The following is a 57,540-nucleotide window of genomic DNA, read 5'->3' as shown; positions in this document are numbered from 1 at the left end:
GCGGGTACTGCTCTGGGGTCATGTGCACCAGGCCTTCGACCAGTCGCGTGACGGTTTGCGCCTGCTGGCGTCACCCTCCACCGGCGTGCAGTTCACCCCGCACAGTGCGGACTTCCAGGTTTCGCCGCAGGCGCCGGGTTATCGCTGGCTGCGCCTGCATGGTGATGGCCGGGTGGAAACCGGCGTTTCCCGCATCGCGCAAGGGACGTTCCCGGTGGACTTGCAGGGCGGGGATTATTGAGCGGGTGGCGACTTCACGTCAGGGCTTGGCCTGAAGCGTTTGGTGGTCAAGCGTTGTTGCAGCTTGCCGCTGGCCCAAGTAGCCTCCCGTTCCATGAAAACATCCGGCATTGTCTACATTCACGGTTTCAACAGTGCACCGCAATCGGGCAAGGCGACCCAGTTGATCGCGTTCTGCGAGCGGCTGGGGCTGGCTGATCGATTGCGCGTACCGGCACTGCACCATCACCCGCGCCAGGCCATCGCCCAGTTGCAGGAGGCCATCGCCGACCTGGGCGGGCGGCCCGTGCTGGTCGGCAGTTCGCTGGGCGGCTACTATGCCACCCACCTTGCCGAGCGCCATGGCCTCAAGGCCCTGCTGGTCAATCCGGCAGTCAATCCGCACCGTCTGTTGTTCGACGGTTACCTGGGGCCGCAGACCAACCTCTACACCGGCGAACGCTGGGAACTGACCGAAGACCATGTGCAGGCCCTGGCCGAGCTGGAAGTGGCTCCGCCCCAGGATGCCGAGCGCTTCCAGGTCTGGTTGCAGACCGGTGACGAGACCCTCGACTACCGCCTGGCGCAGGCGTTCTACCAGGGCTGCTCGCTGCATATAGAAGAAGGCGGCGACCACGGCTTCCAGGGGTTCGCCGAACGCCTGCCGGACGTGCTGGCGTTCGCCGGATTGCTGCCGTCGGCCGAGGCCGAACTTCCCGAACATTGAGGACATCAAGAAACGCCCATGTCTTATACCGCACAAGCCATCGAGGTCCTTTCCGGCCTGGACCCGGTCCGCAAGCGTCCGGGGATGTATACCGACACTACGCGCCCCAACCACCTGGCTCAGGAAGTCATCGACAACAGCGTCGACGAGGCGCTGGCCGGGCATGCCCGTTCGGTGCAGGTGATCCTGCACGAAGACAATTCGCTGCAGGTCATCGACGATGGCCGGGGCATGCCGGTGGATATCCACCCGGAAGAGGGTGTGCCGGGCGTGGAACTGATCCTCACCAAGCTGCACGCCGGCGGCAAGTTCTCCAACAAGAACTACCAGTTTTCCGGTGGTCTGCACGGCGTGGGCATCTCCGTGGTCAACGCCTTGTCGACCCGCGTCGAGGTGCGCGTCCGGCGTGACGGCAACGAATACCTGATGACCTTCGCCGATGGCTTCAAGGCCAGCGACCTGGAAGTCGTCGGCAGCGTCGGCAAGCGTAATACCGGCACCAGCGTGCAGTTCTGGGCCGACCCCAAGTATTTCGACTCCGCGAAATTTTCCATCAGCCGCCTCAAGCACGTGCTCAAGGCCAAGGCGGTGCTGTGCCCCGGCCTGAGCGTCAGCTTCTGGGACAAGGGCAGCGGCGAGAAGATCGAGTGGCACTACGAGGACGGCCTGCGCAGCTACCTGGTGGATGCGGTCAGTGAATTCGTGCGCCTGCCCGACGAGCCCTTCACCGGTGCGCTGGCCGGCAGCAAGGAGGCAGTGGACTGGGCCCTGTTGTGGTTGCCCGAGGGCGGCGACGCGGTGCAGGAAAGCTACGTCAACCTGATCCCCACGGCCCAGGGCGGCACCCATGTGAACGGCCTGCGCCAGGGCCTGCTGGATGCCATGCGCGAGTTCTGCGAGTTCCGCAGCCTGCTGCCGCGTGGCGTCAAGCTGGCGCCGGAGGACGTCTGGGAGCGTATCGCCTTCGTCCTCTCGATGAAGATGCAGGAGCCGCAGTTCTCCGGGCAGACCAAGGAACGCCTGTCGTCCCGCGAGGCGGCGGCCTTCGTCTCCGGGGTGGTCAAGGATGCCTTCAGCCTGTGGCTCAACGCCCATCCGGAGCTGGGCCTGCAACTGGCCGAGCTGGCCATCAGCAACGCCGGGCGCCGGCTCAAGGCGGGCAAGAAGGTCGAGCGCAAGAAGATCACCCAGGGGCCGGCGTTGCCCGGCAAGCTGGCCGATTGCGCCGGGCAGGACCCGATGCGCTCCGAACTGTTCCTGGTCGAGGGTGATTCCGCCGGTGGCTCGGCCAAGCAGGCGCGGGACAAGGAGTTCCAGGCGATCCTGCCGCTGCGCGGGAAAATCCTCAATACCTGGGAAGTGGACGGCAGCGAAGTGCTGGCCAGCCAGGAAGTGCACCATATCGCCGTGGCCATCGGCGTCGATCCGGGCTCGCCGGATCTGGGCGAACTGCGCTACGGCAAGATCTGCATCCTCGCCGATGCCGATTCCGACGGCCTGCACATCGCCACGCTGATCTGCGCGCTGTTCGTGCGTCACTTCCGCCCGTTGGTGGAAGCCGGGCATGTCTACGTGGCAATGCCGCCGCTGTACCGCATCGACCTCGGCAAGGAAATCCACTATGCCCTGGACGAGACCGAGCGCGACGCCATCATCGACCGCCTGCTGGCCGGCAAGAGCCGTGGCAAGCCCCAGGTCACGCGCTTCAAGGGCTTGGGCGAAATGAACCCGCCCCAGTTGCGCGAAACCACCATGGACCCGAACACCCGGCGCCTGGTGCAACTGACCCTGGAGGATTTCGACGGCACCCGCGAAATCATGGACATGCTGCTGGCCAAGAAGCGCGCCGGCGACCGCAAGAACTGGCTGGAATCCAAGGGCAACCTGGCCGAGGTGCTGGTTTGATCGCTCGCGCGTTACTGGCGCTGAGCCTGCTGGCGCCGCTGGCGCAGGCCGAGACGCTGCCCGAGCTGACGCTGCAGGGCGAGCACGTGGTCGAGGGCATGGCGCAGGGCAACCTGTCCGGGCTTGCCTGGTGCGGCGATGCGCTGTGGGCGCTGTCCGACCGCGACGACGAACGGGTCTACCGGCTCGACACGGCAGTGTCTCCCTGGCAGGCCGAGGCCGAACATTTCGACCTGCCGTCGCCGCCCGACAGCGGGCTGCCCTGGGGCATGCGCATGCGCGCCTGGAGCAGCGGCCTGGTGCGTGGCGGCCAGATGGATTTCGAAGGCCTGAGTTGCGATGCCCAGGGTAACCGCTACCTGGTCAGCGAGGCGCATGCCGGTGTGCTGCGGCTCAACCCGGCCAGCCAGGCCGAATGGCTGGTCCTGCCGGGTTCGTTGGTGCGCCAGGCGCGTGCCAGCGGCATGCTGCTGCACTTCAATGCGCTGTTCGAAGGCATTGCCGTCGACCCGGCGGGCGAGCGCCTGTGGCTGGCTGCCGAACGCCAGCGGCGCGGACTGATGGTGCTGCACCGGCGGCAGAACAGTTGGCGCTGCGCCGGTGGCTGCGTGCTGATGAGCGAGGGTGGGCATGAGCCTTCCCTGAGTCAGGCGGGCGCCAGGCCGGTGGCGCGCAGCTTTACCGGGCTGGCGTTCTTCAACGAGAAACTGTTCACCCTGGAATCCTCCGGTTACCGCATCTGCCGTCGCAGCCCGAGCAATGGCGAGGCGGAGAAGTGCTGGTCGTTCGCTGGCGCGGCGCTGGCCGAGGGGCGTCGTTACGACACGCCTTTCGGTGTGGCCGAGGCGCTGTGGGTCGATGCGCAAGGGGCCTGGGTCGGCGTCGACAACAACGGCCAGCGCCGCGAGGACGGCGAGAAACGTCCGCTGGTCTGGCGCTTCGCAGCGCCACCCGGTGGCTGGAACGCACCGTGAGCCAGGCCGGTAGCCGCATCGGCCGGATCATGATGCTGCTGGCCTGGGGCCTTGGCCTGTGGCTGGCGGTGCGCTTCTTCGCCGATTGGGAGGCCAGCCAGGTCAACCCCAACAGCCAGCCGTTGTCGCGTATCGAAGGCGGCGAGATCGAAGTGCAACTGGCCGGTAACGCCCAGGGGCATTTCGTCGCCAGTGGCCGGATCAATGGCCAGCCGGTGGTGTTCCTGCTGGATACCGGTGCCACCGACGTGGCGATCCCCGCCGAGCTGATCGAACGGCTCGGCCTGGAGAAGGGCGCGCCGCTGCAACTGCAGACCGCCAATGGCCGCACCACCGGCTACCGTACCGTTCTGAAGCGTCTGGAGATCGGCGATATCGTTCTGCATGACGTACGCGCCCTGGTGGCGCCGGGCTTCGACAGCGAGCAGATACTGCTCGGCATGAGTGCCCTGAAACAACTCGAATTCACCCAGCGCGCCGGCACCCTGGTGCTGCGCCAACACGCCACGGATCGACCATGAGCGAAACCATCGACCTGAGCCTGGACGGCGTCGAGCGCCGTTCCCTTGCCGAGTTCACCGAGCAGGCTTATCTCAACTATTCCATGTACGTGATCATGGACCGCGCCCTGCCGCATATCGGCGACGGCCTCAAGCCGGTGCAGCGGCGCATCGTCTACGCCATGAGCGAGCTGGGTCTGAACGCTGACTCCAAGCACAAGAAGTCGGCGCGTACCGTCGGCGACGTGCTCGGCAAGTTCCACCCCCATGGCGACAGTGCCTGCTACGAAGCGATGGTGCTGATGGCGCAGCCGTTCAGCTACCGCTACACCCTGGTCGACGGCCAGGGCAACTGGGGCGCTCCGGACGATCCCAAATCCTTCGCCGCCATGCGTTACACCGAGGCGCGGCTGTCGCGCTATTCCGAAGTGCTGCTGAGCGAGCTGGGCCAGGGCACGGTGGACTGGGTGCCCAACTTCGATGGCACCCTGGACGAGCCGGCGACCCTGCCGGCGCGCTTGCCCAATCTGCTGCTGAACGGCACCACCGGCATCGCCGTGGGCATGGCCACCGACGTGCCGCCGCACAACCTGCGCGAAGTCGCCGCCGCCTGCGTACGCCTGCTGGACGAGCCGAACGCCACGGTCGAGCAGCTCTGCGAGCATGTGCTGGGGCCGGACTTCCCCACCGAGGCGGAGATCATCACGCCGCGCGCGGACCTGCTGAAAATCTACGAAACCGGGCGTGGCTCGGTGCGCATGCGCGCGGTCTACAGCGTCGAGGACGGCGATATCGTCGTCACCGCGCTGCCGCACCAGGTCTCCGGGGCCAAGGTGCTGGAGCAGATCGCCGCGCAGATGCAGGCCAAGAAGCTGCCGCTGGTGGCCGACCTGCGCGACGAGTCGGACCATGAAAACCCCTGCCGCATCGTCATCATCCCGCGCTCCAATCGGGTCGATGCCGAGGAGCTGATGCAGCACCTGTTCGCCACCACTGACCTGGAGTCCAGCTACCGGGTCAACACCAACGTCATCGGCCTGGATGGCCGGCCTGCGGTGAAAAGCCTGCGGCAGATGCTGGTCGAGTGGCTGCAGTATCGCCTCATCACCGTGCGCCGTCGCTTGCAGTTCCGCCTGGACAAGGTGGAGAAGCGCCTGCACCTGTTGGAAGGTTTGCTGATCGCCTTCCTCAACCTCGACGAAGTGATCCATATCATTCGCACCGAGGACCAGCCGAAGCCGGTACTGATGGAGCGTTTCGGCCTCAGCGAGATCCAGGCCGACTACATCCTCGACACCCGCCTGCGGCAGTTGGCGCGGTTGGAGGAAATGAAGATCCGTGGCGAGCAGGACGAACTGCTCAAGGAACAGAAACGCCTGCAGGCGTTGCTCGGCAGCGAGGCCAAGCTGAAGAAGCTGGTACGGCAGGAAATCCTCGACGATGCCGAAAAGTACGGCGACGAGCGCCGTTCGCCGATCGTCCAGCGCGCCGAGGCCCGTGCCCTCAGCGAGAACGAGCTGGTGCCTTCCGAGCCGGTGACGGTGGTGCTGTCCGAGAAGGGCTGGGTACGCTGCGCCAAGGGCCACGACGTGGATGCCACCGGACTGTCCTACAAGGCCGGCGATGGCTTCAAGGATGCGGCGCCTGGGCGCTCCAACCAGTCGGCGGTATTCATCGACTCGACCGGCCGCAGCTACTCCCTGGCCGCCCATACATTGCCTTCGGCACGGGGCCAGGGCGAGCCGCTGACCGGCCGCCTGGCGCCGCCGCCCGGTGCGACCTTCGAATGCGTGCTGCTGCCGGAGGACGACGCGCTCTATGTGCTGGCCTCGGACGCCGGCTATGGCTTCGTGGTCAAGGGTGAAGACCTGCTGGCCAGGAAGAAGGACGGCAAGGCGCTGCTGACCCTGCCGGCCGGCGCCAGGGTGCTGGCGCCACGTCCGGTGGGCAGCCTGGAGAACGACTGGCTGGCCGCTGTGACGTCCGAGGGCCGCCTGTTGCTGTTCCCGGTACGCGACCTGCCGCAACTGGGCAAGGGCAAGGGCAACAAGATCATCAGCATTTCCGCCGACCGCGTGGTGGCACGCGAGGAATACGTGATCGATATTGCCGTACTGCCCGCCGATGCCAGGCTGGTGCTGCAAGCCGGCAAGCGCCCCTACACCCTCAAGCCGGAAGACATCGACCACTACAAGTTCGAGCGTGGTCGCCGTGGCAACAAGCTGCCGAGGGGGTTCCAGCGGGTGGATTGCCTGCAGGTCGAGGTTTGACGTCGTAAGCCAAGGAGTCGCCATGAGTCCCTTTACCGCGCCTGTGGAGCTGTCCAGAGCTTACCGCCTGCTGACCCATGGCCCGACCGTGCTGGTCTCGGCCCGGCACGCGGGCGTCGATGATGTAATGGCGGCGGCCTGGGCTTGTGCGCTGGATTTCGACCCGCCGAAACTGACGGTGGTGCTGGACAAGGCCTCCCGTACCCGCGAGCTGATCGAGCGCAGCGGGCGTTTCGCTATCCAGGTTCCGACCGTGGCGCAACTGGGGCTGGTCAACCATGTCGGCAACCACAGCCTGCATGAGCAGCCGGACAAACTGGTGCAGGCGGGTGTCGAGACGTTCGATCTGGACGGAAAGGATCTGCCATTGGTGGCCGGGTGCTCGGCCTGGCTGGCCTGTGAGTTGATCGCCGAACCGCACAACCAGTCTGTTCATGACCTGTTTATCGGCGAGGTGGTCGCGGCCTGGGCCGATACCCGCGTATTCCGTGACGGCCGCTGGCATTTTGAAGATGCCGATCACTCCTGGCGCAGCCTGCACCATGTGGCGGGTGGGCATTACTACGCCATTGGAGAGGCGATCGAATAGGCGTCGCGCCTTTGGGGTTACGCTTTGTCGCTTTGTACGCGAACCAGGCCGAGCCGCCGCACATCGCTACTGGTGGTCAGGGCTGGGTGAATGAGCGGGCGATGGCCCATACGTTTGTCGCCCGGATGCGATGCGCTACCATGTCGGCCCCGACCCACCCGCCACCGTGGTTACTTATGCATTGTCCCTTCTGCGCCGCCCATGACACCAAGGTCATCGATTCGCGCCTGGTCGCCGAGGGTGACCAGGTGCGTCGCCGCCGCGAATGCCTCGCCTGTGGCGAGCGTTTCACCACCTTCGAAACCGCCGAACTGGTGATGCCGCGCCTGATCAAGCAGGACGGCAGCCGCCAGCCATTCGACGAGGACAAGCTGCGTGCCGGCATGCAGCGTGCGCTGGAGAAGCGTCCGGTGAGCATCGAGCGGCTGGAGGCGGCGATTGCCCATATCAAGCACCAGTTGCGTGCCACCGGCGAGCGCGAGATCAAGTCGCGGGTGCTGGGCGAACTGGTGATGGCCGAGTTGCAGAAGCTCGATGAAGTGGCTTATATCCGCTTCGCCTCGGTCTATCGGCGCTTCCAGGACCTCAACGAGTTCCGCGAGGAAATCGAGCGTCTGTCCCGCGAGCCGGGGAAGCCGTGATGCCGGCCAACGACCAGGCCTGGATGGCCCATGCCCTGCGCCTGGCGCGCCAGGGGCTGTACTCCACCCATCCCAACCCACGGGTCGGTTGCGTGATCGTGCGCGACGGACAACTGCTCGGCGAGGGCTGGCACGTGCGCGCCGGCGAGCCGCATGCCGAGGTGCATGCCTTGCGCCAGGCCGGCGAGGCCGCGCGCGGGGCGACGGCCTATGTGACGCTGGAGCCGTGCAGCCACTTCGGGCGTACGCCGCCCTGTGCCGAGGCGCTGGCCCGGGCGGGGGTGGCGCGGGTGGTGGCGGCGACCCTCGACCCCAATCCGTTGGTGGCCGGACGTGGTATGCAGCGCCTGGCGGATGCCGGTATCGAGGTGCGGGTCGGGGTGCTGGAAGAACAGGCGCGGGCGCTCAACGCGGGCTTTATCAAGCGTATGGAGAGTGGCCTGCCCTGGGTGCGGGTCAAGCTGGCGATGAGCCTGGATGGTCGTACCGCCATGGCCAGTGGCGAAAGCCAGTGGATCACCGGGCCACAGGCGCGGGCCGAAGTGCAGCGCCTGCGCGCCCGCTCCAGCGCGGTGCTGAGCGGTGCCGATACGGTGCTGGCGGATGGCGCCCGTTTGACCGTGCGCGGCGCCGAGTTGGGGCTGGATGCGGAGCAGACGGCCCTGGCGCTGGAGCGCCCGCCCTTGCGCGTGCTGGTCGACGGACGCTTGCGGGTGCCGCTGGATGCACCGTTCTTCCAGGCCGGGCCGACGCTGGTGGCGACGGCGCAGGCGGGTGGGAACGATGAGGGCTACCGCGCTGCTGGCAGCGAGCTGCTGTCGTTGCCAGGCGAGGACGGCCATGTCGATCTGCCGGCGCTGCTGCGTGAGCTGGCGGCGCGGAGCGTCAACGAGTTGCTGGTGGAGGCCGGCCCGCGTCTGGCCGGTGCCTTCGCCGCGCTGGGGTTGGTGGATGAATACCGCCTGTTCGTCGCCGCCAAGTTCCTCGGCTCCTCGGCGCGCCCGCTGCTGGAGCTACCGTTGGAGCGCATGAGCGAGGCGCGTGAACTGCGTATCGAGGATATCCGCCGTATCGGCGACGACTGGCAGATCATTGCCCGGCCAATGAGTGTTCAGGTGTAGATACTCAATTCTGACTTTTTGCGTACACCTGTGGCAGGTGTGGTGGCTGTGCCACCGGTTGCGCCCTTACGGCGCCTCCCTTTCTTTGCTCGTGCAAAGAAAGGAAGCAAAGAAACACGCCCCCTGTCATACGGCCCCTGCGCTTCGCTCCGGGGTTCCTTCACTCCGGCATCGCTCCGGGGGCCGGCGTACAAGGGCCATCCATGGCCCTCTACGCCTCTCGTGGCATCTATGCCACTCGCTCCCCTACGCAATGCCTGCGTTCAGCCTTCTGAAAGGGGGGGATGCTGCGCCTGTGATATCTCTTGCAGACAAGGCCTAAAGATAAACTTCAATCAAGTTTGTTTAATTCGGTCTTCCAGTCACCGCCCGCTTCACCACCCCCATCAGGAGGCCGAGCGGAATCGTCGTGTAAGGGGTTGAGCGGCAGGGATGCCGCGAGAGGCGCGATGGGCCATGGATGGCCCTTCGCGGCGTGCCCCTGGAACGGCGATGGAGCGAGGGAACCCCGGAGCAAAGCGCAGGGGCCGTATGCTGGGGGCGCATTCTCTTTGGTTACTTTCTCTTGTGCGAACAAGAGAAAGTGACTCGGCGTAAGGCCGAAACCGGTAGTTCGGCCACCACACCTGTCACGGGTGTACGTAAAAAGCCCAGACAACATTGCCAACCAGGTTCCAGCCCTCATACGGCGCGATTGCCCTGACTCGCAGTATCAGTTCTCCAACAGGAAGTTACCCACCTTGGTCTCGCCTTCGAGCACTGGGACTTCCGCCTCGTCCTTGAGGTTGACACCCGACAGTTGCCGGCGGCAGGCCTCGCGCATCAGGTACAGCAGCCGGTAGGCGGCCATGCCGTAGCTCAGCCCTTCCAGGCGCACGTTGGAGATGCAGTTGCGGCTGGCGTCGGTCAGGCCCACGCGCGGCTCGTAGGTGAAATACAGACCGAGGCTGTCCGGCGAGCTGAGGCCCGGCCGTTCGCCGATCAGCATCACCACCATGCGTGCCTTGAGGCGCTGGCCGATCTCGTCGCCCACCGCCACCCGGCCCTGTTCCACCAGGGCGACCGGTGACAGCGACCAGCCTTCCTTGAGTGCCTGTTCCTCCAGGCGTTCGAGGAAGGGCAGGGTGTGGCGCTGCACCGCGAGTGCGGAAAGGCCGTCGGCGACCACGATGGCCAGGTCGAAACCTTGCGCATGTTCGGCCGAGAAGGCGTCCAACTGGCGGGCCGACTCGTCGTCCAGGCGGCGGCCCAGGTCGGGGCGTTGCAGGTAGGTGTGGCGGTCGCTGGCGGCGCTGTGCAGGTGCAGGCATTCGCGGCCGCGTTCCTTCAGGCCATCGGCCAGGGCCTGGGTGTCCAGCGGCAGGTGCACGGCATCGCGCGCCTGGGCGTGGGCGAACTGGAAGTCCAGTTGCGGGCGGGTCGGCAGGCTGGTACCGGCGCGGCCCAGGGCGATGCGCGCCGGGGTCAGGCGGCGCAGTTCCTGCCAGGGGTTGTCGACGGCGCCATTGGCGGTCTGTGGCTGTTTTTCGTCGCTCATGTCCGGTCTCCTCAGGCCAGGTGGGCCAGCGCCTGGCGGAACGCCGGCGGCAGGCTGTCGCCCAGGCGGAACTGGCCATCCTGCTGGTGCAGGATGTTCATCTTTTCCAGCCAGGCCTCGAACTCCGGTGCCGGGCGCAGGCCCAGCGCTTTGCGCGCGTAGAGCGCATCGTGGAAGGAGGTGGTCTGGTAGTTGAGCATCACGTCGTCCGAGCCGGGAATGCCCATGATGAAGTTGATGCCGGCGGTGCCGAGCAGGGTCAGCAGCATGTCCATGTCGTCCTGGTCGGCCTCGGCATGGTTGGTGTAGCAGATGTCGCACCCCATCGGCACGCCCAGCAGCTTGCCGCAGAAGTGGTCCTCCAGGCCGGCGCGGATGATCTGCTTGCCGTTGTAGAGGTATTCCGGGCCGATGAAGCCGACCACGGTGTTGACCAGGAAGGGTTTGTAGTGGCGCGCCACGGCGTAGGCGCGGGTTTCGCAGGTCTGCTGGTCGACGCCATGGTTGGCGTTGGCCGACAGCGCGCTGCCCTGGCCGGTCTCGAAGTACATCAGGTTGTTGCCGAGGGTGCCGCGGTTGAGCGACAGCCCGGCCTCGTAGCCTTCGCGGAGGATTTCCAGGCTGATGCCGAAGCTCTCGTTGGCCGCCTGGGTGCCGGCGATGGACTGGAATACCAGGTCCAGCGGCACGCCACGGTTGATCGCCTCGATGGAGGTAGTGACGTGGGTCAGCACGCAAGCCTGGGTCGGGATTTCGTAACGCTGGATGATGGCGTCGAGCATTTCCAGCATGGCGCAGATCGACGACAGGCTGTCGGTGGCCGGGTTGATGCCGAGCATGGCGTCGCCGTTGCCGTACAGCAGGCCGTCGAGCACGCTGGCGGCGATACCGGCCGGTTCGTCGGTCGGGTGGTTGGGTTGCAGGCGGGTGGACATGCGCCCACGCAGGCCGACGGTGTTGCGGAAGCGCGTGACCACGCGGATCTTCTGCGCCACCAGCACCAGGTCCTGCACGCGCATGATCTTCGACACGGCGGCGGCCATTTCCGGCGTCAGGCCAGGGGCCAGCGCACGCAGCGAGGCCTCGCTGGCCTGGTCGGACAGCAGCCAGTCACGAAAACCGCCGACGGTCAGGTGGCTGACCGGGGCGAAGGCCTGGGCGTCGTGGGTGTCGATGATCAGCCGGGTGACTTCGTCCTGCTCGTAGGGGATCAGCGCTTCCTGCAGGAATTGCTTGAGCGGGATGTCGGCCAGGGTCATCTGTGCGGCGACGCGCTCGGCATCGCTGCCGGCGGCGACTTCGGCCAGGTAGTCGCCGGAGCGTGCCGGGCTGGCCTTGGCCATGACTTCCTTGAGGCTGTCGAAGCGCCAGGTCTGGCCGCAGATGCTGTGGGAATAGGGTGCCATCTCAGTCTCCTGGAAATGTGTGTAACTCAATGGACTCGCCGGCGAGTCCATATGGAAATCGGACCGCTCAGGACGCCCGTTTTTTCAACAGGCTTTCCAGGCGGTTACCGGCGGCGCGGTGTTGGAGAATCTCGAAGATCTTCTCGGCCACCACGCTGCCGCCCTCGATGGGCGGCAGGCCACCGCTGTAAATGTTGGAAATCACCGTGTACTCGTAGCGGATGTCGGCATTGCCGCTGAAGCGGGCCGCCTGCTCGCGCGCCTTGTCGTCCGGCAGGCGGTAGCCCAGGTAGGCGGACATGCTGCGCGAGGCCAGGGCGTCGCCGCCGGGGCGCTCGCCGATGAGCACGACGATCAGTTGCGGTTGCAGCGCCTCGCCCACCGACTCGGCCAGCTTGACCCGCCCATAGGGCGCCAGGATCGGCTGGCCGATGCGCAGTTCGCGGCTGCGCAGGCCGTCCAGTAGCACTGGCAGCAGGTCGGGGATGTTGTGGTGGATGGCCTCGGCGCTGAGGCCGTCGGAAATGACGATCTGCACGTCGTTGTATTCCGGCAGCAGGCCTTGCAGTTCCTCTTCGGCCAGGCGTGCGCCCAGCTCCGGATCCTGCAGGTGGGCCAGTTTGTCCGGGGCGCGGGTATGCAGTTCGCGCAGCGGTATATCGGCGATCTCGGTGGGGCGCAGGTCGACGTAGATCGCCTCGCGGGCCACCGCCAGGTTGGCGCGCACGGTGCGAGCCACGCGGTTGGCCGGACGCGGCCCGGCGTTGTCGAAGCCGTAGGTGGCGGGGGTGGATTCGCTCAGGCGCTGGAAGTCGATGTCCGACTCGCAGAAGATGCGCGGATTGCCCCAGTTCGGGCCACGGCTGATGTTGCCGCTGCTGTCCTCGTCGAAGATGCCCTTGGACAGCGCCCAGCGCAGGTATTCCGGTGCTGGCGCCAGGTCGTGGATTTCCCGCAGGGTCTGGTTGTCATGGGCGCTGGTGTCGAAGTAGGCGAGCATGCGATCGGTGCTCAGGTAGACGTCCATGAAGAAGTTGGCGCCGGCGGCGGTGAGCAGCTCGGTGGCCATCTGCTGGCCTTCCACGGTGACCTGCGAGTGCAGCGTGTAGCAGGGCGCCATGCCCATCGGCAGGCCGAGCAGCTTGCCCATGAACTGGTCCTGCAGGCAGGAGTAGGTCATCTCGAAGTTGTCCAGGTGGGTCTCCGGGCCGATGAAGCCGGTGACGTTGTTCACCATGAACGGCTTGTAGCGCCGCGCCAGGCCGTAGCACAGCGCCTCGGTGGTGGTCATGTCGATACCTTCATGCTTGCCGTAGGTCAGCTCGCTGCCCTGGCCGGTCTCGAAGTACATGAAGTTTTCCGCCACTTCGCGCAGCGGCCCCTGTTCACGCATGGTCTGCCAGGCTTGGTCGAGCAGTTCGACGGTGACGTCGAATTCGTCGGTCAGGGTGCGCTCGGTGCCGGCCAGGCTCTGGAACATGATCTCCACCGGCGCGCCCTGTTCCAGGCAGGCCAGTTGCGTCTTGATGTGCGAGAGCACGCAGATCTGCGTCGGCGCGCCGGTCTCGCGGCGCAGCTTGTCCAGGTGGCGCAGGGTGGCGCTGATGTTGTCGACGGTGTCGATGGCCGGGTTGAGGCCGATCAGCGCATCGCCCGAGCCCATGCTCAGGCCGGTGTAGACCAGCAGGGTGATGCCGCTGAGGTTGTCGGTGGGGTGGTTGGGCTGCAGCCGCGACGATAGCGTGCCGGGCAGGCCGACCAGGGTGCGTGCCTTGGAGGCCGCACCGCTCTTGAGTTTCTTCGACAGCAGGATCAGTTCGTGGACGTCCAGCAGCTTGGTCAGCGCGGAGGCCATCACGCCGGTCAGTGCCTGGCCGATACGGCGGATCTCGTTGCCGTTGCTGCGCAGCAGGCGGTCCTTGAGTTCACCCAGGGTGAGCCCGGCGATCTCGCCGAAGGTGGCCAGGTCGATGTCGTAGTTGACCCGCATCACGCTGTCGACGCGTCCGTGGCGGTCGGTCAGCGGGTGGTCGTAGTAATGCTGCAGGGTCTGCTCGGAGAGCACCTTGCGCGCGGCCTCACGGGTCACTTCGTCGGCGGCGGCCAGTCCGGCCACGCGGTCGCCGGCCTTGCTGACGTCGGCGGCACCGAGCACGGCCTTGAGGCTGGGGAATTCGATCTGGCGGTCGAGTACGCGGGTGGCGTAGCGACGCTCGGCCGCTGCGCTGGGAATGTGGATCTGCTCGAGGGCTTTGAGGGACATGCGGCTTCTCCTGTACGGATATTGTTATTGTCGTTTCAGTGCACGCCGTAGAAGGCGACCGGCACGATCTGCTGCCGGGGTTTTCCCAGGTTGACGTAGTGCGCGTGGCGTTCGCGTACCTCGTCGATCACCAGCAGGTTGACCGGCAAACGCCCCCAGTCGCTGGCGTAGTTGCCCAGTGCCTTGCCGGCGTTGCTCTCCAGCAGGATCACCAGCGGCCAGTCGGCGTCCGGGCCGACCTGGGCGATGGCACCGGCCAGGCGCCCACCGAGCTGGCGTATACCCTGTAACCCCGGCGCATTGCCGCTGTCCAGCAGTTGCAGACAGGCGCCACTCTGGCTGCTGCGCGCCAGGGTAATGGCGTCGGCCAGTTGCGCCTGGCTGGCATCGGTGCCGAGGCGCGCGACGATGGGCAGGTCCTTGAGCGGCAGCGCCTGCGGACGCGGCAGGAACAGGGTGATGCCGGAAATCTCGGTGTTGTGCAGGGTCAGCCCGTAGACCGTGGCGCGGCCACGGTTTTCCGGCACCAGCCGCCGTGCATCGCGCACCAGGCGCGGGGTCGCGGCGATGGCCAGCGCCAGGTCGATCCCCAGGTCGCCGTAGTGAGTGGTGCCGGGCAAGGACTGGCCGTCGAGGTGGCGATAGAGCAGTTCGCCGACGCCACCTGAGAAGGTCACGGCAGGGGCGTCCGCCAGTGCCGGCAGGTGCAGCGGAATCTGCTCGATCAGTTGCCCCAGCTCGCCTTCGAAGAACGCTCGGTCGCCCTCGACGATGGCCAGCAGCGCCAGGATATTCCAGTCCAGCACGGCATCCCGTTGCCGTTGGTCGAGTTCGTCGCCGATCCGGCGATCGATGCCCAGTGCCTGCAACAGCCGTTCGCCGAAGCGTGACAGGCCGCTCAGGCGGTAGCTGCCTGGTTCGAACTGCAGGTGACGGGCGCCGATGAAATGACAGCCGCAGGCCAGCACGTTGCCACCCAGCCCGAGTGCCGCATTGGTAGTGCCGCCACCGATGTCCAGGTTCAACAGTGGCTGGTCGTCATGGAAGCGGCTCAGCGTCGAACAACTGCCCATGAAGGCCAGCCAGGATTCCAGGCCGCCATCGTCGGCGCGGGTGACCAGCGCATCGCCGACCCGCTCGCCGACCAGTTCGGCCAGCGCCTGGGCGTTGTGCCGCTGGGCGGCCAGGCCGGTGATGATGACGCCGCCGGAGAACAGCGCGTCGGCGCTGACACCGGCCTCGTCCAGCCAGGTGGTGATCAGGCCGCGTACGGCATCGAGGTCGATGCTGCCGTGGTCGAACGGTGTGAACACCGGTTCGCCACGGTACAGCACGCGCGGGTCCTGCAGGGCCATGCGTCCGGTCACGCAATGGCTGCTGATGCTGGCCTGCGCGACCAGCGCGCTACTGGTGGTCGAACCGAAGTCCAACCCCAGCAACAGCACCTGACCGCCATTGGCAATGGCCTGCGACATGCTCGCTCACCTCGTCGTGTCAGACCTGGGCGGTCTTCTTCGTCGGCAATTCGCTGCCACGGAGTTCCGGGCTCAGGTACTCGCCTTCCTCGATGATGCCGGCGGCGCGGTCCTCTTTCTCCAGTTCCAGGGCCTTGGGTACCGACAGCCAGTAGGCTAGGCCGATGGCGACGAAGCCGGCCAGCAGCTTGCCGATCAGTACCGGCAGGATGATGGTGGGCTGGAAGTTGGCGGTGAAGGACAGATGGTCGCCGAGCAGGAAGGCCGCGCAGACGGCGAAGGCGATGTTCAGCACCTTGTCCTTCGGCGGCATCAGGCGTACCAGGCGGAACATCGCGAGGATGTTGGCGATGGTCGCCAGGATGCCCGCGCTGCCGACGGCGCTCAGGCCGACCTTGCTGCCCAGGGTCTCCAGCGGGCCGCCGAAGTATTTGCGCAGCAGGTAGACCATCGGGAAGGCACCGGCCAGCATGATGCCGATGTAGCCGGCGGTTTCCAGGGCGCGGGTCTGGTCCTCGGCGTCGGCGATGATCGGGTCGAAGCCCCAGCCGCCGAGCACGATGGTGAACACGCCGGTGAAGTATTCGACGATGGAGAACACCAGCACCAGCTTGATCAGAGCGTCCAGGCCACGACCGAAGCCGATGAAGCCCTTGATCATCAGGTCCGGCAGGAAGCGCAGGCCGAGGGCCAGGGCCACCACGAAGATGATGATCGGCAGCAGGTTGGCGAACACGCCGCCCAGCGCCATGGCCAACTGGTAGGTGGCCTCGCCGTTGGTGGCGACCACTTCGCGCACCATCGGGTTGCTGAACACCAGGATGACGCTGGCGATCAGTACGCCGACCGGGATGGTCAGGATGCCGGACATGATGCCCAGCGCCATGTACTTGTGGTCACGCTTGTCGAGCATGGCCAGGCCCATGGGGATCGAGAAGACGATGGTGGCGCCGCCCATGAAGCCGGTGATCAGCGCCATGATCAGCGCTTCCTTGCTGGCCGCCAGGGCCGAGGCGAGGTGATAGCCACCCATGTCCGAAGCGATGATCATCGTCGCCGCCAGTGCCGGGTCGGCGCCCAGGGCGTCGAAGAACGGTCCGAAGACACTTTCGATGATGACGGTCAGGTAGGGGATGGAGGCCATGATGCCGGCCGCCGGTACGAAGATGTAGCCCGTGGCATGGATACCCTCCATGAATTCCTTGCCGAGGCCTTTCTCGCTGTCCCGGATGGCCGCGAAGGCGCCGAGAACCGCGCAAAACATGATTACGTAGAGAACGTAATTTCCTATCTGGTCCATTGCTCTTGCCCTTTGTTGTGTTCTTGAACGAGCTTGACGAAGCAATTTGAAGGCCAGTGCGACGCAGGCGGCAGATAAGCCTTCAATAGTTGTTATGACGTTCCCTGTTGGTGCGTTTTCTTCCCTGGTTGCGCTCTTTCATGGTGCGTTATCGGAACGCCATGCCCGCAATGGGGCATGGCTGGTTCTGGCTGTTCATCCCAGAGCGGTCGCAGCGGCGCGTCATGCGCACCGCTTTGGCACTCCAGGGATGAGCCGGGATCAGAAGAACCCGAGCGGATTGATGTCGTAGCTGACCAGCAGGTTCTTGGTCTGCTGGTAGTGGTCGAGCATCATCTTGTGGGTTTCGCGGCCGACACCGGACTTCTTGTAGCCACCGAACGCGGCGTGCGCCGGGTACAGGTGGTAGCAGTTGGTCCACACGCGACCGGCCTTGATGCCACGACCCATGCGGTAGGCACGGTTGATGTCGCGGGTCCAGACGCCGGCGCCCAGGCCGAACTCGGTGTCGTTGGCGATGGCCAGGGCTTCGGCTTCGTCCTTGAAGGTGGTGATGCTCACCACCGGGCCGAAGATTTCCTCCTGGAACACGCGCATGTCGTTGGTGCCCTTGAGCAGCGTCGGCTGGATGTAGTAACCGGTAGCCAGGCCGCCTTCCAGTTTCTCCACCGCACCACCAACGAGCAGTTCGGCACCCTCTTCACGGGCAACGTCGAAGTAGGACAGGATCTTCTCGAACTGCTGTTGCGAGGCCTGGGCGCCGACCATGGTGTCGGTGTCCAGCGGATCGCCACGCTTGATCTGGCCGATCTTTTTCATCACGACCTTGAGGAAGTCGTCGTAGATCGACTCCTGCACCAGTGCGCGGGACGGGCAGGTGCAGATTTCACCCTGGTTGAAGAACGCCAGCACCAGGCCTTCGGCGGCCTTCTCGATGAACTCCGGCTCGGCGCGCATGATGTCTTCGAAGAACACGTTCGGCGACTTGCCACCCAGCTCGGTGGTCGACGGAATGATGTTCTCGGCGGCGGCCTTCATGATGTGCGAGCCGACCGGGGTGGAGCCGGTGAAGGCGATCTTGGCGATGCGCTTGCTGGTGGCCAACGCTTCACCGGCTTCGCGACCGAAGCCCTGGACGATGTTCAGCACGCCCGGCGGCAGCAGGTCGCCGATCACTTCCAGCAGCACGGTGATCGACAGCGGCGTCTGCTCGGCGGGCTTGAGCACGATGGCGTTGCCGGCGGCCAGGGCCGGGGCGAGTTTCCAGGCGGCCATCAGCAGCGGGAAGTTCCACGGGATGATCTGGCCAACCACGCCCAGCGGCTCGTGGAAGTGATAGGCGGCGGTGGTGTCGTTGATCTCGGCGGCAGCGCCTTCCTGGGCGCGGATGCAGCCGGCGAAGTAACGGAAGTGGTCGGCGGCCAGCGGCACGTCGGCGTTGAGGGTCTCGCGCACCGGCTTGCCGTTGTCCCAGGTCTCGGTGACGGCCAGCAGTTCGAGGTTCTGCTCGATGCGGTCGGCGATCTTCAGCAGCACCAGCGAACGGTCCTGCACGGAGGTGCGGCCCCAGGCGTCGGCGGCGGCATGGGCGGCGTCGAGGGCCTTGTCGATGTCCTCGGCGGTGGAGCGTGGGAATTCGGCGATCACTTCGCCCGTGACCGGCGAGGTGTTGGTGAAGTACTGGCCTTTGACCGGCTCGACGAACTCACCGCCGATGTAGTTGCCGTAGCGCTTCTTGAAGGAAACGATGGCGCCAGAGGTGCCAGGATGTGCATAACGCATGATGGGTACTCCTGCTTTTTGGTCTTCTTTGGTGGAGATGCGCGCCGTAGCGCTTGAATGAGCTTAGAGCAAAGCCCGGGCCATTACGTTCATGTCCCCGTGCTAGAGCCTTTCCAGGGCTGTTACAGAATGCGCCCACGCGCATCATGTCTCAGGTCTGGTACAGTCGTCGTGACATTTTGTCGCAGAACCGATGCCGGAGCCCTGGCTGTTTCCGGTGGGTGGAGTGGTGGTCTTATGCAAAGAAATCCTCTGGAGCAGCACGTACGCAATGTACTGACTGCGACTCGCGGGCAGCCCATGGGCAGCGGCCCGGGCAGTGATCCATCGATCACTCGCTCCTGGCTGCGTTGCCTGGACGAGCACCACCTCGACCCGTCCCTGGCCGCCGAGACCCGTGTGCTGGAATTCGGCCGTCTGCAAGAGAGCCGCGAGCGCATGCGCCAGGTGCTGGATATCGCCAGTGCCGAGATGAACAGCCTGCACCGGCAACTCTCCGGCGCCGGGCACGCGGTGCTGCTGACCGATTCACGCGGGGTGATCCTCGACTGCGTGAGCGCCGCCACCGAGCGCCAGACCTTCGAGCGGGCCGGCCTCTGGCTGGGCGCCGACTGGAGCGAGGCCAGCGAAGGCACCAACGGCATCGGCACTTGCCTGGTGGAGCGCCAGCCGCTGACCATCCACCAGAGCGAGCATTTCTATAGCCGGCATACCGAACTGACCTGTTCCGCCAGCCCGGTGTTCGACCCGTTCGGCGACCTGCTGGCGGTGCTGGACGTGTCCTCGGCACGGCAGAACGTGTCGCGCCAGAGCCAGTTCCATACCACGGCGCTGGTCAGCCTGTCGGCCAAGGTGATCGAGAGTGGCTACTTCCTGCAGAGTTTCGATGACCAGTGGCTGCTGCGCTTCCATGTCCAGTCCGGCGCGGTCGGGTTGTTCAGCGAAGGCTTGCTGGCGTTCGATGAAGACGGGCGTATCTGTGCGGTGAACCAGGCCGGGCTGAATCTGCTGGGGCATACGCGCTCGGTCCTGCTGGGCAAGGCGCTGGAGGAGGTCTTCGACTGTGCGCTGGACGAGATCATGGGCCGTGGCCGGCTGGATGCGCGCACCAGTTGGCCGTTGCACACTCGCAGTGGCCAACTGCTGTTCGCGGTGGTGCGTGGCCAGTCGGCCGTGCGCAACGGTCCGGCGCCGGTAGCTCCGCTGGCGCCGCCGCGCACGGCGGGTGAAACCTTCTGCCTGGGCGATGCGCGCCTGCAAGAGGACCTGCGCAAGGCGGTGCGGGTGCTGGAGCGGGATGTGCCGCTGCTGATCAACGGCGAGACCGGCTCCGGCAAGGAGGCGTTCGCCAAGTCCGTGCACAGTGCCAGTTCGCGCCGTGAGCGGCCTTTCGTGGCGCTCAACTGCGCGGCGATTCCGGAGAGCCTGATCGAGAGCGAGCTGTTCGGCTACCGCGACGGCAGCTTCACCGGTGCGCGCAAGGGCGGCATGCGCGGGCGCCTGCAACAGGCCGATGGCGGCACGCTGTTCCTCGATGAGATCGGTGATATGCCGCTGGCGTTGCAGACCCGCCTGCTGCGGGTGCTGGAGGATCGCCTGGTGGTGCCCATCGGCGGCGAGCCGCAGTCCATCGACGTGCGCATCATCAGCGCCACGCACCGTGACCTGCTGGCACGGGTGGCGGATGGTTCGTTCCGCGAAGACCTCTATTACCGCCTGAACGGCCTGGAAATCATGCTGCCGGCCCTGCGCGAGCGACAGGACAAGGGGCAACTGCTGGATGCCTTGCTGGTCGAGGCAGGAGGGCACGGCCTGCACCTGTTGCCGGATGTGCGCCAGGCGCTGCTGGCGTTCGAGTGGCCGGGCAACGTCCGCCAACTGCGCACGGTGCTGCGTACCCTGGTGGCGTTGTGCGACAGCGATTGCATCCGTTTCGAGGACTTGCCCGCCGTCATTCGCCAACAGACCCGCCCCGTTTCACCGACGGCCTCCTCGACGCAAGCGCCGCTGGAGCAGGCCGAGCGCCAGACACTGCTCGATGCCCTGGCGCAGCAGAACTGGCATATGGGGCGGGTTGCCGAGCAACTGGGCGTCAGCCGCAATACGCTCTATCGCAAGCTGAAAAAGCACGGCATCAGCAAGGGCGCCGCCGACGCCAGGAGAACCCCTGACGAGGGCGGGGCAGCTCGCGTCCTTGACGCCTGAGGCCGTCCTTCCTCAGCGCGCGGCACGCAGCAGGCGCAGGCCGTTGAACACCACCAGCAGGCTGGCGCCCATGTCGGCGAACACCGCCATCCACAGGGTTCCGGAGCCGGCCAGGGTCAGCACCAGGAACACCGCCTTGATGCCCAGCGCCAGGGTGATGTTCTGCACCAGTACGCGGTGAGTCTGGCGTGACAGGCGGATAAACAGCGGCAGCTTGCGCAGGTCGTCGTCCATCAACGCCACGCCGGCGGTTTCGATGGCGGTGTCGGTGCCCGCCGCGCCCATGGCGAAGCCGATGTCGGCGCGGGCCAGGGCCGGTGCGTCGTTGATACCGTCACCGACCATGCCGACGCGTTGCCCCGAGGCTTGCAACTGTTCGATACGTGCCAGCTTGTCTTCCGGCAGTAGGTTGCCCTGGGCATCGTCGATGCCGGCCTGGGCGGCGATGGCGGCAGCGGTGTGAGGGTTGTCGCCGGTCAGCATCAGGCTGCGCACGCCCAGGCCGTGCAGTTCGGCGACCGCTTCGCGGCTGGTTTCGCGGATGGCGTCGGCGACGGCGAACAGCGCCAGCGGGCCGCTTTCGTCGAGCAGTGCGATGACCGTCTTGCCCTGGCGCTCCAGCGCGTCGAGACGCGCCTCCAGTTCCTTCGAGCACAGGCCAAGCTCTTCCACCAGGCGGTGGTTGCCCAGGTGCAGGGCGTGCCCCTGCACGTCGCCACGGCTGCCGCGACCGGCGATGGCGGTGAAGTTTTCCACGTTCTCCAGTACCAGCCCGTCAGCCTGTGCGGCGCGGGCCAGTGCCTGCGACACCGGGTGGTCGGAGCGTGCCGCGAGGCTGCTGGCGAGCACACGCAGTTGCCGCTCATCGCCACGCAGGGCTATGAAGTCGGTCTGGCGCGGCTGGCCGTGGGTCAGGGTGCCGGTCTTGTCCAGGGCGACCCAGGCCAGTTGCCGGCCCATCTCCAGGTACACGCCGCCCTTGACCAGGATGCCCTGGCGCGCGGCGGCGGCCAGGCCACTGACCAGCGTCACCGGGGTGGAAATCACCAGCGCACAGGGGCAGGCGATCACCAGCAGCACCAGGGCGCGGTAGACCCAGTCGAGCCAGAGGCCGCCGAACAGCAGCGGCGGCAGGACGGCGGTGAGCAGGGCGATGGCGAACACCGCCGGGGTGTAGATGCGCGAGAAGCGGTCGACGAAGCGCTGGGTCGGTGCCTTGGCGTTCTGCGCGCTTTCCACCGCGTGGATGATGCGTGCCAGCGTGCTGTCATCGGCCTTGCGCGTGCTGCGGTATTCCAGCTCGCCCTCGCCGTTGATGGTGCCGGCGAACAGGGTGTCGCCCGGCTCCTTTTCCACTGGCAGGCTTTCCCCGGTGATCGGCGCCTGGTTGACGCTGGAGCGTCCGGCGAGCAGTTCGCCATCCAGCGCGATGCGTTCGCCAGGGCGTACCTGGACCCGCGTGCCGGGTTCGACCTCGGCGGCGGCGATGTCCTGCCAACGCTCGTCGCGCCAGACCCGTGCCTGCTGCGGCGCCAGATCGAGCAACTGGCGGATCGCCTGGCGGGCGCGCTCCAGCGAGCGGGCCTCGATCACTTCGGCGATGGCGAACAGCACGGCAACCATCGCCGCCTCCGGCCACTGGCCGATCAGCAAGGCGCCGGTGACGGCGATGCTCATCAGGGCGTTGATGTTGAGGTCGCGGTTCTTCAGCGCGATCAGGCCCTTGCGGTAGGTGGGCAGGCCGGCGGCGAGAATCGCCAGGATCGCCAGCGCGGCCACCAGCCAGGCCGGGCCGAACTCGAACCATTCGCAGACTTCCGCCGCCAGGGCAGCCACGCCACCCAGCGCCAGTGGCCACCAGGGTTTGGCTGCGGGTGCGGCCGCCGGGCTGGCGCCATCGACCGGCTCGGCCTGCATGCCGAGGGCTGCGACCAGTTTCTGCAGCGGCTCGATATCGGTGAAACGATGGCGTACGCGCAGTTCGCGCTGCATCAGGTTGAATTCCAGCGCTTCGATTTCCTCGCGTTTGCCGAGGGCGTCGCGCAGCAGGCGCTCTTCGGTCGGGCAGTCCATCGCCTCGATGCGCAGGCGCGTCCAGCGTGCCTCGCCCGTGCTGCCGCCGACATCGGGCGTTGGCTGTTGGGGCGGTGTGTGGCAGTGGTTGCAGCAGTTGTCCTGGCTCATGGCGGGGCTCCATTGACGAGATGACGCTGATTGCACACCCTGTAGCAACTACAGAGTCAAGCGATGGAGTGAAGCGGATGAAAATTGGCGAGCTGGCTCGGCGTACTGGATGCCCGGTGGAAACCATCCGCTACTACGAACGGGAAGGGCTGCTGCCGGCGCCGGCACGCAGCGAGGGCAATTACCGGCTGTACACCAGTGCCCACGTCGAGCGCCTGGCCTTTATCCGCCATTGCCGCTCGCTGGACATGACCCAGCAGGAAATCCGCCACCTGCTGGCCCTGCGCGACCACCCGGAGGCCGATTGCGGCGAGGCCAATCGCCTGATCGACGAGCATATCCGCCACGTCGAGTTGCGCATCGAAGAGCTGCGCGCCTTGCAGCAGCATCTTCTGGAGCTGCGCAGCCATTGCCAGAGCAGCGGCAGCTCGGGGCAATGCGGCATCTTGCGCGAGCTGGAACAGGCCGCGCCGCCCAGTCCGGTCGAAGCGGGTTGCTCGGGGCATGTGCCGGGTGTGCATGGGCGTTGACGCTCAAGCCAATGGCCCCTCTCCCGCTTGCGGGAGAGGGCTGGGGAGAGGGTGCTTGTGATTGCCCCGATGCCGGTCACTGAGCAGGACCTTCCGCCGCCTGCTCGGTCATTAGTGAAGGCTTATGAACCAGGTAGCCGGTTGATCTCCACCGTGACATGAGCCAGTTCCTCATGCACGCCCAGGCGCTGGCGCACGCTGTCGGCGTCCAGGCGGGCGCTGGTGGCGAGGCTGAGCAGGCAGGCGTACTGGTCCTTGCTCACACGCCAGAGGTGCAGGTCGGTGATGCGGGCAGGTTCCGGCAGTTCTGCGATGACCTGGCGCACTTCCTCCACCACTGGGGCGTCCATTTCCGCATCCAGCAGCACGCGCGAGGTATCACGCAACAGCCCTTTGGCCCACAGGCCGACCAGTACGGCGCCGACCAGGCCCATGGCCGGGTCGAGCCAGGCCGCGCCCCAGAGCTTGCCTGCCAGCAGGGCGATGATCGCCAGGACCGAGGTGGCGGCATCTGCCACGACATGCAGGTAGGCGGAGCGCAGGTTGAGGTCCTGGTGGTGTCCGTGGTGATGGTGATGGTGATGGTGATGGTGATGGTGATGGTGATGGTCGTGCTGGCTGTGATCGTCGCGCAGCAGCCAGGCGCACAGCAGGTTGACCAGTAGCCCGGCGATGGCAATGGTAATGGCCTGGTCGTAGAAGATCGGGCCGGGGGTGAGCAAGCGCTGCACTGACTGGAAAGCCATCAGCAGGGCAACGCCCACCAGCAGAATGGCGCTGGTGTAGCCGCCGAGGATTTCGATCTTCCAGGTGCCGAAGGCGAAGCGGCGGTCGTTGGCCAGGCGCCGGGCCGCGGCATAGGCCAGCAGCGAGAGACCGAGGGCCAGTACATGGGAGCTCATGTGCCAGCCGTCGGCGAGCAGGGCCATCGAGTTGAAGTACCAGCCGCCGGTAATCTCCAGCAGCATCATCAGCGCCGTGAGGGCCACGGCCAGGCGCGTCTTGCGCTCGGCGCCGGGGTTGCCCTGGTGGAACTTGTGCGTGTGTACCCAGTGTTCCGAGCCTTGGGTGGTCATGGGTATCATGCTCCGGATGGAATGGCCTGAATACTATACCCCAGTATACTAAGTGAGGAAAAACGATGGCACATACCCTGAAAGGGAAGAAGCAACTGCTGACGCGGATACGCCGGATCAAGGGCCAGGCCAGTGCCCTGGAGACGGCCCTGGAGCAGGAAGCGGAGTGCCTGGCGGTACTCCAGCAGATCGCCGCGATCCGTGGTGCGGTCAATGGGCTGATGGCGGAGGTGATGGAGGGGCATATCCGCGAACACCTGGGGGCAGAGCACCTCAGCGCCGAAGAGCGCCAGGACGATGCCGACCAGATCGCCGCGCTGCTGCGCTCCTACCTGAAGTGATGGCCTGCATGGGGCTCAGGGCGCAGCCTACGCCTCGGCCTTCAGCCCCATGCCCTGGCGGTTGGCCACCGCGGCGGCGGCGGTGCGGGTTTCCACGCCGAGCTTCACGTAGATGTGTTCCAGGTGCTTGTTCACCGTGCGCGGGCTGAGGCCGAGGATTTCGCCGATGTCGCGGTTGGTCTTGCCGCAGGCCACCCAGTGCAGCACTTCGAGTTCGCGCCCGGTCAACTGGAAGCGCTCCACCAGCGCCGCGTCGATATCCGCCTGGGCCGGCGCTGTGGCGGCATGCGCCGAGGCCTCGCGGGCGGCCTGCAAGGTGCGTGCGGTGCGCAGGTGGGCGGCGATCCGCGCCAGTACCTGCTCCGGCTGGATCGGCTTGGTGACGTAGTCGATGCCGCCGGAGGCGAAGCCGCGCACGACGTCCTCGCTGTCGGCCAGGGCGGTCATGAACACCACCGGGACATCCTCGAAGGCCGCCTCCGCCTTGAGCTGGCGGCAGGTGGCGAAGCCGTCCAGGCCCGGCATCATGCCGTCCAGCAGGACGATATCCGGCTTCAGCCGGCGCATGCGTTCCAGCGCACTCTGGCCGTCGAGGGCCACCAGCACCATGTAGCCGGCCTGCTCCAGGGCGCTGGAGAGCAGGGCGAGGTTATCCGGCACGTCGTCGACGATCAGTACGATGTCTTGTCTCACAGGGTCTGTTCTCCGGTCGTTGGCGTCCGTTCCGGGGTGGTGGGTGCGGCCTGGTCGAGCTGCCTGGCCAGTTCGTCGAGGCGAAAGCCCTTGGCCAGCGTCTGCAGTCTTTCCAGTGCCTCGGCTTGGCGTGGGTGGTCCGCCCGCAGTCGTTCCAGGCCTTCCAGTACGCCGCGCACATGGCCCAGTGCCAGGGACTGGCGCAGTGCGTGCAGCGCCTCGGCGGGCAAGGCCAGGGTGGTCGGCTCGGCGGGGCTGTCGTGTTCGGCGGCGAGCCATTCCAGGTGCAGATGTCGCTTGAGCTTTTCCAGCAGGCGCGGTGTGTGCACCGGCTTGGCCAGGTAGTCGTCGCAGGCGTCGCTGTCCGGGCCGTCGGTGAAGGCGTTGGCCGAGACGATGATGATCGGTGCCTGCGAGCCGACAGAGCGGCGGATCAGCCGGCTGGTCTGTCGGCCGTCCAGATGCGGCATCGACAGGTCCATCAGGATCAGGTCCGGGTTGTGCAGAGAGACCTGGCTCAGGGCCTCCTGGCCGTTGCTCGCCAGGTGCATCTCGAAGCCCAGCGGGCCGAGCATGGCGGCCAGCACCTGGCGGTGTTCGAGGTGGTCGTCCACCACCAGGATGCGCTTGCGCGGCCCCTGGTAGCCGACGATGTCGTGTTCTTCGTGCAGCAGCGCCTGGGGTACGCGCACTTCCGAGAGGAACAGGCGCACACGGAAGCGGCTGCCCTGTCCGGGCGTGCTGTGCAGCGAGAGTTCGCCGCCCATCAGTGCGGTGAGCATGCGCGTGATGGTCAGACCCAGGCCCAGCCCCGAGTCCTGGCGCAGCGGGTCGCCGCGTTCGAAGGGCTGGAACAGTCGCTCGGCCTGCTCTTCGGGAATGCCGATGCCGGTGTCGGCGACTTCGAACGTGGCCGTCTCGCGCAGGTAGCTGACGCGCAGGCTGACACTGCCCAGGTCGGTGTAGCGCACGGCGTTGCCAAGCAGGTTGATGAGGATCTGCCGCACGCGCTTCTCGTCGCCGCGCACCACGGCCGGAATCCGCCCCTCGCTGGACAGGTGGAAGGCCAGGCCCTTTTCCTCGGCCTGGGGCGCGAACATCTGGCGCAACTGTTCGAGGAATTCCGCCAGGGGAATCTCCGTCGGCTCCAGCGACAGCTTGCCCGCTTCGATGCGCGCCACGTCGAGCAGGCCATCGATCAGCGACAACAGGTGCGAGCCACTGCGCTGGATGGTGGCCAGCGCCTCGCGGTGGCGCGGGGCGATGTCGCGCTCGCGCTGCAGGATCTGCGCATAGCCGAGGATGCTATTGAGCGGGGTGCGCAGCTCGTGGGACAGCCCGGTGACGTAGCGGCTCTTGGCGGCGTTGGCGGCCTCCGAGGCCTCCTTGGCTTTTTGCAGGGCCTCGTCGGTCTTGCGGTGGGCCTCGATCTCCTGCATCAGCAGGGCGGTCTGGCGGTTCGATTCCTCCTGGGCGACGTGGCGGCTCTCGCGGGTCAGCACCACCCACCAGGCCAGCGCGGCGGCGAACAGCGACAGCAGCAGGAAGGCCTTGAGGAAACCCTGGTAGAGAATCTCCGCCGCGCTGTCCTGCAGGTCCTGGGCGACCTGCCCGTAGATCAGCGCCAGGGCGCAGGACAGCAGCACCACGATCACCGCCAGCACGCCCAGGTAATGCGCCAGCCGGGTGTGCAGGCGCGGCACCGAGCTGTACGGCAGCAGCCAGCGCACGAAGTCCTCGAACTGCGCCACCAGCCGCGCCCGTGGCTTGCAACTGTCGCCGCAGCGTGCGTCCAGCGAACAGCACAGCGAGCAGATCGCCGCCGAGTAGGCCGGGCACATGGCCATGTCCTCGCGCTCGTAGGCGTTGCTGCACAGTACGCATTGCAGGGTGTTCTGCTGCGGATGCAGCAGTTTCAGCGTGCTGACCCGCGCGGTGTAGTAGCGCCCCTTGGTGTACCAGGCGATCAGTGGCGCACAGAGCAGTGCGGCCAGCAGCGCCACCACCGGCGAGGCCGCCTGTGCCAGGGCGCCGAACAGACCGAGGTGGGCGAGCACCGATAGCAGCGAGGCGATCAGCATGGCGCCGACACCGACCGGGTTGATGTCGTACAGGTGGGCGCGCTTGAACTCGATATGTGCCGGCGACAGGCCGAGCGGCTTGTTGATCACCAGGTCGGCGACCAGTGCGCCGATCCAGGCGATGGCCAGGTTGGCGTAGAGCCCGAGCACCTGCTCGATGGCCTCGAACACCCCCAGCTCCATCAGCATCAGCGCGATCGCCACGTTGAACACCAGCCACACCACGCGGCCCGGGTGGCTGTGGGTGACGCGGGCGAAGAAGTTCGACCAGGCCAGCGAGCCGGCGTAGGCGTTGGTCATGTTGATCTTCACCTGGGAGACGATGACGAACAGCACCATGGCGCCCAGCGCCCATTGTGGCGAGGCGAACACGTAGTTGAAGGCCACCAGGTACATCTGCGTCGGCTCGGCGGCGCGCTCGATGGGGACTTCGTGTTGCAGCGCGAGAAAGGCGAGAAAGGCGCCGGCGAGCATTTTCAGTGCACCGGGAATGATCCAGCCCGGCCCGGCCATGAGCAGTGCGCTCCACCAGCGAAGGCGGTTTTCGCGGGTCTTTTCCGGCAGGAAGCGCAGGTAGTCGACCTGTTCGCCGATCTGTGTCACCAGGGCCAGCGCCACGGTGCAGGCTGCACCGAAATGCAGCGGATTGAACACGCCGGCATCGCCTTCGCGCCCGGCGAAGCCGGTCCAGTCGCCCAGTGCGCCGGGGTTCCTGGCGATGACGAAGACGTACGGCAGCACCAGTAGGAACAGCCACAACGGCTGCGTCCACATCTGCAGGCGGTTGATCAGGGTGACGCCATAGGCCACCAGCGGCACGATGCCCAGCGAGCAGATGACGTAGGCCAGCGCCAGCGGCAGGTCGAAGTACAGCTCCAGCGCCAGGGCCATGATTGCCGCTTCCAGGGCGAAGAACAGGAAGGTGAAGCTGGCGTAGATCAGCGAGGTGATGGTCGAGCCGATGTAGCCGAAACCGGCGCCACGGGTCAGCAGGTCCATGTCCACACCGTAGCGGGCCGCGTAGTAGCTGATCGGCAGGCCGGTGAGGAAGATCACCAGGCTCACCAGCAGGATCGCCCAGAGCGTGGTGGTGAAGCCGTAGCTCAGCGCCAGGGTCGCGCCGATGGCTTCCAGCGCGAGGAACGACACCGCTCCCAGCGCGGTGTTGGCGATGCGCCATTCCGACCACTTGCGGAACGACGTGGGGGTGAAGCGCAGGGCGTAGTCCTCCTTGGTCTCGTCGGCGACCCAGGAGTTGTAGTCGCGACGGATCTTGACGATGCGCTGGGGGCTGCTGGGTTGCACGGCGGTTTCCTGCTCGGTCGTATGGGGATTGTCGAAGCAAGTTCCATTCCCCTCCCGCGCCGGGTGGATACGTCAGATGACGTACCCGCCTACGTCATGCTGCGTATACCGGTAATCACCCCGTCGCTCGCATGCTGGTGGCGAACCGGAGCGGATCACGCCCGGACCAACCAGCACAGGAGCAGGACGATGCAATCAAGACTGACGGGAGTGAGAAAAATACTTCCACGGCGTCTGGCACTGGGTGCCGCGACCGTGTCACTGGTGGCGGCCAGTGTGTTCGGCCAGGTCGCCCTGGCCGACGCCGTGAATACCACGGGGCTGGCAGTGACCGATACCGAAGTGGTGGTCGGCCAACTGCACTCGGCCACCGGCACCATGGCCATCTCCGAGACCGGTTCGATCCAGGCCGAGCGCCTGGCCATCGAGCAGATCAATGCCTCGGGTGGGGTGCTCGGGCGGCAGATCCGGGTGATCCAGGAAGACGGTGCCTCGGACTGGCCGACCTTCGCCGAGAAGGCGCGCAAGCTGCTGGTCGGCGACAAGGTGGCGACCGTGTTCGGCTGCTGGACCTCGGCCTCGCGCAAGGCGGTGTTGCCGGTGTTCGAGCGGGAGAACGGGCTGCTCTACTACCCGACCTTCTACGAGGGCCTGGAGCAGTCGAAGAACGTCATCTACACCGGCCAGGAAGCGACCCAGCAGGTGCTCGCCGGCCTCGACTGGATCGCCAAGGAGAAGGGCGCCAAGACCTTCTACCTGATCGGCTCCGACTACATCTGGCCGCGCACCTCGATGAAGATCGCGCGCAAGCACATCGAGAACGTGCTCGGTGGCAAGGTGGTCGGCGAGGACTACTACCCGCTGGGCAACACCCAGTTCGGCTCGCTGATCAACAAGGTCAAGCTGAAAAAGCCTGACGTGGTCTTCGCTGCCGTGGTCGGCGGTTCCAACGTCGCCTTCTACAAGCAGATGAAGGCCGCTGGCGTCACCGCCGACAAGCAGAACCTGCTGACCATCTCGGTCACCGAGGACGAACTGCTGGGCATCGGTGGCGAGAACATGACCGGTTTCTACGCGTCGATGAAGTACTTCCAGAGCCTGGACAACCCGAACAACGCCGCCTTCGTCGAGGCCTTCAAGGGCAAGTTCGGCAAGGATTCGGTGATCGGCGACGTGACCCAGGCCGCCTACCTCGGACCCTGGTTGTGGAAAGCCGCAGTGGAGAAGGCGGGCAGCTTCGACGTGGACAAAGTGGTCGCGGCCTCGCCGGGCCTGGAGCTGACCACGGCGCCGGAAGGCTACGTCAAGGTGCATGACAACCATCACCTGTGGAGCAAGACCCGCATCGGCCAGATCCAGTCCAACGGCCAGTTCAAGGCGGTCTACGAGTCCGACCTGATCGAACCCAATCCTTTCCCGGAAGGCTACCAGTAACAGCAGTGGCGAGCGGCAAGCTTCAAGCGGCAAGTGGAACGTATCCCGCTTGATGCTTGTGGCTTGGCGCTTGCGGCTTCTTGCGAGGATTTTCCTATGGAATGGCTATCGGAATTCGGCGCCATCGCCGCCATGCAGGGGTTCAACGGTCTTTCCGTATTCTGCGTCCTGCTGCTGATGGCGCTGGGGCTGGCGATCATCTTCGGGCAGATGGGGGTGATCAACATGGCGCACGGTGAGTTCCTCACCATCGGCGCCTACACCACCTTCGTGGTGTCCACGCTCACCGAGCAGTATGCACCGGCCTTCGGGCCCTACTATTTCTTCCTGGCCATCGCGCTGTCGTTCCTGATCGCCGGCGCGCTGGGCTGGCTGGTCGAGTGGGCGATGATCAGCCGGCTCTACCAGCGTCCGCTGGACACCCTGCTGGCCACCTGGGGCCTGTCGCTGGTGATGCAGCAGGCGTTCCGCTCGATCTTCGGCGCGCGTGAAGTCAGCGCCACCCTGCCGGAGTGGCTGATGGGCTCGTGGACCCCCACCGAAGCCATCGACATTCCGCGCAACGGCCTGTTCGTCATGGGCCTGACGCTGCTGCTGACCGCCACCGTGTTCCTCATGCTGTACCGCTCGCGCTGGGGGCTGCAGGTGCGTGCCACGGTGCAGAACCGGGTGATGAGCCGTGCCGTGGGGATCAACACGCGGCGGGTCGACCGCATGACCTTCGCCCTCGGTTGCGGCATCGCCGGCGTGGCGGGCGCGGCCTTCACCACAATCGGCTCGACCGGGCCGACCGCCGGTTCGCTGTACATCGTCGACACCTTCCTGGTGGTGGTGTTCGGTGGCGCGTCCAGCCTGCTCGGCACCATTGCCTCGGCCTTCAGCATCGCCCAGGCGCAATCGATCATGGAGTTCTTCATGAGCGGTTCGATGGCCAAGGTGCTGACCCTGTCGGCGGTGATCCTGATCCTGATGATGCGTCCGCAAGGGCTGTTCTCGACAAAAGTCCGCAAGTGAGGTGGCGCAGATGAATCCGACACTCGACAAACTGCTCGGCGGCCGCCAGGGCGCCATCGGCCTGGCGGTGCTGGCCGCGCTGGTGCTGCTGGTGTTCCCGCTGGCACTGGACGCCTTCCGCCTGAACATGGTCGGCAAGTACCTGAGCTACGCCTTCGTCGCCGTCGGCCTGGTGCTGTGCTGGGGCTACGGCGGCATCCTCAGCCTGGGCCAGGGCATCTTCTTCGGCCTCGGCGGCTATTGCATGGCGATGTTCCTCAAGCTGGAAGCCTCCGACCCGCAGAGCACGAAAATCCAGTCCACCCCCGGCATCCCGGACTTCATGGATTGGAACCAGATCACCGAACTGCCGCTGTTCTGGGAACCCTTCCACAGCTTCGGCTTCACCCTGCTGGCGGTGATCGTGGTGCCGGTGGCGCTGGCGCTGGTGATCGGCCTGGCGATGTTCAAGCGGCGCGTCGGCGACGTGTACTTCTCCATCGTCACCCAGGCCATCGCGCTGATCCTCACCGTGCTGATCATCGGCCAGCAAGGGCTGACCGGCGGCGTCAACGGCATCACCGACCTGAAGACCCTGCTCGGCTGGGACATCCGCAGCGACGCGGCGAAGACCCTGCTGTATTTCGTCAACGCGCTGTTGCTGTTCGGCTGCATCCTGCTCGGGCGCTTCATCCTGTCGTCCAAGCTGGGCCGGCTGCTGATGGCGATGCGCGACAAGGAGGAGCGGGTGCGTTTCTCCGGCTACGACGTGGCCAGCTTCAAGATCTTCGTGTTCTGCGTCGCGGCGGCCTTCTCGGCCATCGGCGGGGCGATGTTCACCTTGCAGGTGGGCTTCATGTCGCCGACCTTCGTCGGCATCGTGCCGTCCATCGAGATGGTCATCTTCGCCGCCGTCGGCGGGCGCATGTCGCTGCTCGGCGCGGTGTATGGCGCGCTGCTGGTCAACTACGGCAAGACCTACTTCTCCGAAACCTTCCCCGAGCTGTGGCTGTACCTGATGGGCGGGCTGTTCATCGTCGTCGTCATGTACATCCCCAACGGCCTCGCCGGCCTCTGGCAGAGCCATGGGCGGCACTGGCTCGCCCGCCTGCCGGCGCGTCGCGGCAGCGTATCGCCCGCCCACGAACAGGAGCACAGACCATGAGCGCAGTCGGTTTCCAGATGCCAAAACCGGTCCTGGCCATCGAAGGCCTGACCGTTTCCTTCGACGGCTTCAAGGCGGTGGACGACCTCAACCTCTACATCGACCGCAACGAAGTGCGGGTGGTGATCGGCCCCAACGGCGCCGGCAAGACCACGGTGCTCGATCTCATTTGCGGCAAGACCCGCGCCACCGCCGGCAGCATCCAGTTCGAGAACCGCGAACTGACGAAGATGCGCGAGTACGACATCGTCCGCGCCGGGGTCGGGCGCAAGTTCCAGAACCCCTCGATCTACGAGAACCTGACGGTGTTCGAGAACCTGGAAATGTCCTATCCGGCAGGGCGCACGGTGTTCGGCGCGCTGTTCTTCAAGCGCAGCGTCGAGGTGCAGACGCGGGTCGAGGAGGTGGCGCGCGAGATCATGTTGCACGAGCACCTGCACCAGCAGGCCGACCTGCTTTCCCACGGGCAGAAGCAGTGGCTGGAGATCGGCATGCTGCTGATGCAGGACCCGCAGTTGTTGATGCTCGACGAGCCGGTGGCGGGCATGAGCGTGTCGGAGCGGGTGGCCACCGCCGAACTGCTCAAGCGCATCAGCCAGGGCCGTTCGGTGCTGGTCATCGAGCACGACATGGAGTTCGTCAAGCGCATCGCGCACAAGGTCACGGTGCTGCACCAGGGCAAGGTACTGGCCGAGGGCAGCATGGAGGCGGTGCAGAGCAATCCCAAGGTGATCGAGGTGTACCTGGGGCATTGATCCCGTGGCCCTGGGCTACCGCCCGCTACGCAACGGTGCGCAGGGCGCACCCTACGTTGGAGTGACATTCATGTTCCAGATCAGCAACCTCGCCTCCGGCTACGGCCAGAGCCAGATATTGCACGGGCTCGATCTCGCGGTGGCGAAGAAGGAAATCGTCGCGGTGATGGGCCGCAACGGCATGGGCAAGACCACGCTGTTCAAGAGCCTGATGGGCATCCTGCCGCAATGGAGCGGGCAGATTCGCGTCGACGGGAAGGACATCTCCACCCAGGAAACCCAGCAGCGGGTCGCCAGCGGTGTGGCCTACGTGCCGCAGGGGCGGATGATCTTCGGCCAGATGAGCGTGCTGGAGAACATCCAGACCGGCTTGCCGGCCAGTGCCGGCGGGCGTGTGCCGGACGATCTCTACGCGCTGTTCCCGGTGCTCTACGACATGCGCTCGCGCAAGGGCGGCAACCTCTCCGGCGGCCAGCAGCAGCAACTGGCGATTGCCCGTGCCCTGGCCACCAATCCCAAGGTGCTGCTGCTGGACGAGCCGACCGAGGGCATCCAGCCGTCGATCATCAAGGACATCGCCCGCAGCCTGAAGGAAATCCGCGACATGCGCGACCTGACCATCATCGTCTCGGAGCAGGTGCTGTCCTTCACCCTGGAGATCGCCGACCGCTTCCTGGTGATCGAGAAGGGCCGCTTCGTCGTCGAGGAAACCCGCGACAAGGTGGATGAGGCGAGTATCAGTCGTTATCTGTCGGTGTGAGGTTTTTCCCTCTCCCTGGCCCTCTCCCGCAGGCGGGAGAGGGGACTGACCAGTGCTGGGCTCAAGCCTTGCTGCTACCTCTTTCACTCATGACTGAGGGTGCTGTGCGCTCTGCTCCCCTCTCCCATTCATGGGAGAGGGGCTGGGGGAGAGGGCCGCTTTCCCGTTCCCGCGAAAAATCCCCGCAAGCCCCATGGAGTCTGGCTCCCAGGCATACGTCATCCAACGTATTTGCCGAATCATCCCCGCGTCCGAGACTGGCTCCGTACCCCGGCATACCGATGGCCGGCATCCCTCACAGGTCTCAGGAGTTCATGTCATGACCGAAACCTTGATCAAGGTCGACCTCGACCAGCCCGCCACCCAGAACGAACAGGTCCACAACCGCTGGCACCCGGACATTCCCATGGCCTGCTGGGTCAACCCGGGCGATGACTTCATCCTCGAAACCTACGACTGGACTGCGGGCGCCATCGCCAACGACGACAACGCCGAGGACATCCGCGACGTCGACCTGACCACCGTCCACTACCTGTCCGGGCCGGTCGGTGTGCGGGGCGCCGAGCCGGGCGACCTGCTGGTGGTCGACCTGCTCGACCTCGGCGCCAAGGAGGAAGCGCCCTGGGGCTTCAACGGGTTCTTCTCGAAGAAGAACGGCGGTGGTTTTCTCACCGACGAGTTTCCCCTGGCGCAGAAGGCCATCTGGGATTTCCAGGGCATCTACACCAGCTCGCGGCATATCCCCGGCGTGCGCTTCGCCGGGCAGATCCACCCCGGCCTGATCGGCTGCCTGCCGTCGCGGGAGTTGCTCAATACCTGGAACGAGCGTGAACTGGGCCTGATCGGCACCGACCCGCAGCGCGTGCCGCCGCTGGCCAATCCGCCGTTCGCCGCCACCGCGCACATGGGCAAGCTGACCGGCCTGGCCCGTGACAAGGCCGCCGCCGAAGCGGCGCGCACCGTGCCGCCGCGCGAGCACGGCGGCAACTGCGATATCAAGGACTTGTCGCGTGGCTCGAAAGTCTACTTCCCGGTCTATGTCGACGGTGCCGGGTTGTCGGTAGGCGACCTGCACTTTGCCCAGGGTGATGGCGAGATCACATTCTGTGGCGCCATCGAGATGGCCGCCGGCTGGGTGCACATGAAGGTCGAGCTGATCAAGGGCGGCATGGCCAAGTACGGCATCAAGAACCCGATCTTCAAGCCCAGCCCGCTGGTGCCCAACTACAACGACTACCTGATCTTCGAAGGTATCTCGGTGGATTCCAGCGGCAAGCAGCACTACCTGGATGCCAACGTCGCTTACAAGCAGGCCTGCCTGAACGCCATCGAGTACCTGACCAAGTTCGGTTACTCACCGGCGCAGGGTTACGCCATCCTCGGTTCGGCGCCGGTGCAGGGGCACCTGAGCGGCGTGGTCGACATTCCCAACTCCTGCGCCACCCTGTGGCTGCCGACGCAGATCTTCGACTTCGACATCAACCCCAGCGCCGCCGGCCCGATCAAGCACCTGGACGGCAGCATCGACCTGCCCATCGCCCAGGACAAGTGATGCCCGCGCGCACGGCCGCACAGCGTGCGCCGTGCGCACCGGTCTTTCCGAGGAGAGTGCTGATGCCCATTTATGAATACGACTGTCCGGCGTGCGGTGACTTCACTCTGCTGCGTTCGCTGGCCGAGCGCGAGCAGCCCTGCGCCTGCCCGGCCTGTGGCCAGGCCAGCGTGCAGGTGATCCGCAGTGCACCGCGCACCACTAGCATGCCCGCCAGTCTGCTGCGCAGCCATGAAGTCAACGAGCGCAGCCGGCATGCACCGCAGAGCCTGGCCGAATACAAGAACAACCGCCGCCACCCGGCCGGTTGCAGTTGCTGTTCGACCAGCAAGAAGCCTGCCGCCGCCCAGGGCGAGCCGGCGCCCCTGAAATCTGCGGGCAGCCGCCCGTGGATGATCAGCCATTAACAGCAGTCACAAGCTTCAAGCGGCAAGCGGGCTGTGTTCCTGCTTGAGGCTTGCAGCTTGAAACTTGGAGCTTAGCCATGCGTCACGGTGATATTTCCAGCAGCCCCGATACCGTCGGCGTCGCCGTCGTCAACTACAAGATGCCGCGCCTGCACAGCAAGGCCGAAGTGCTCGACAACGCGCGCAGGATCGCCGAGATGATCAAGGGCATGAAACTCGGCCTGCCGGGCATGGATCTGGTGGTGTTCCCCGAGTACAGCACCATGGGCATCATGTACGACAAGGACGAGATGATGGCCACCGCCGCGACCATCCCCGGCGAGGAGACCGCGATCTTCTCCGCCGCCTGCCGCGAAGCCAGGACCTGGGGCATTTTCTCCCTCACCGGCGAGCGTCACGAAGAACACCCGCACAAGGCGCCATACAACACGCTCGTGCTGATCAACGACCAGGGCGAGATCGTGCAGAAGTACCGCAAGTGCATCCCCTGGTGCCCGATCGAGGGCTGGTATCCGGGCGACCGCACCTACGTCAGCGAAGGGCCGAAGGGCATGAAGATCAGCCTGATCATCTGCGACGACGGCAACTACCCGGAAATCTGGCGCGACTGCGCGATGAAGGGCGCCGAGCTGATCGTGCGCTGCCAGGGCTATATGTACCCGGCCAAGGAACAGCAGGTGCTGATCTCCAAGAGCATGGCCTGGGCCAACAACTGCTATGTGGCGGTGGCCAACGCTGCCGGTTTCGATGGGGTCTACAGCTACTTCGGCCACTCGGCGATCATCGGTTTCGATGGCCGTACCCTGGGTGAGTGCGGCGAGGAGGAAATGGGCATCCAGTACGCCCAGCTGTCCATCTCGCAGATCCGCGATGCACGGGCCAACGACCAGTCGCAGAACCATCTGTTCAAGCTGCTGCACCGGGGCTATACCGGCATCCATGGCTCCGGCGATGGCGACAAGGGCGTGGCTGACTGCCCGTTCGAGTTCTATCGCAGTTGGGTGCTGGACGCCGAGAAGACCCGCGAGGACGTCGAGAAACTGACCCGCTCGACCATCGGCGTGGCCGATTGCCCGGTGGGCGAGCTGCCGCATCCGGGCAAGGAGCGTTCCGTCTAGGATGCTTTCTCTTCCCTCTCCCCAGTCTTCTCCTGCAAGCGGGAGAGGGAGCAAGAGCCGTCATGCGATTGCCCCAGGAAGGAGTGCTCCATGCCTTTCGCCAACCAAGTGATCGAACACAACCGCGAGCAACTGGCCCGCGCCGCCGGGACGTTGCCGTCGCGCTTCACCTTCGACCCGGAGCAGGCGATGGCCTTGTTGCGCTCGCGCATCGTCGGCCAGGACGCGGTGCTCGATGAAATGGCCGCCATGCTGCGCGTGGTCAAGGCAGGCATCGGCGATGGCGAGCGCCCGCTGGCGGTCAACCTGTTCATGGGGCCGACCGGGGTCGGCAAGACCGAGATCGTGCGGTTGCTGGCGCAGGCCATTCATGGCCGTGCCGACGCCTTCTGCCGTATCGACATGAACACCCTGGCCCAGGAGCACTACGCCGCCGCCCTGACTGGCGCGCCGCCCGGCTATGTCGGCAGCAAGGAGGGCGCCACGCTGTTCGATATCGAGGCGATCCAGGGCAGCTTCAGTCGCCCCGGTATCGTGCTGTTCGACGAACTGGAAAAGGCCAGCCGCGAAGTGGTGCGCAGCCTGCTCAACGTCCTCGACAGCGGTCGGCTGACGCTGACGGCGGGTAATCGCAGCATCGATTTCCGTAACAGCCTGATCTTCATGACCAGCAACATCGGCGCCCTGCAGGCGTGGAACAGCGGCTGGGGGCGCATCTGGCCCGGCGCGCGACGAACCATCATGCGACGGGCGCTGCATCGGCATTTCGAGCCGGAGTTTCTCAACCGTATCGACCGTATCCTGGCCTTCCAGGCGCTGGATGACACTCGCCTGGAGGCGTTGCTGGACATCGAACTGGACAAGCTCAACCAACGCCTGGCGAAGCAAGGGCGCGCCCTGCAACTGGACGAAGCGGCGCGGCGCTTGCTGTGTGGCGCCCACGACAGCCGCTTCGGCGCCCGCGACCTGGTGCGGCGGCTGCGTACGCGACTGGAGCCGGTGTTGGCCGAGGGCTTGCTGGCGCACCCGGCGCAGACGCACTGGCGGGGCCGTGTACGCGAGGGGCGGCTGGTCGTCGAATAGGCGGCGGTCGGAAACCTGAGCCTGTTACAGCGCCCAGCCGAACACCGCGCAACTGTTGCGATAGCTGGCCTCGGCCAGTGCCTCGGGCGTGACACCCTTGATCTCTGCCAGCGCCCGGCAGATGTCCGGCAGGTACTCGGGGCTGTTGCGTTGCCCGGCACGGCCAACCGGCGGGATGTCCGGGGCATCGGTCTCCAGCACGATGGCTTCCAGCGGCAATTGTCGCAGCACCCGGTGCATGCGTTGTGCCTGCGGCCAGGTGCCGGCACCACCGAGGCCCAGGCGAAAACCCAGGCGCAGGTATTCGCGGGCTTCCTCCCAACTGCCGCTGAAGGCATGCACGATGCCGGCGCGCGGCAGGCGCTGGCGCTTGAGTGTGGCGATCATCGCCGCGTGGGCGCGTCGCACATGCAGCAGCACCGGCAGTTCGAAACGATGAGCCAGCTGTAGCTGGGCTTCCAGCAGTTGCTGCTGGTGCTGCGGATCGAGGTCCGGCAGGTAGTAGTCCAGGCCTATTTCGCCGATGGCGCACAGCTTGTCGTGCCCGTGCAGGCGCTCCAGCCAGTCAGCGAGCGCGGCCAGATGCTCGGGGCGGTGACGTGCCAGGAACAGCGGATGCAGGCCAAAGCTGGCGTAGAGCGCCGGATGGTCGCAAGCCATTTCCCAGAGCACTGGCCAGTTGTCCGCATGGACGCCCATCAGCAGCAGGCGCTCGACGCCCACGTCCAGACTGTGTGCCAGGACTGCGTCGCGGTCATGATCGAAGCCTTCGAAGTCGAGGTGGGTGTGTGTGTCGATCAGGCGCATGCACGGGCTCTCCAGTTCACATCCGCACGTTATTTCATCGCGGCCTGGCATGGAAGCGGACAAGGGATTGCCGTAACCTGAGCCGTGTCAGCGAACGGGAAGGAATTGCGAACTGCCGATGAAAACGCCGAAACGTCTGGAGCCTCTGATCGAGGACGGTCTGATCGATGAAGTGCTGCGTCCACTGATGAGTGGTAAGGAAGCAGCGGTGTATGTGGTCCGGTGTGGCGATGAGTTGCGTTGCGCCAAGGTCTACAAGGAGGCCAATAAACGTAGTTTTCGCCAGGCAGTGAAGTACCAGGAGGGCCGCAAGGTTCGTAACAGCCGTGATGCACGGGCGATGGCGAAGGGGTCCAAGCACGGTCGCAAGGAGCAGGAGGACTCCTGGCAGAACGCCGAAGTGGCGGCGCTGTTCCGCCTGGCCGATGCCGGGGTGCGCGTGCCCAAGCCTTACGACTTCCTCGATGGCGTGCTGTTGATGGAAATGATCGCCGGAGACGATGGCGATGCGGCGCCGCGCCTCAATGATGTCGACCTGCACCCGGATGACGCACGGGAATTCCATGCCTTCATGATCGGCGAGATCGTCAAGATGCTCTGCGCCGGCCTGGTGCATGGCGACTTGTCCGAGTTCAACGTGCTGCTCGACCCGGAAGGCCCGGTCATCATCGACCTGCCGCAGGCCGTGGATGCCGCGGGCAATAACCATGCGTTCGACATGCTGGAACGGGACGTCGGCAACATGGCCGCTTATTTCGGCCAGTTCGCGCCGGAGTTGAAGTACACCCGTTATGCCAAGGAAATGTGGGCGCTCTACGAGGAAGGAAAGCTCACACCACAGAGCCAACTGACCGGAGAGTTCGCCGAGGATGAGGAACAGGCCGACCTGGATGCCGTGATGCGCGAGATCAAGGCGACCCTGGCCGAGCAGGCACGGCGGGAAGCGGCGCGCAAGGATGACGACGATGGCGAGCGGGAAGTGACGCCACCCTGGATGCATTGATGGAGGCCAGCCTGCCTTGCAGGCTGGCGATCCGTGCTGATGAGTCGTATTCGGTCGTCGGTTGGATAATAGTTATTATCGTTTTTCAAGTTCGATATATGTAACGACGAGAAACTTTCTCGGTTGCGGATTAATAGTGTTATCGCCGGTAATGAAAGTCTATTTTAGAATGGCTTTCATCAACTGCGATAATTGACGATTTTATTGCCGTAAAGTTGATTATTCCTTGACTTGCAAGTTGTCGATGTGGATCCTTGGCGCCATTCAATTAGGGCACCGCTGCAAGGGGATTCACATGCAAGGGCAAGCACAAGTCATCGACTACCTCAAAGAGCTCCTGCGTGGTGAACTGGCCGCGCGTGACCAGTATTTCCTGCATTCGCGCATGTACCAGGACTGGGGCTTCGACAAGCTCTTCACCCGTCTCGATCACGAGATGGAAGAGGAAACCCAGCACGCCGATGCCCTGTTGCAGCGCATCCTGTTCCTCGAAGGCACACCGGACATGAGCCCGGAGCCGATCAACCCGGGCAACGACGTTCCCTCCATGCTGCGCAGCGACCTGGCGCTGGAGTACAAGGTGCGCGCCGCGCTGGCCAAGGGCATCGCCCTGGCGGAGCAACTGGGTGACTACCAGACTCGCGATATCCTCAAGCTGCAATTGCAGGATACCGAAGAAGACCACGCCTACTGGCTGGAGAAGCAACTGGGGCTGATCGACCGCATCGGCCTGCAGAACTACCTGCAATCCCAGGCCCAGGGCGTCTGACGATTATCCTAGGGTGCGCCGCGCGCACCGACTGGCAGATAGCGCCAGGTTACAAGAGCAACACACAGCAACGAGCGATATAAGAGCCATTCAAATGGCTACCAAAGAGCAGGCCAACGAGCCTGCCAGCAAGCAGCAAGGGTCAAAACCGTGACCTGAGCGTATCGAAGGCAGGGAATACCGGCGATACGCAAGGGATGGCACTGCCATCCCGCATTATTCGAGAGCAGGTGGGCGACGATACTTTCGCCACGCTTGCCGGGAACACGCCAGAGATCGTGATCTGGTCTGACGCTGTAAAAGAAAAGCCCACTCTCTGGAGTGGGCTTTTTGCTTTTAATGTGTGTATTCAGACCATGCGCAGACGGAAGTCATCACGTACTCTCGCCGGCGGATCTTATGGTTGTCATGGTTCCGTTATTCTTTGCGGGAGCGGTGGATGGCTTCGAAATAATTCATGTTGGACTGATTCAGTATTTTGCCTGCACGGTCAGCATATAACTGCGCGGTTCACCATATATGGATTTATATGTGGCAACGCCGTAAGGCCAGTAAACTTTGTCAAAGACATTGTTTACATTGAGACTGGCGCTCCAGTTACTGTTGATTTCGTATCGCGCAAACGCATTCCAGACGCTGTATCCGCCCTGGATTTTTTCGCCGTTTCGAATGTCCTTGCTGCGTGAGTTGACACCCCCGCCAAGTGTAAGGCCGGATAAGGCGCCCTGCAGACGGTAACTGCTCCATAGTTTCATCAGGTGTTTAGGTGTCTGGAATCCTTCACCAATTGAAATGGCTCCCCCCTCACCAGACGCGGCTCTGATAATTTCTGTGTGAGTGTAGGTATAGCTTGCTGCGGCCTGCCAATTTGGCAGTAGTTCGCCGCTGACCTCTGCATCGAAGCCACGAGTGCGCTTATGCCCAGTATTGACATAGCATTCGCCACCAAGCGGGTTGCCGGGGCAGACATTGTCATAGGGCGGCTCTTCGATTTGGGCGGTATTTTCCAGATCTACTTGATAGATGGCGAAAGCGGTATTCAGTTGACCTCCGTAGAGTTCGCCCTTGATGCCCAGCTCGTAGTTGGTGCCTTCTTCATGAGTGATCAGGCTACCGCTACGGGTGTAATAGCCCCACTGGGGCCTGAAAATATCGGCATAGCTGGCATAGGCCGACCATTCTGGCGTCAACGCATAGATAAGGCCTGCATAAGGTGAAAATTCATTACCGACATGGCCGCTGCTGGAGGGCAGGTAGTTTCCATCATTTTCATAGGCTTCATGGTCGTACCAGGAGGTGCGTCCACCGATAATGGCAGTCAGGTCTTCCGTCAGCTTGAAGTCCATCTTTCCATAGAGTCCATGGGAGTTTGATTCTCGATAGCTACGTGGGGCTGACAGCACCGCATGGATAAAGTCCTGCATCTGCCCGGTTTCTGGCCAACTGCTCTTGGGGTCGAAGTTTGTCCAGTCATAATCGAAATTGAAATCTCCTCGATAGGAAGCAAGGCTTGAGCCGGCATAATCCCATTTTTCATTACTGGCATTTGCCCCAAAAGCTATTTTATGTTCGCGCCCGAAGGCTTCGAGCGAGCCAAGGATATTTACGTCGATGCCTGATATTTTGGCTTTGCTGCCGAATACGTCAAGAAGCCCGCCTTCCACATAATTTACGGTTCTTGGCATCGCCGTCTCACTGTCCATCTCACGATGTGTTCCGGAAAAATTAAGCTGCCAGAGATCATTGAAGTTATGTTGGAGCTCTAGGAAGAGCTCCTTGTCTTCTGAATTGCTATATCCCCAATCCGGGTTGTAGAGATGTGACCTGCTGGGCTCATAGTCGGAAAGCCAGAACACGCTGCTTCTCGTGGCGTTTTCCTTGTATTTCTCATATCTGGCTCCAAGTGTGGCTTTTGTATTTGGAGCCAGATCCCATTCGAAGATGCCATAGAGCAATGGCGATTGGGATTCGGTAATACCCCAGAAGCGATCACGGTCTTCATAAGCTGCGACCAGACGGCCGCGAACCTCTCCTGAGTCAGCCAAGGCGCCGGAAACGTCTACTTCACCCCGGTAATTATCCCAAGAGCCCGTGCTTAGCGTGTAAGTGTGTCGGAAGTCGGTGGTGGGGCGTTTGCGCACTAGGTTGACGGTTCCCCCCGGGCTGCCATTGCCCAGAAGTAGTCCAGCAGCGCCCCTCAATATTTCTACACGTTCATAGATTGCAGAGCTTCCCGTAGGGCCAGTTGTGACGCCGCTTCCGTTTGTAGATGCTCCTTCGCTCAACGTGCTGGTTGGGATTCCATCCAGCATGTAGCTCGTAATCATATAGCCACGGGAAAAGTAGTTTGAGTTCCCGTTTACAGCCCCAACTGTCACGCCATCGGAGTAGCTATAAATTCCAGGTGCCTGCTCCATTACCTGGCTGAGGCTAGTCAGCCGCTGGTCTGTAATCTGCTGATTAGTAATCACTGAGACCGATTGCGGAATTTCCTTGAGCGATTGAGCGCCCTTGAGAATGCTGGCGCCTTTAGCGGCGTAAGAGCCGGTGCCCTCCGTACTTATACCTGCCGACGATAGAGTCGTGCCGGTCACGCTGGTGGCCTCCAGTTCCAGCGCTTCTTGATCTACTGTGCCGATCAGCAGTGTATTCCCCGTCCGCTGGTAAGAAAGCCCACTACCCGCCAACAAGCGCGCCAGCGCATCGCTCGCCTCCAGCTTGCCGCGCACGGCTGGCGCAGGGCGGCCCTGCACCAGGGCGGAGTCCACTGCGATGGTCAGGCCCGAGGCCTCGCCCAACTGGCGCAGGGCGCTGGCCAGCGGTTGCGCTGGAATATCCAGTACGAGCGGAGCGGCCTGGGTGGCACCGCTGGCCGCCAGTGGGATGACGAGCGCCAGGCGGCGCAGGGGGATGGGGGTGAGCATAGGCAAGGTTCCCTTGTTGGGTGATGGCAGATGCTTCACTGACGGAGAGGGCTGGCGTTTCCCTGATATGGGATGAGAATTATTTTTACGTACCGCCGCCATCGCCCTTGGAATTGAGCAAATAAGAATGGTCGAGTGTGGACCGATACCCATCGGTTGCGTGCCCTGGGTGTCGCTAACGCTCGACCCAGGCTACCCAATGTCTACGGATGGCGCGGGGCGAGCACTACGCGGTTATGGCGCCTGTCCACCTGCACGGCGGCGATACGCGGCAGGGCGCGCAGGAAGCTGTCGATATCGTCCAGTTGCACCACGGCATCGATCCTCGGCCCGCCGGGCAGGGCATGTACCGGTTGGGGGCGGTGGCGCGACAGGGTGGCGGCGATTTCCGCGAGGTCGGCTTGTTCGAAGATCAGCCGTCCATACTGGTAGGCGAAGGCATTGCTGGCGGTGAGTGACAGGCGTTGTAGCTGCCCGTCCTCCGAGACTTCCGCGACCTGGCCGGCTTGCAGTTGCAGGCGCTGCCCATGAGCGTCCACTTCGACCAGGCCATGCTCGACACTGATGCGCAGCCGGTCCGGCAGGCGGTTGACGACGAAATGCGTACCGAGCACCCGCACCCGTGCCAGGCCGGCGTCGACGACAAAGGGGCGCTGCCGATCCTTCGCCACCTCGAACGAGGCCTCCCCGCGCAGCAGCAGGACCTGCCGCAGCGTTTCGCCATAGATCACCTGCAAGCGCGTGTCGGCGTTGAGGAATACCTCGCTGCCATCGCGCAGGCTGTGGCGCAGGTGTTCACCGATGCGGGTCTGCAAAGGCAGGTCGAAGGCGCTGTGACGGTAGCGGTGCAGGCCGTAGCCTCCGATGCCCAGCAGCAGGAACATCCCGAGGCCGCCGCGCAGGACGTGACGCCGCTTCAGCGTGCGGCGATGCTCCAGCGCATCGGCCAGGGCCTGGCTGCGCGGGATGGAGGAGAAGTCGCCCCAGAGTTCGCAGAAGGCCTGGTATTCGGCCTGGTGTTCGGGGCGCTCGGCCAGCCAGGCCTCGAATTCGGCGCGTTGCGGATGGCCGGCATCGCTGTTCTGCATCCGGCTGAACCAGCGTGCCGCCTGTTCGCGGGCCGCGCTCATGGTTGCAGCAGTTCGCGGGCGGCGCGCAGGTCGAGCAGGGCGCGCATCATATGGCGTTCGACCATGTTGACGCTGATGCCCAGTTGCCGGGCGATTTCCACTTGGGTGCAGCATTCGATGCGGGCCAGCCAGAACACTTCGCGGCAGCGTGTCGGCAGGCAATCGAGGATGCGCTGCAAGGCTTCCAGGCGCTGCTGGATATCCAGCAGGTGTTCGGCGGACGGCGCCATGCCGCCGGACCAGGCATCACCGCAATCGAGGATGCTCTCCGGCAGCTCCGTGTAGCGGGATTCGCGGCGTATATGGTCGATCAGCACCGAGTGGGCGACCCGGCGCAGGTAGGCGTTGGGGCGTTCGAGGGGCTGGGCGTGGCTGCTCATGGCGAAGCGCAGCAGCGCATCGTGCAGCACGTCCTGTGCACGTTGTACGCAGCGGGTCTGCCTGCTCAGGCTGAGCAACAGGTCGCCATAGGCCCAGCGCAGGTCGATGCCTTGCCAGTTCATGCCGCGTACCCTCGGAGTGCCGGAAAGGCGGGCAAGGATACGTGGGTGGGAATCGTTCGTAAATAAGACCCGGAGCCGCTCAGACGCCTTCCAGGCTGCCGATGACGATGGACTTGATGATGAAGCCGAGCACGCCGAGGCCGAGGGCGAAGAACAGTACGAGCGTGCCGTAGCGGCCAGCCTTGGACTTCTTCGCCAGGTCCCAGACGATGAAGGCCATGAACAGTACGAGACCGCCGACGAGGATGATCATCATCCATTCTTCGAAGACTTCGGGTTCCATCAGTAACTCCGTTGGCAACGCTTGCTGGGCGCCAGGGGTGGGGTGAGAGCGGCCTTGTCGTCGCGTCAGGATGTCACGGCAAGGCGCGCCGATTATACGCGATGTGTCACCCTTGTCCGGTGCGGGGCCGCTTGTGTTGTCCTGATACGCTTCGACACTGGCGTGTGCTGGCACTTTGGCGGAAGATAGGCCGCCTTTCGCCTCCCGTCGTGGAACAGGGCCGGTCATGGGCCGCAGAGATGCCGTTCGGCATGGGCGTTCTATCGCGAGATATCTATGAAGGTTAAGGATTTGTTGCGTTTTCCAGGTCTGGCCCTGTTGGCCGGCCTGTTGTCGCTGGGTGGCTGTGCAACGCCACCCCCCGTGGCGTTCTATAGCCTCGATAACGGTGCGCCAAGCGTGCCCGCTCAGGTCGGGGACGTCGCCGTGCTGCTGGGGCCGGTGACGCTGGCGGGCTATCTGCAACGCGATACGCTGCTCCAGCGTCAGCCGGATGGCAGCCTGGCGGAAGCGCCGGGCAAGGCGCGCTGGGCGACCGGCCTGCAGCAGGATGTCGAACAATTGTTGTTGCGCCAACTGGCCTGGCGTTTGAACAGCCAGCGGCTGGTCCTGGCGCCGGCTGACCAGGGCTTCGTGCCCGATGTACAGGTCGAGCTGTCGATCACCCGCCTGGATTCCGGCCCCGCGCAACTGGCGGTGCTCGAAGCCCAGTGGCGTCTGCTGGACAAGAACGGCAAGCACCTGGGCAGTCGCCTGGTGGCGCTGGACGAGCGGCACCAGGGCGATGTGGCCGATCAGGTGCGGGCACAGAGTGTCCTGCTGCAACGCTTGAGTGCCCAGTTGGGCGAGGCGATTCGCGAGGTACGCCAGGCGACGACCAAGGCGCCTGTGATCCAGCGACCACGCACCCAGCCCCGGGTAGAGGCTGCACCGTCCCGACGTCCGGCCGAACCCATCCGCACGGACATGGAAGTGTTCCGTTTCTGACCTTGGGCGCCTGCCGCGTATCGACGTGCCTGGATGACGCCGCCGGTGCGCATGGCGCACCCTGCGGTGGGTCCAACCGAATGCCTGCCCGCCGTTCGCTGTCGAATCCGTAAGCAGGATGCGCGACCTAACCCTCTATACCGCTTCACCGACTGGGAACCCCGATGGCCAAACGCCAATTGAACCGCAGACAAAGCTGGCGCATAGACAAGATTCAGGGGGAGCGTGCCGCCCGCGCCGCCAAGCGCGAGTCGCGCCTGGTGGAGGAGCTGGAAGGCGGCGACCTGGGGCCGGAACAGACGGGCCTGGTCATCGCCCACTTCGGGGTGCAGGTCGAGGTCGAGGCCGAGGATGGCGAACTGGCGGGTGGGGTGTTCCGCTGCTACCTGCGCGCCAACCTGCCGACCCTGGTCACGGGTGATCGCGTGGTCTGGCGCCCGGGCAACCAGGGTATCGGCGTGATCGTGGCGCAATTGCCGCGCGTGTCCGAGCTGTGCCGTCCGGATACCCGCGGTCAGTTGAAGCCGGTCGCAGCCAATGTCGATCTGATCGTCATCGTGTTCGCGGCACAGCCCGAACCCCACGCCAACCTGATCGATCGCTACCTGATCGCCGCCGAGCATGCGGGCATACAGCCGATGCTGCTGCTGAACAAGGCCGACCTGGTCGGGCCGGACAATAACGTGGCGTTGCAGGAACTGCTATCGGTGTACCGTGAGCTGGGCTATCCGCTGCTGGAGGTGTCCGCCAGCCAGGGGCAGGGTATGGCGGAACTGAAGGCGCGCCTGGATGGCCATGTGAGCGTGTTCGTCGGGCAGTCCGGGGTCGGCAAGTCGTCGCTGGTGAATGCACTGCTACCTGGGGTGGATACCCGGGTCGGCGCCTTGTCCGAAGCCACCGGCAAAGGCACGCACACCACGACCACCGCACGGCTGTTCCACTTCCCTGGCGGGGGCGAGTTGATCGACTCTCCGGGTATTCGCGAGTTCGGCCTGGTGCATGTCAGCCGTGACGATGTCGAGGCCGGTTTCGTCGAGTTCGCCGAGTACCTCGGGCGCTGTCGTTTCCGTGACTGCAAGCATGACCGCGAGCCTGGCTGCGCCTTGCTCGCGGCGCTGGAAGCAGGGCATATCCGGCCGCAGAGAATGGCCAGCTATCGCTATATCCTCGGCGGCTTGGCGGATAACGCCAAGTCGTAGCAAAAACGTGCCGGACAGCGCCGCTCAGATCGGCGCTATTTATCGTCCGGCCGCTTGGCGACGATGTCTTCCAGGCTCAGTCCGGTCAGGCCGTTGATGGTCTTCCAGAGGAAATAGAAGATGGCGATCATCATCAGCATGCTGGGGATGGCGATCATCGGGTAGCTGAGCAGGGTCATGCGCCCAAGCTCTGCGTTGAAGGCCTCGCTACCGGCCGGGCTGACGACGATCCACTTGGCCAGCACGTAGTTCATCACCGAGGAAAAGAAAAAGGTCCCGCTCAGCATGTAGGTCGCCCGCAACAGGCGCGCCTCGAAGTCGGCGGTCTTGCCCTTGAGTTCCAGTTGTTCCTGGATGCGTTCGACATTCAGCACGTTGGGGTTGTAGAGCAGGGTGCGGATCAGCGGAAAGCGCGTGCGGGTCGAGGCCAGCACCGCGATGCCGATGACGCCGGGAACCGCCGCTTCCTTGATCGCCAGCCACTGGGTATCCAGTTGCAGCAGGCCGATCCCGCCGGTGAGCAGTACGCTGACCATGCCGAGCAGGGCGATCCAGTTGAGCTTGCGGTACTTGAGCAGCTCCAGCAGTCCCCAGCCGAGAGGGAAGGCTAGGGCGGCGAGAAGTGCGCCATCGGCTCCCAGCCGATCTTCGCCACTGAGCTTCATCAGGATCAGCGACGGGATCACGATACTGACGGCCAGGTCCACCAGTGGGCGGGGCTTGTGCTGCGGAGTGCGTGTTTCGGACATGGAGGCGTTCAGGCTCGTGATGGAAAGGTTCGGGGCCGTGCGGGCTCCATGGTTGTCGTGGCGTCAGGGCTCGGCGGTGTCGGTGTCACTGTGCTTCTTCACCCATTGGCTGTATTCGAAACCGAGTACCACCAGAATCGCCATGGCGAATGGCAGCAGCAGGTAGAAGACGCGGAATACGATCAGTGCGGCCAGTACGTCGGCGGTCTGCAATTCCGGCAGTGCCGCCAGGAAGGTCACTTCGAGTACGCCCAGGCCGCCGGGCGCATGGGAGAGCAGGGCCAGGGAAAAGGATACGAGGAATACGCCGAGGATCACCAGGTAGCCGGGGTTGTTCTCGGCCGGCAGGGCGAAGTAGATGATGGCGGCGGCACAGACCAGCTCCAGCGGGCCGGCCAGCAACTGGCGACCGACAATCGGCAGGCGTGGGTATTCGATGGTCCATTTGCCGAGCCGCAGCGGCGGCATCTGCCGCCAGGCGCCGATGGTATAGAGGCCGACCAGGCCGAGCAGGGCCGCACCGATGGCGATGGTGATCCAGGGCTCGACGTCGATGACACGATCCAGCAGGTGCGGGTTGAGCACCAGTACGCAGCCGGCCGCGAGGATCACGCCGAGGGCGAAGGTCAGCGAGCAGAAGACGATGAGGATGCCGATTTCCTGCGGTGTCAGGCCTTTGCTGCGGTAGGCGCGGTAGCGCACCACGGCCCCGGAGAACACCGAGGCGCCGATGTTGTGGGCCAGGGCATAGGTGGTGAACGAACACAGGGTGATGAACCACCAGGAAATGTGCCGGCCCAGGTGCGCCATGGCGATGCGGTCGTACCAGGCCAGCGCCGCGTAGGCGCCGAGCGTGGCCAGCGCGGCGAGTATCCAGTTCTTGTGGCTGATGGCCTTGAGACTGCCGGTGAGGTCATCCAGAGAGATGGTACGGATCTCGTGATAGAGCAGATAACCGGACAGAAGTACCGCCACGATCCCGATCAGGGTCCAGGCGGCATCACTCCTTTTCATCATGGGGGCTCCTCGGCCTCTTCTGGTTGTTGCGGCCCGGAGCGGAGTGGCTGGCGAGGCAGGTCAGTGATCATGACTGACCGTCTTCCTCTGCCCATGCCCTGGTGCAGGCGGCTACGCGCGATTTCCATCAACGGTGCCGCTGCAGTCCGCCCATTGCCGTTGGGACATGCCCGCTGACAGATGGCTGTCGTTGGCCGGTTGGAGCAGGCGGGAAGCCCGATCCGTTCGCATGGCCTGACGCAGTAGCCCGCTTTTCATTAAGGGTGTGAAGGGTACACCCTCGACCCCGCCCGGCGCGAGCGCTTGCGGCCTTCTTGGTGTTTCAAACTTTTCCACTGCGGCTGTCGCCGAGCGTTTGCAGAGTGTGCGATCACTCGGATGCGGGTGGCGCACCCTGTGAGGGCTTTGTATGTCAGTCGTTCGGCGTTATTGAACGCGGCTCAGTGTTCGAGCCACTGCGCCAGCAGCTCTCGCAGGCGCGAGAGTTCCAGCGGCTTGCCGAGGTGGTCGTCCATGCCGGCCTCGTCCGCCTGCTCGCGGTACTCGGCGAGGGAGTGGGCGGTCAGGGCGATGACCGGTGTGCGTGGGTGGCCTTGCCGTTGTTCCCACTCGCGCAAGCGTTGTGTGGCGACGAAGCCATCCATGACCGGCATCTCGCAATCCATCAGCACCAGGTCATAGGTGTTCGACTGGAGCGCGGCGAGCGCTTCTTCGCCGTTGTGGGCGATGTCCGCACTGAAGCCGAGCCGGGCGAGCATGCTGCAGATGACCTGCAAGGATGTGGCGTCATCCTCCACGACGAGAATGCGTGCGGTGCCGGACGAGCCCGCCGCTATCGCCGAGGCGGCCTGGACAGGCTGGGCTGCCCGGTGGGCCAGTGTTTCGGCCAGGGTCGTGCGCAAGGTGTAACCGGCCACGGGTTTTGCGAGGATCTGGCGGATACCGGCGGCGCGGGCGCTGGCCCGGCTCGGTGCGTCGCTCATGCCGGTCAGCATGATCAGCAGCAGGTCAGGGTTGATGTTCGGGTCTTCCTTGATCTTCGCCGCCAGTTGCAGGCCGCTCATGCCTGGCATGTCCTGGTCGAGCAGGACGGCATCGAAGTATTCCTGCAGGTTGGCCTTGGTCCTGAGCAGCGCCAGGGCCTCTCGCCCGGAGGCCGCCGTGCTGACCTGCATGCCCCAGTTGCTGCATTGCAGCATCAGTACTTTGCGGCAGGTGTCGTTGTCATCGACGATCAGCAGCCGGGTACCTTGCAGTGTGCCCTCCTGATCCGTCTCTGGCTGGTCGAGGCGGCTGATGTCGAGCGGCAGGCTCAGCCAGAAGGTGTTGCCCTGTACGCTGTCGCTGTCGACGCCGGATTCGCCGTGCATCATGCCGATGAGCTTGCGCGCGATGATCAGGCCCAGGCGGCCATGGTGTTTGCCGGAGAGCAGGTCGCGGCTTTCGAGGTCGTCGTTGCGCAGCACCGCGCGTTCCTCCGGCGACAGAGGGGCGCCGCTGTCCTTCACGGTGATACGCAGGCTGGGGGGCGCGTCGTTTTCTTCGAGCGTGGCGCTGAGCAGGATTTCGCCTTCCTCCGTGTGGCGGATGGCGTTTTCCAGCAGGTTGAGCAGTGCCTGGCGCAGGCGTGCCGGGTCGCCGCTGATGACCCTCGGCAGGCGCGGATGGATGAAGCCGATCAGCTCGATGCGTTGCCGCTCGGCACGGCCACGGTGAATGCCGAGGCAGTCCTCGATCAGCGCATGGAGGTCGAACTGCACGTCGTCCCGCTCGACCTCGCCTTCCTCGAGTCGGGAAATGTCGAAGAACTCGTTGATCAGGCTCAGCAGTTCGTTGCCCGAGCTGTGGATGGTCTGGACGTACTCCCGCTGCTTTTGCGACAGCGAGGAACTCAGCAACAGCTCGCTCATGCCCAGCACGCCATTCATCGGCGTGCGCAGTTCGTGGCTGATCCGCGCCAGGATCTCGGCCTTGGTCCGCAGTTCGGCGCTGTTTACCGCGTGGGCGGTGAACTGGTTGCGGCGGTTCGACTGTATCTGGCCGAGGCGCTCATGCTGGGCAAGGCTGAGGATCAGCCCGCAGATACCGGCCAGCCCGAATATCACGCCGCCCAGCCAGCCCGCTGGAAGCTGAGCCAGCCCCAGCAGGGCGGGCAGCAGCAGGGTGAAACCGAGGGTGAACAGGGCGCAGCCGATGATGAGCAGGCGCGCCGGGAGATAGCGTTGGCGCCAGTGGTGCAGCGCGACGATGATCACGCTGGCGTTGGCCACGACGCAGGCTATGTGGGCCAGCCAGGTCTTCCAGAGTGGGCTCTGCAGCACGATGAGCATGGCCAGGAGGGCCAGAGCCGCCATCTGCCCGTTCAGCAGCCAGGTGCTCCAGGCGCGCTTGCGCCGGGCGAAGAAGGCACGGGTGAAGCCCAGCAGGCAGAAGCTGGCGAGGAGCGCGGAGAGATCGGCAATCGTGGCCTGGATCGGACTCAGTGCGGGCAACAGCACCGGCAGCAGGCCGAAGTTGATGATGGCGCAGGGCAGCAGCGCCGCGTGCAGCATGGCCAGCCACAAGTGGCCGCTGCTGCGCACCAGGGCGAAGCGCAGCAGGTTGTGCAGGGCCAGCAGCGCCAGTGCGCCGAACAGTGCGCCGAACAGATAGGCAGGGCCTGACTCGTTGGCCAGCCCGGCCTCGTCGAGGACATCGAACCAGGTCAGCAGCGGATGGTTCGATTGCAGGCGTATGAAGGCCTGGCGCGGCTGGTTGTCGTTGGGCAGTGCGAACAGGTAGGAGCGCGTCGGCAGCGGGCGTGCGCTGGCCGGTCGGCGGTCGCCGGTCTCCTGGTAGCGCTCGACGGTGTTGCCGTTGAGCAGATAGAAATCCAGGTACTGGACACGCGGTGCGAACAGCGAGATCCAGTGCGGTGTCGTGCTGGGGGGAATGCTCAGTTGCAGCCAGATGGCGCGGTCGCTGGCTGGCGAGGCGTGGGACTGATGATTCAGGCGCTGGAACAGTGCGCGTTGCTCGAGGACTTCATCGAAGCTCAGCAGGCCCGAATGATCGACCAGGATGCGCCAGTTCTGTGGGTTCTGGTCCGTCGACGAGGCGCCGGCGTTCATGAACAGGTCGGAGGTGAGCGCGCCAACGGAGAACGGCGCCGCCACACTCACGAGCAGACAGAGGGAGAAAATGGCAGTCCAGAGCCGACGCACAGGGGCAATTCCTTTATGTGGTCGGCGCAGTATAGAGGAGCTGTCGTGCGTGTGACGGCAGATTTTCCTGGTCACACGCACCCACTCTAGCGGCGTCAGTCGTTCTGCTGCTCACGGGCGATGGCACGGTAGCCGATGTCCTTGCGGTAGAAGCCGCCGTCCCAGTCGATGGCGGCCGCCAGGGCGTACGCATTGTGCTGGGCCTGGCTGACGCTGTCGCCCAGTGCGGTGGCGCAGAGTACGCGACCGCCGGCAGTGACTACCTGGCCGTCCTGCAGGCTGGTGCCGGCGTGGAAGACTTTGCCTTCCAGGCGCGCGGCCACGTCGAGGCCGTGGATCGGTGTGCCCTTGGCGTAGTCGCCTGGGTAGCCGCCCGCCGCCAGTACCACGCCCAGGCTCGGGCGTTCATCCCATTGGGCTTCGATCTTGTTCAGCGCCTTGGCCAGGGCGGCCTCGACCAGCAGCACCAGGCTCGATTGCAGGCGCAGCATGATCGGCTGGGTTTCCGGGTCGCCGAAGCGGCAGTTGAATTCGATCACCTTGGGCGCGCCGCTCTTGTCGATCATCAGGCCCGCATAGAGGAAGCCGGTGTAGACGTTGCCCTCGGCCGCCATGCCACGCACGGTCGGCCAGATGATCTCGTCCATGACCCGCTGGTGCACGTCGGCGGTGACCACCGGGGCCGGGGAGTAGGCGCCCATGCCGCCGGTGTTCGGGCCGGTATCGCCGTCGCCGACGCGCTTGTGGTCCTGGCTGGTGGCCATCGGCAGCACGTTCTCGCCGTCGACCATGACGATGAAGCTGGCTTCTTCGCCGTCCAGGAACTCTTCGATGACGACACGCGAACCCGCGTCGCCGAACACGTTGCCGGCGAGCATGTCGCGCACGGCGTCTTCGGCTTCTTGCAGGGTCATGGCGACGATCACGCCTTTGCCCGCGGCGAGGCCATCAGCCTTGATCACGATGGGGGCGCCTTTCTCACGCAGGTAGGCCAGCGCCGGTTCGATTTCGGTGAAGTTCTGGTAGTCGGCGGTGGGGATCGCCTGGCGTGCCAGGAAGTCCTTGGTGAAGGCCTTGGAGCCTTCCAGCTGCGCGGCGGCGGCGGTCGGGCCGAAGATGTCCAGGCCACGGCTACGGAACAGGTCGACCACGCCTTTGACCAGCGGCGCTTCCGGGCCGACGATGGTCAGTTGTACGTTCTGCGCGGCGAAATCGGCCAGGCGTTCGATGTCCAGCACGTCGATATCGACGTTCTCGCATTTGGCTTCGGTGGCGGAACCAGCGTTGCCCGGTGCCACGAAGACCTTGGCGATGCGCGGGTCTTGCGCCACTTTCCAGGCCAGGGCGTGTTCGCGACCGCCGCTGCCGATGATCAATACGTTCATGTCTCTCTCCCATTGGAGGCGAGCCGGAGGCCCGTTCGGTGGATAAGCGAAGCGTCATCCACTCTATGAATTCCGAGGTCGCGATGAAGCCGGTAGATGCTAGGCGCCCTGGGTTTCGACAAGCGGAGTTGCCTACTGGCAATGAGCATTGGCGGAACCCGGGGCAACAACGCAGATGCCGGTTTCAGTGCGGCCGATTTTAGTGCCTGAAGTGGCGCATACCGGTAAACACCATGGCAATGCCTGCTTCGTCGGCGGCATCGATCACTTCCTGGTCGCGCATCGAGCCACCCGGTTGGATCACAGCGGTGATGCCAGCCTTGGCGGCGTTGTCGATGCCGTCGCGGAATGGGAAGAAGGCGTCCGAGGCCATCACTGCGCCCGGTACCGACAGGCCGGCGTGCTCGGCCTTGATCGCGGCGATGCGCGCCGAGTTGACGCGGCTCATCTGACCCGCGCCGACACCGACGGTCTGGCGGTTCTTGGCATAGACGATGGCGTTGGATTTGACGAACTTGGCCACTTTCCAGGCGAAGATCAGGTCATGCACTTCCTGCTCGGTCGGGGCGCGGCGGGTCACCACCTTGAGGTCCGATGTCTGGATCATGCCGATGTCGCGGCTCTGTACCAGCAGGCCGCCGTTGACGCGCTTGAAGTCCCAGGCGGCGGCGCGTTCGGCCGGCCACTCGCCGCATTCGAGCAGGCGCACGTTGGCCTTGGCAGCCACCACGTCACGGGCGGCGGCGCTGATCTTCGGTGCGATGATCACTTCGACGAACTGGCGTTCGACGATGGCCTTGGCGGTTTCGCCATCCAGTTCGCGGTTGAAGGCGATGATGCCGCCGAAGGCCGATTCGCTGTCGGTGGCGTAGGCCAGGTCGTAGGCCTTGCGGATGCCGCCTTCGTTTTCCGGAACCACGGCCACGCCGCACGGGTTGGCGTGCTTGACGATGACGCAGGCCGGCTTGACGAAGCTCTTCACGCATTCCAGCGCGGCGTCGGTGTCTGCCACGTTGTTGAACGACAGTTCCTTGCCTTGCAGTTGTACTGCAGTGGAGACGCTGGCTTCGCCCTTTGCCGCCTCGACGTAGAACGCCGCGCTCTGGTGCGGGTTTTCGCCGTAGCGCATCTCCTGGGCCTTGATGAACTGGCTGTTGAAGGTGCGCGGGAACTGGCCGCGATCTTCGGTGGACAGGGTGTCGCGTGCCTGGTCGATGGTGCCCAGGTAGTTGGCGATCATGCCGTCGTAGGCAGCGGTGTGCTCGAAGGCTTTCAGCGCCAGGTCGAAGCGCTGGGCGTAGCTCAGGCCACCGGCCTTGAGGGACGCGACGATGCCCGCGTAGTCGCCGGCATTGACCACGATGGCCACGTCCTTATGGTTTTTCGCGGCGGAGCGCACCATGGTCGGGCCGCCGATATCGATGTTCTCGATGGCATCGGCGAGGTCGCAACCCGGCTTGGCCACGGTAGCGGCGAAGGGGTAGAGGTTGACCGCGACCAGGTCGATCGGCTTGATGCCGTGCTCGTCCATCACTGCGCCGTCAATGGCGCGACGGCCAAGGATGCCGCCGTGGATTTTCGGGTGCAGGGTCTTGACCCGACCGTCCATCATTTCCGGGAAACCGGTGTAGTCGGCCACCTCGATCGCGGCGATGCCGTTCTCGCGCAGCAGTTTGTAGGTGCCGCCGGTGGAGAGGATTTCCACGTTCAGCGCGGACAGCTCACGGGCGAACTCGACGATGCCGGTCTTGTCGGAGACGCTGATCAGCGCGCGGCGGACGGGCAATAAGGTGGTTTGGTCGGTCATAACGTTCCTAGGGGTACAGGCTATAGGCTACGGACGATGGGCGGGCGCGGCTTGGCCAGCGTCCCGCCAGCGCTTTCAAAGAAGATCGTATTGCTTGAGTTTCTTGCGCAGGGTGCCCCGGTTGAGGCCCAGCAACTCGGAAGCCTTGGTCTGGTTGCCCTTGACGTGGCTCATCACGGTTTCCAGCAGCGGCGCTTCGACTTCGGACAGCACCAGGTTGTAGACGTCGGTGACATCGGCGCCTTCGAGGTGGGCGAAATAGTTGTGCAGCGCCTTTTCGACACAGGCGCGCAGCGTCTGTCCCGACTCGCTGGGCGCGTTCAGGTGCTGCTTGAAGTTCAGGTTGTCGCTCACGGCTGTCGTTCCGGTTACCAATGTTTCATTAAGCAGCGTCATGCGGCTACCCCCTTTCCTTCCCCTGCGCCGGCGCTCGTGCGGTATTCGGCAAAGAATGCCCGGATACTCGTGCACTGTGCGTCTCGGTCTTCCAGACGGTTGAACCGGGAGCGGAAGTCCCGCGCCCCCGGCAGTGTTGTCAGATACCAGCCGACATGCTTGCGTGCGATACGCACACCCATGACGTCGCCATAAAAAGCATGCAGGGCCGCCACATGTTCCAGCAGGATGCTTTCCTGCTCGGCTGCCGACGGCGGCGGCAGTAGCTCGCCGGTCGTCAGGTAATGTTCCATCTCGCGAAATATCCAGGGACGTCCCTGGGCCGCCCGCCCGATCAGCAGGCCATCGGCGCCGGTCTTGTGCAGGACCTCGCGGGCTTTGTGCGGCGAGTCGATATCACCGTTGGCGAATACCGGGATCGACAGCGCCTGTTTGATCGTGGCGATGGTCTCGTATTCTGCCTCGCCATTGTAGAGATCGGTGCGGGTGCGACCATGTACCGCCAGTGCGGCAATGCCGGACTGTTCCGCGATGCGTGCCACCTGCGGGCCGTTGCGGTGTTCGCGGTCCCAGCCGGTGCGGATTTTCAGTGTGACCGGCACGGACACGGCGGCGACCACGGCTTCGAGAATCTCGGCGACGAGCGTCTCGTCCTTCATCAGCGCGGAACCGGCGGCCTTGTTGCAGACCTTCTTGGCCGGGCAGCCCATGTTGATGTCGATGATCTGTGCGCCCATGTCGACATTGCGCCGGGCGGCCTCGGCCAGCATCTGCGGGTCGCCGCCGGCGATCTGTACCGAGCGTGGCTCGTCGTCGCCTTCGTGCGCCATGCGCAGGCGCGACTTGCGGCTGTTCCACAGGCGCACATCGCTGGTGACCATCTCGGACACCACCAGGCCGGCGCCCAGCCGCCGGCACAACTGACGGAACGGCTGGTCGGTGACGCCCGCCATCGGCGCGAGAATCAGCCGATTGGGCAATGTATAG

Annotated in this window: 47 protein-coding genes (2 of these 47 only partly in view); 25 read left to right on the top strand and 22 right to left on the bottom strand. The window is 64.7% G+C overall.

Annotated elements, in window-relative coordinates; translation table 11 throughout:
- The 9 genes from cpdA to ribD all read left to right on the top strand — a co-directional run.
- A protein-coding gene (gene cpdA / locus HW090_RS07870; RefSeq protein ID WP_179112993.1) for a 3',5'-cyclic-AMP phosphodiesterase crosses the window boundary here: on the top strand, positions 1-241 show its end. It extends 563 nt beyond the left edge of the window; the window shows 241 of its 804 coding nt (coding positions 564-804); the start codon falls outside the window, past its left edge; it ends in the stop codon at positions 239-241.
- 93 nt (positions 242-334) lie between these two features.
- Positions 335-946, top strand: a complete 612-nt coding sequence (locus HW090_RS07865; RefSeq protein WP_179112992.1) for a YqiA/YcfP family alpha/beta fold hydrolase — start codon at positions 335-337, stop codon at positions 944-946.
- A gap of 18 nt (positions 947-964) precedes the next feature.
- A complete protein-coding gene (parE, locus tag HW090_RS07860; protein ID WP_179112991.1) occupies positions 965-2,851 on the top strand; it encodes a DNA topoisomerase IV subunit B in 1,887 nt (628 codons plus the stop codon).
- Complete coding sequence (locus HW090_RS07855) at positions 2,848-3,825, top strand: esterase-like activity of phytase family protein (protein ID WP_179112990.1); 978 nt, start codon at positions 2,848-2,850, stop codon at positions 3,823-3,825. Before parE ends, HW090_RS07855 begins: the two co-directional genes overlap by 4 nt.
- Positions 3,822-4,346: a TIGR02281 family clan AA aspartic protease gene (locus HW090_RS07850; protein ID WP_179112989.1), complete on the top strand. Its 525-nt coding sequence runs from the start codon at positions 3,822-3,824 to the stop codon at positions 4,344-4,346. The genes HW090_RS07855 and HW090_RS07850 overlap by 4 nt, the downstream gene beginning before the upstream one ends.
- Positions 4,343-6,595: a DNA topoisomerase IV subunit A gene (gene parC, locus HW090_RS07845; protein WP_179112988.1), complete on the top strand. Its 2,253-nt coding sequence runs from the start codon at positions 4,343-4,345 to the stop codon at positions 6,593-6,595. Before HW090_RS07850 ends, parC begins: the two co-directional genes overlap by 4 nt.
- Positions 6,596-6,617: 22 nt before the next feature.
- A complete protein-coding gene (locus HW090_RS07840; RefSeq protein ID WP_179112987.1) occupies positions 6,618-7,184 on the top strand; it encodes a flavin reductase family protein in 567 nt (188 codons plus the stop codon).
- Positions 7,185-7,360: 176 nt separating this feature from the next.
- Positions 7,361-7,825 (top strand): transcriptional regulator NrdR, encoded by a 465-nt coding sequence (nrdR, locus tag HW090_RS07835; protein WP_131186051.1) that lies wholly within the window; start codon positions 7,361-7,363, stop codon positions 7,823-7,825.
- The gene (gene ribD, locus HW090_RS07830) at positions 7,825-8,946 is read left to right on the top strand and encodes a bifunctional diaminohydroxyphosphoribosylaminopyrimidine deaminase/5-amino-6-(5-phosphoribosylamino)uracil reductase RibD (RefSeq protein ID WP_179112986.1); all 1,122 of its coding nucleotides are present in this window, start codon (positions 7,825-7,827) and stop codon (positions 8,944-8,946) included. Before nrdR ends, ribD begins: the two co-directional genes overlap by 1 nt.
- A 712-nt stretch (positions 8,947-9,658) precedes the next feature.
- Here ribD and eutC read toward each other — a convergent pair.
- The 6 genes from eutC to HW090_RS07800 all read right to left on the bottom strand — a co-directional run bounded on the left by eutC (position 9,659) and on the right by HW090_RS07800 (position 18,709).
- A complete protein-coding gene (eutC, locus tag HW090_RS07825; protein WP_179112985.1) occupies positions 9,659-10,483 on the bottom strand; it encodes an ethanolamine ammonia-lyase subunit EutC in 825 nt (274 codons plus the stop codon).
- A gap of 11 nt (positions 10,484-10,494) precedes the next feature.
- Positions 10,495-11,889, bottom strand: a complete 1,395-nt coding sequence (locus HW090_RS07820; RefSeq protein WP_179112984.1) for an ethanolamine ammonia-lyase subunit EutB — start codon at positions 11,887-11,889, stop codon at positions 10,495-10,497.
- A gap of 67 nt (positions 11,890-11,956) precedes the next feature.
- Positions 11,957-14,152: an ethanolamine ammonia-lyase gene (locus HW090_RS07815; RefSeq protein WP_179112983.1), complete on the bottom strand. Its 2,196-nt coding sequence runs from the start codon at positions 14,150-14,152 to the stop codon at positions 11,957-11,959.
- Positions 14,153-14,187: 35 nt separating this feature from the next.
- Positions 14,188-15,627, bottom strand: coding sequence for an ethanolamine ammonia-lyase reactivating factor EutA (locus HW090_RS07810; RefSeq protein ID WP_179112982.1), 1,440 nt, complete (start codon positions 15,625-15,627; stop codon positions 14,188-14,190).
- A gap of 19 nt (positions 15,628-15,646) precedes the next feature.
- The gene (gene eutH, locus HW090_RS07805) at positions 15,647-16,927 is read right to left on the bottom strand and encodes an ethanolamine utilization protein EutH (RefSeq protein ID WP_179112981.1); all 1,281 of its coding nucleotides are present in this window, start codon (positions 16,925-16,927) and stop codon (positions 15,647-15,649) included.
- Between the two features lie 261 nt (positions 16,928-17,188).
- Positions 17,189-18,709 carry an aldehyde dehydrogenase family protein gene (locus tag HW090_RS07800; protein WP_179112980.1) on the bottom strand — a complete coding sequence of 507 codons (1,521 nt, stop codon included), beginning with the start codon at positions 18,707-18,709 and terminating at the stop codon, positions 17,189-17,191.
- A 237-nt stretch (positions 18,710-18,946) separates the two neighbouring features.
- On the opposite strand from HW090_RS07800, the gene HW090_RS07795 reads away from it, so the two are divergent.
- Positions 18,947-20,914, top strand: coding sequence for a sigma-54-dependent Fis family transcriptional regulator (locus HW090_RS07795; protein WP_179112979.1), 1,968 nt, complete (start codon positions 18,947-18,949; stop codon positions 20,912-20,914).
- Positions 20,915-20,926: 12 nt separating this feature from the next.
- Here the strand turns inward: HW090_RS07795 and HW090_RS07790 are convergent, their stop codons facing one another.
- Positions 20,927-23,098, bottom strand: coding sequence for a heavy metal translocating P-type ATPase (locus tag HW090_RS07790; protein ID WP_179112978.1), 2,172 nt, complete (start codon positions 23,096-23,098; stop codon positions 20,927-20,929).
- Between the two features lie 77 nt (positions 23,099-23,175).
- Between HW090_RS07790 and cadR the strand changes: the two genes are divergently transcribed.
- Complete coding sequence (cadR, locus tag HW090_RS07785; RefSeq protein WP_179112977.1) at positions 23,176-23,628, top strand: Cd(II)/Pb(II)-responsive transcriptional regulator; 453 nt, start codon at positions 23,176-23,178, stop codon at positions 23,626-23,628.
- A gap of 122 nt (positions 23,629-23,750) precedes the next feature.
- Here cadR and dmeF read toward each other — a convergent pair whose 3' ends face one another.
- A complete protein-coding gene (gene dmeF, locus HW090_RS07780; RefSeq protein WP_179112976.1) occupies positions 23,751-24,704 on the bottom strand; it encodes a CDF family Co(II)/Ni(II) efflux transporter DmeF in 954 nt (317 codons plus the stop codon).
- 65 nt (positions 24,705-24,769) lie between these two features.
- Here dmeF and HW090_RS07775 point away from each other — a divergent pair, with 65 nt between their 5' ends.
- The gene (locus HW090_RS07775) at positions 24,770-25,045 is read left to right on the top strand and encodes a metal/formaldehyde-sensitive transcriptional repressor (protein ID WP_179112975.1); all 276 of its coding nucleotides are present in this window, start codon (positions 24,770-24,772) and stop codon (positions 25,043-25,045) included.
- A 27-nt stretch (positions 25,046-25,072) separates the two neighbouring features.
- On the opposite strand, the gene HW090_RS07770 is transcribed toward HW090_RS07775, so the two are convergent.
- Together HW090_RS07770 and HW090_RS07765 are read right to left on the bottom strand one after the other, a co-directional pair.
- Positions 25,073-25,738, bottom strand: a complete 666-nt coding sequence (locus HW090_RS07770; RefSeq protein ID WP_179112974.1) for a response regulator transcription factor — start codon at positions 25,736-25,738, stop codon at positions 25,073-25,075.
- Positions 25,735-29,124: an ATP-binding protein gene (locus HW090_RS07765; protein WP_179112973.1), complete on the bottom strand. Its 3,390-nt coding sequence runs from the start codon at positions 29,122-29,124 to the stop codon at positions 25,735-25,737. Before HW090_RS07765 ends, HW090_RS07770 begins: the two co-directional genes overlap by 4 nt.
- Before the next feature lie 189 nt (positions 29,125-29,313).
- On the opposite strand from HW090_RS07765, the gene urtA reads away from it, so the two are divergent.
- From urtA to HW090_RS07720, 9 genes are all read left to right on the top strand, one after another.
- On the top strand, positions 29,314-30,558 hold the full coding sequence (urtA, locus tag HW090_RS07760) for an urea ABC transporter substrate-binding protein (protein ID WP_179112972.1): 1,245 nt from the start codon (positions 29,314-29,316) through the stop codon (positions 30,556-30,558).
- 96 nt (positions 30,559-30,654) lie between these two features.
- Positions 30,655-31,572 carry an urea ABC transporter permease subunit UrtB gene (urtB, locus tag HW090_RS07755; protein ID WP_179112971.1) on the top strand — a complete coding sequence of 306 codons (918 nt, stop codon included), beginning with the start codon at positions 30,655-30,657 and terminating at the stop codon, positions 31,570-31,572.
- Positions 31,573-31,582: 10 nt separating this feature from the next.
- Positions 31,583-32,716 (top strand): urea ABC transporter permease subunit UrtC, encoded by a 1,134-nt coding sequence (gene urtC, locus HW090_RS07750; RefSeq protein WP_179112970.1) that lies wholly within the window; start codon positions 31,583-31,585, stop codon positions 32,714-32,716.
- Positions 32,713-33,471, top strand: coding sequence for an urea ABC transporter ATP-binding protein UrtD (gene urtD / locus HW090_RS07745; protein WP_179112969.1), 759 nt, complete (start codon positions 32,713-32,715; stop codon positions 33,469-33,471). The genes urtC and urtD overlap by 4 nt, the downstream gene beginning before the upstream one ends.
- Before the next feature lie 70 nt (positions 33,472-33,541).
- A complete protein-coding gene (urtE, locus tag HW090_RS07740) occupies positions 33,542-34,231 on the top strand; it encodes an urea ABC transporter ATP-binding subunit UrtE (RefSeq protein ID WP_179112968.1) in 690 nt (229 codons plus the stop codon).
- A 319-nt stretch (positions 34,232-34,550) separates the two neighbouring features.
- A complete protein-coding gene (fmdA, locus tag HW090_RS07735; protein WP_179112967.1) occupies positions 34,551-35,783 on the top strand; it encodes a formamidase in 1,233 nt (410 codons plus the stop codon).
- A 62-nt stretch (positions 35,784-35,845) separates the two neighbouring features.
- On the top strand, positions 35,846-36,190 hold the full coding sequence (locus tag HW090_RS07730) for a zinc ribbon domain-containing protein (RefSeq protein WP_179112966.1): 345 nt from the start codon (positions 35,846-35,848) through the stop codon (positions 36,188-36,190).
- A gap of 77 nt (positions 36,191-36,267) precedes the next feature.
- Positions 36,268-37,308, top strand: a complete 1,041-nt coding sequence (locus HW090_RS07725; protein WP_179112965.1) for an aliphatic amidase — start codon at positions 36,268-36,270, stop codon at positions 37,306-37,308.
- Positions 37,309-37,398: 90 nt separating this feature from the next.
- Positions 37,399-38,391, top strand: coding sequence for an AAA family ATPase (locus HW090_RS07720; protein ID WP_179112964.1), 993 nt, complete (start codon positions 37,399-37,401; stop codon positions 38,389-38,391).
- 24 nt (positions 38,392-38,415) lie between these two features.
- On the opposite strand, the gene HW090_RS07715 is transcribed toward HW090_RS07720, so the two are convergent.
- A complete protein-coding gene (locus HW090_RS07715; protein ID WP_179112963.1) occupies positions 38,416-39,198 on the bottom strand; it encodes a TatD family hydrolase in 783 nt (260 codons plus the stop codon).
- Positions 39,199-39,316: 118 nt separating this feature from the next.
- On the opposite strand from HW090_RS07715, the gene HW090_RS07710 reads away from it, so the two are divergent.
- Entirely contained in the window at positions 39,317-40,201 is an 885-nt protein-coding gene (locus tag HW090_RS07710; RefSeq protein WP_179112962.1) for a PA4780 family RIO1-like protein kinase, read from the top strand.
- A 295-nt stretch (positions 40,202-40,496) separates the two neighbouring features.
- Positions 40,497-40,970 (top strand): bacterioferritin, encoded by a 474-nt coding sequence (bfr, locus tag HW090_RS07705; protein ID WP_179112961.1) that lies wholly within the window; start codon positions 40,497-40,499, stop codon positions 40,968-40,970.
- Positions 40,971-41,440: 470 nt separating this feature from the next.
- Here bfr and HW090_RS07700 read toward each other — a convergent pair whose 3' ends face one another.
- The 4 genes from HW090_RS07700 to HW090_RS07685 all read right to left on the bottom strand — a co-directional run bounded on the left by HW090_RS07700 (position 41,441) and on the right by HW090_RS07685 (position 45,810).
- Positions 41,441-43,894, bottom strand: coding sequence for a TonB-dependent siderophore receptor (locus HW090_RS07700; protein WP_179112960.1), 2,454 nt, complete (start codon positions 43,892-43,894; stop codon positions 41,441-41,443).
- A 203-nt stretch (positions 43,895-44,097) separates the two neighbouring features.
- Complete coding sequence (locus HW090_RS07695; protein WP_179112959.1) at positions 44,098-45,024, bottom strand: FecR domain-containing protein; 927 nt, start codon at positions 45,022-45,024, stop codon at positions 44,098-44,100.
- Entirely contained in the window at positions 45,021-45,527 is a 507-nt protein-coding gene (locus tag HW090_RS07690; protein WP_179112958.1) for an RNA polymerase sigma factor, read from the bottom strand. Before HW090_RS07690 ends, HW090_RS07695 begins: the two co-directional genes overlap by 4 nt.
- Before the next feature lie 79 nt (positions 45,528-45,606).
- On the bottom strand, positions 45,607-45,810 hold the full coding sequence (locus tag HW090_RS07685; protein WP_179112957.1) for a DUF2788 domain-containing protein: 204 nt from the start codon (positions 45,808-45,810) through the stop codon (positions 45,607-45,609).
- Positions 45,811-46,086: 276 nt separating this feature from the next.
- Between HW090_RS07685 and HW090_RS07680 the strand changes: the two genes are divergently transcribed.
- Positions 46,087-46,797, top strand: coding sequence for a membrane integrity-associated transporter subunit PqiC (locus tag HW090_RS07680; protein ID WP_179112956.1), 711 nt, complete (start codon positions 46,087-46,089; stop codon positions 46,795-46,797).
- A gap of 164 nt (positions 46,798-46,961) precedes the next feature.
- Positions 46,962-47,996, top strand: coding sequence for a small ribosomal subunit biogenesis GTPase RsgA (gene rsgA / locus HW090_RS07675; protein ID WP_179112955.1), 1,035 nt, complete (start codon positions 46,962-46,964; stop codon positions 47,994-47,996).
- Between the two features lie 35 nt (positions 47,997-48,031).
- On the opposite strand, the gene HW090_RS07670 is transcribed toward rsgA, so the two are convergent.
- The 7 genes from HW090_RS07670 to dusB all read right to left on the bottom strand — a co-directional run.
- Positions 48,032-48,745 (bottom strand): VC0807 family protein, encoded by a 714-nt coding sequence (locus HW090_RS07670; RefSeq protein WP_179112954.1) that lies wholly within the window; start codon positions 48,743-48,745, stop codon positions 48,032-48,034.
- 63 nt (positions 48,746-48,808) lie between these two features.
- Entirely contained in the window at positions 48,809-49,762 is a 954-nt protein-coding gene (locus HW090_RS07665; protein WP_179112953.1) for a lysylphosphatidylglycerol synthase domain-containing protein, read from the bottom strand.
- Between the two features lie 440 nt (positions 49,763-50,202).
- Positions 50,203-52,872 carry a response regulator gene (locus tag HW090_RS07660; protein ID WP_179114859.1) on the bottom strand — a complete coding sequence of 890 codons (2,670 nt, stop codon included), beginning with the start codon at positions 52,870-52,872 and terminating at the stop codon, positions 50,203-50,205.
- Between the two features lie 188 nt (positions 52,873-53,060).
- Positions 53,061-54,350: a phosphoribosylamine--glycine ligase gene (gene purD, locus HW090_RS07655; RefSeq protein WP_179112952.1), complete on the bottom strand. Its 1,290-nt coding sequence runs from the start codon at positions 54,348-54,350 to the stop codon at positions 53,061-53,063.
- 199 nt (positions 54,351-54,549) lie between these two features.
- Positions 54,550-56,157, bottom strand: coding sequence for a bifunctional phosphoribosylaminoimidazolecarboxamide formyltransferase/IMP cyclohydrolase (purH, locus tag HW090_RS07650; RefSeq protein ID WP_179112951.1), 1,608 nt, complete (start codon positions 56,155-56,157; stop codon positions 54,550-54,552).
- A gap of 75 nt (positions 56,158-56,232) precedes the next feature.
- A complete protein-coding gene (gene fis, locus HW090_RS07645; RefSeq protein ID WP_179112950.1) occupies positions 56,233-56,553 on the bottom strand; it encodes a DNA-binding transcriptional regulator Fis in 321 nt (106 codons plus the stop codon).
- Positions 56,550-57,540 carry the 3' portion of a tRNA dihydrouridine synthase DusB gene (gene dusB, locus HW090_RS07640; RefSeq protein ID WP_179112949.1) on the bottom strand. The gene runs 23 nt beyond the window's last position, so the window shows 991 of its 1,014 coding nt (coding positions 24-1,014); the start codon falls outside the window, past its right edge; it ends in the stop codon at positions 56,550-56,552. Before dusB ends, fis begins: the two co-directional genes overlap by 4 nt.

The sequence above is a fragment of the Pseudomonas sp. ABC1 genome, assembly GCF_013395055.1.
In the GTDB taxonomy this organism is placed as follows: Bacteria; Pseudomonadota; Gammaproteobacteria; order Pseudomonadales; family Pseudomonadaceae; genus Stutzerimonas.
The sequence above is the reverse complement of the archived record's forward strand: the minus strand, read 5'-3'. Positions and strand labels throughout refer to the sequence as shown.

Excerpts from the sequence above, each read along its gene's own strand:
- HW090_RS07865 (WP_179112992.1), top strand. The coding sequence starts at position 335 with ATGAAAACATCCGGCATTGTCTACATTCACGGTTTCAACAGTGCACCG.
- parE (WP_179112991.1), top strand. The coding sequence starts at position 965 with ATGTCTTATACCGCACAAGCCATCGAGGTCCTTTCCGGCCTGGACCCG.
- parC (WP_179112988.1), top strand. The coding sequence starts at position 4,343 with ATGAGCGAAACCATCGACCTGAGCCTGGACGGCGTCGAGCGCCGTTCC.
- HW090_RS07840 (WP_179112987.1), top strand. The coding sequence starts at position 6,618 with ATGAGTCCCTTTACCGCGCCTGTGGAGCTGTCCAGAGCTTACCGCCTG.
- nrdR (WP_131186051.1), top strand. The coding sequence starts at position 7,361 with ATGCATTGTCCCTTCTGCGCCGCCCATGACACCAAGGTCATCGATTCG.
- ribD (WP_179112986.1), top strand. The coding sequence starts at position 7,825 with ATGCCGGCCAACGACCAGGCCTGGATGGCCCATGCCCTGCGCCTGGCG.
- eutC (WP_179112985.1), bottom strand. The coding sequence starts at position 10,483 with ATGAGCGACGAAAAACAGCCACAGACCGCCAATGGCGCCGTCGACAAC.
- HW090_RS07820 (WP_179112984.1), bottom strand. The coding sequence starts at position 11,889 with ATGGCACCCTATTCCCACAGCATCTGCGGCCAGACCTGGCGCTTCGAC.
- HW090_RS07815 (WP_179112983.1), bottom strand. The coding sequence starts at position 14,152 with ATGTCCCTCAAAGCCCTCGAGCAGATCCACATTCCCAGCGCAGCGGCC.
- HW090_RS07810 (WP_179112982.1), bottom strand. The coding sequence starts at position 15,627 with ATGTCGCAGGCCATTGCCAATGGCGGTCAGGTGCTGTTGCTGGGGTTG.
- eutH (WP_179112981.1), bottom strand. The coding sequence starts at position 16,927 with ATGGACCAGATAGGAAATTACGTTCTCTACGTAATCATGTTTTGCGCG.
- HW090_RS07800 (WP_179112980.1), bottom strand. The coding sequence starts at position 18,709 with ATGCGTTATGCACATCCTGGCACCTCTGGCGCCATCGTTTCCTTCAAG.
- HW090_RS07795 (WP_179112979.1), top strand. The coding sequence starts at position 18,947 with ATGCAAAGAAATCCTCTGGAGCAGCACGTACGCAATGTACTGACTGCG.
- HW090_RS07790 (WP_179112978.1), bottom strand. The coding sequence starts at position 23,098 with ATGAGCCAGGACAACTGCTGCAACCACTGCCACACACCGCCCCAACAG.
- cadR (WP_179112977.1), top strand. The coding sequence starts at position 23,176 with ATGAAAATTGGCGAGCTGGCTCGGCGTACTGGATGCCCGGTGGAAACC.
- dmeF (WP_179112976.1), bottom strand. The coding sequence starts at position 24,704 with ATGACCACCCAAGGCTCGGAACACTGGGTACACACGCACAAGTTCCAC.
- HW090_RS07775 (WP_179112975.1), top strand. The coding sequence starts at position 24,770 with ATGGCACATACCCTGAAAGGGAAGAAGCAACTGCTGACGCGGATACGC.
- urtA (WP_179112972.1), top strand. The coding sequence starts at position 29,314 with ATGCAATCAAGACTGACGGGAGTGAGAAAAATACTTCCACGGCGTCTG.
- urtB (WP_179112971.1), top strand. The coding sequence starts at position 30,655 with ATGGAATGGCTATCGGAATTCGGCGCCATCGCCGCCATGCAGGGGTTC.
- urtC (WP_179112970.1), top strand. The coding sequence starts at position 31,583 with ATGAATCCGACACTCGACAAACTGCTCGGCGGCCGCCAGGGCGCCATC.
- urtD (WP_179112969.1), top strand. The coding sequence starts at position 32,713 with ATGAGCGCAGTCGGTTTCCAGATGCCAAAACCGGTCCTGGCCATCGAA.
- urtE (WP_179112968.1), top strand. The coding sequence starts at position 33,542 with ATGTTCCAGATCAGCAACCTCGCCTCCGGCTACGGCCAGAGCCAGATA.
- fmdA (WP_179112967.1), top strand. The coding sequence starts at position 34,551 with ATGACCGAAACCTTGATCAAGGTCGACCTCGACCAGCCCGCCACCCAG.
- HW090_RS07730 (WP_179112966.1), top strand. The coding sequence starts at position 35,846 with ATGCCCATTTATGAATACGACTGTCCGGCGTGCGGTGACTTCACTCTG.
- HW090_RS07725 (WP_179112965.1), top strand. The coding sequence starts at position 36,268 with ATGCGTCACGGTGATATTTCCAGCAGCCCCGATACCGTCGGCGTCGCC.
- HW090_RS07720 (WP_179112964.1), top strand. The coding sequence starts at position 37,399 with ATGCCTTTCGCCAACCAAGTGATCGAACACAACCGCGAGCAACTGGCC.
- HW090_RS07715 (WP_179112963.1), bottom strand. The coding sequence starts at position 39,198 with ATGCGCCTGATCGACACACACACCCACCTCGACTTCGAAGGCTTCGAT.
- HW090_RS07710 (WP_179112962.1), top strand. The coding sequence starts at position 39,317 with ATGAAAACGCCGAAACGTCTGGAGCCTCTGATCGAGGACGGTCTGATC.
- bfr (WP_179112961.1), top strand. The coding sequence starts at position 40,497 with ATGCAAGGGCAAGCACAAGTCATCGACTACCTCAAAGAGCTCCTGCGT.
- HW090_RS07700 (WP_179112960.1), bottom strand. The coding sequence starts at position 43,894 with ATGCTCACCCCCATCCCCCTGCGCCGCCTGGCGCTCGTCATCCCACTG.
- HW090_RS07695 (WP_179112959.1), bottom strand. The coding sequence starts at position 45,024 with ATGAGCGCGGCCCGCGAACAGGCGGCACGCTGGTTCAGCCGGATGCAG.
- HW090_RS07690 (WP_179112958.1), bottom strand. The coding sequence starts at position 45,527 with ATGAACTGGCAAGGCATCGACCTGCGCTGGGCCTATGGCGACCTGTTG.
- HW090_RS07685 (WP_179112957.1), bottom strand. The coding sequence starts at position 45,810 with ATGGAACCCGAAGTCTTCGAAGAATGGATGATGATCATCCTCGTCGGC.
- HW090_RS07680 (WP_179112956.1), top strand. The coding sequence starts at position 46,087 with ATGAAGGTTAAGGATTTGTTGCGTTTTCCAGGTCTGGCCCTGTTGGCC.
- rsgA (WP_179112955.1), top strand. The coding sequence starts at position 46,962 with ATGGCCAAACGCCAATTGAACCGCAGACAAAGCTGGCGCATAGACAAG.
- HW090_RS07670 (WP_179112954.1), bottom strand. The coding sequence starts at position 48,745 with ATGTCCGAAACACGCACTCCGCAGCACAAGCCCCGCCCACTGGTGGAC.
- HW090_RS07665 (WP_179112953.1), bottom strand. The coding sequence starts at position 49,762 with ATGATGAAAAGGAGTGATGCCGCCTGGACCCTGATCGGGATCGTGGCG.
- HW090_RS07660 (WP_179114859.1), bottom strand. The coding sequence starts at position 52,872 with ATGAACGCCGGCGCCTCGTCGACGGACCAGAACCCACAGAACTGGCGC.
- purD (WP_179112952.1), bottom strand. The coding sequence starts at position 54,350 with ATGAACGTATTGATCATCGGCAGCGGCGGTCGCGAACACGCCCTGGCC.
- purH (WP_179112951.1), bottom strand. The coding sequence starts at position 56,157 with ATGACCGACCAAACCACCTTATTGCCCGTCCGCCGCGCGCTGATCAGC.
- fis (WP_179112950.1), bottom strand. The coding sequence starts at position 56,553 with ATGACGCTGCTTAATGAAACATTGGTAACCGGAACGACAGCCGTGAGC.